We start from the raw sequence: 56,955 nt of genomic DNA, 5'->3' as shown, positions 1-56,955 counted from the left end.
GGCCGGCAAGACGATCGAGAAAGGGCTGCTGATCGTCAACACCGGACCGGGCAAGGGCAAGACAACGGCCGCGTTCGGCCTGGCGCTCAGGATGCTGGGCTACGGCAAGCGGGTCGGCGTCGTCCAGTTCATCAAGGGCAAATGGCATACCGGCGAGAAGGACGCCTTTGCAGCCTTTGGCGACCGCGTCGTCTGGCATGCGATGGGCGAGGGGTTCACCTGGGAGACGCAGGACCTCAAGCGCGATATCGCCGCCGCCGAGGCCGCCTGGGCCAAGGCGCTGGAGCTGATGGCCGATCCATCGATCAGCCTGGTCGTGCTCGACGAGCTCAACATCGCGCTGCGCTACGACTATCTCGATCTGGAGAAAGTGGTCGCGGGGCTGATGGCGCGCCGAGACGATTTGCATGTCATCGTCACCGGCCGCAACGCCAAGCCGCTGCTCGTCGAGGCGGCCGATCTCGTCACCGAGATGGGGCTGACCAAGCACCATTTCGCCGCCGGCGTGAAGGCGCAGCAAGGAATCGAATTCTAAGGTGTGTCGATATTCAGGTGGGGCCGGCCTGCAAACGGCGGCTTCCTGCGCTTCCGGTGCTCACGTACTTTAAGTACGCTCCGCTCCGGTTCTCTGAAGCCACCGTTTTCGACTCGGCCTGACCTGAATCTCAACACACCTTCCTTAGCCGCCGATCAAGATGGTCAGGTAGATCACCATCGCCGAGACGATCGCGAACAGGCCAAGCAGCAGCCAGTCCGCCATGCGATAGAGCTTCAACGCTTGGCGGATGTCGGTGCTCTCTGCCTCGCGGCGGCCGCCTTCGCCCATGAAGGCGTCCTCGACGACCTCGCCGCCATAGCTGCGCGGCCCAGCGAGCGAAAGGCCGAGCGCGCCGGCCATCGCGGCTTCCGGCCAGCCGGCATTGGGCGAGCGGTGCTTCCCGGCGTCGCGGCGCATGACATGCCAGGCGGCGCGCGGATCGGCGCCGGATACAAGAAATGCCGCCAGCACGATCAGCAGGCCGGTCAGCCGCGATGCGGGCAGGTTGACCAGGTCGTCGAAACGAGCGGCCGCACGGCCAAAGGCTTCGTATTTCGGCGTCTTGTGGCCGATCATCGAATCGGCAGTGTTGGCGGCCTTGTAGGCAGCACCTCCGCCAAGCCCGCCGACGCCGGTCCAGAAGGCGGGCGCGACGATGCCGTCGGAGAAATTCTCGGCCAGGCTTTCGATCGCCGCGCGGGCGACACCCGCCTTGTCCAACTTTTCCGGATCACGGCCGACAATGCGCGAAACGGCGATGCGGCCGAGCGTCAGGCCGCCGGTCTCCAGCGCGTCGGCGACGTCCTCGACATGCTCGGCGAGGCTTTTCTGCGACAGCAGCGTGGAGCCGAGGATGGCAGCGAACACCAGGCCGGTGGGAAAGATCAGCCAGAGCAGAACATGCAGCGCAAGGCCGACGAGGCCAGGCACCAGCAGAATGATGAGCAAGGCCTGGACGCCGCGGCGGCGACGCAATTCGTCGGAATCGGTGGCGCGGTTGAGCCGGCGATCGAGAAAGGATATCAGCCTGCCGATCCAGCTTACCGGGTGGCCGATGGCGTTGAACAGCCAGTCCGGATAGCCGAGGGCGCGTTCGACGGCGAGTGACAGGAAAGCGATCAGGACGGACATGAAGCTTCTAAGCGGCGCGATCGCGGCGGTTGATCATGGCGGCAGCCTTGGCCGGGCAAGCGCGCTTTTTCCTCATGCGCCACAACCTTTCCTGGACCTCTCGACAGGTATCAACCCGCACTCCTATCCGCTTTTCGAACTGCCCGCTACCGCCCTGACCCGATTGCCGGAGGCAGGACAACTGCGCGAATTGGCCGAAATTGCGGCTGGAGCCTATGGCGCGCCGTCGGCCTTCCATATCGTGGCTGGGCCCGGCACCCAGATTCTGCTGCCGCGCGTGGCTTCGCTGCTGCGGCCCGGCAAGGCGCTGGTACTCGCCCCGACCTATGCCGAACACGCTCGCGCCGCGGCTATCGCCGGCCATGCGGTCGCGGAAGTCAGCGATTTCGATGCGCTGGCCGAGGCGGACCTCGCGGTGCTGGTCAATCCCAACAATCCGGACGGGCGGGTGATCGAAAAAGCGCGCCTGCTCGACCTAGCGGCGCGGCTTCGCGCCAAGGGCGGGCTGCTCGTGATCGACGAAGCCTTCATGGACGTCGGCCCAATCGAGCACAGCCTGGCGGAAGATGTCGGGGAGGGCGGCATTGTCGTGCTGCGCTCGTTCGGCAAGTTCTTCGGCCTTGCCGGCGTTCGGCTCGGCTTCGCGCTCGCCGATCAACTGACCGCCGAGCGGCTGGATGCGCAGCTCGGACCCTGGGCGGTGGCTGGTCCGGCGCTGGAATACGGCATCCGAGCCTTGTCGGATACGAAATGGCAGGCCGATATGCGGCAGGGCCTGGCGCGGGATGCCGGGCGGCTCGACGCCTTGCTTGGCCGATTTGATGTTCCGGTCGCCGGCGGCACCAGCCTGTTCCGCTACTTGTCGTTTGCCGAGGCTCCAAGCCTGTTTTCGGCACTGGGCTCTAGCGGCGTGCTGGTCCGCCATTTTGCGGAGCGGCCGCAGGTCTTGCGCATCGGTCTGCCGGGCGACGAAGCGGATTGGCAGCGCCTTGAGGGCGCCCTTGCCGCCTGGGCCGCGCGGCGCGAGGATGCGCCGGAGGAGTTCGGACGATGATCCATGTCTGTTCGCTGTCGAAAGTCGACGAAACCGTCGCAAGGACTGGCGCCGAGCGCTTGCTGTCCCTGCTTGCCGCGGGCACCGAAGTGACCCGGCCGGCCTCGATCCTGGCGGAAAACCACCTGCATCTCGTCATGCACGACATCGCCGCGGCGCAGGAAGGCATGACGATGCCCGGCGAGGAGCATGTGCGGGCCTTGCTCGATTTCGCCTATCGCTGGGATCGGGTAAAGCCGCTGGTCGTGCATTGCTACGCCGGCGTCAGCCGCTCGACGGCGTCGGCTTACATCATCGCAGCGGCGCTGGCGCCCAAGCGCGACGAGATGGAACTCGCCCGGACGCTGCGCTGGCTCTCGCCGACCGCGACGCCCAATCCCCGGCTGATCGCGGTCGCCGACATGCTGCTCCAGCGCGACGGCCGGATGATAACGGCGATCGAGTCGATCGGCCGAGGCGCCGATGCGTTCGAGGGGATCCCCTTCGAACTGGGGATCGAGGCCTAAGCTAAAGCGGCCGCTACGACAGCCACTCCGCAAGCTTTGCCTTCCGCACATCCCTGATCAGGTTGATAAAACCGTCGGCTTGCATTTCCGCGGTCAGGCGGCCCTTCTCGGCCGTTGCGATCGAGGCGTCGCCGACCACGCCATTGGGGTTGAGGTCGCTGGCTATCCAGGCGAAGGCGTGGGTGCCGGTGTGGCGCAGCAGGGCGAATTCCTTTTCGGCGCGACCGACATTGGAGACGAAATTGTCGGCCTTGCTCATGTCGACGAGGTCGGGCCGGAAGTGCAGCATCAGCGAGGTCTCGACATCGCCGCCATGGATGCCGTGACGGTCCTCGAGCTCGGTATACATGCCGGCCGGGCGGCCGAAACGCTGCCAACTCGTCTTCACCGACAGCATTTTGGCGCGCACGCGCAACTCGCGCGAGATGATGCCCATGATCTCTTCATTGCCACCATGCGAATTGACGATGATCAGCTTTCTCACCCCGGCACGGGCGACCGACAGGCCGAGCTCGGTCCAGGCGTCCACCAAGGTGGTGGCGGGCAAGGTGAGCGTTCCTGGCGCATGCAGGTGCTCGTTCGACTTGCCGACCGCCTGGACCGGCAGGATGCGGATGTCGAGATCGTCGGGCAGACGCGCGATCACCGTCTCCAGCATGCCCACCATGATCGAGGTGTCGGTCGAGACCGGAAGATGCGGGCCATGCTGCTCGATCGCGGCCACCGGCAGCACGGCGATGGTCGCTTCGGCGTCGATGGAGGCATATTCGGTCGTCCGGTAGTCGCCCCACCACACACGTCTTTTCGTCACTTTTCGTCTCCTGATTGGTCTGCCTTCCGGCCAGATCTAAAAACTGTACGCGGCAGCAGCTAGCCTGCCGCCAGCACCTCGACCTCGACCTTGAACTCCGGACGGGCGAAGCCGGAAACGATCATCAGTGTCGATGCCGGCGCGGGATCGGAAAAGAGCCGGTTGCGGACATCCATATAGGCCTGCAGGTGCTCGCGGCCGGTGACGAAGGCGTTTATGCGCACGGTGTCGTTCAACGTCAGCCCGGCCTCGCTCAGAATCGCGGCGATGTTCTTGAAGCAAAGCTCCGTCTGCGCGCCGGCATCATCCGGCACGAAATCGTCGGGCCCGATGCCCAATTGGCCCGAGCACAGCACCAGGCGCTTTCCGGCGGGTATTTCGACGCCGTGGCTGTAGCGCGCGAAGGGCGGCTTGATGGTCTTGGGGGCGAGGTATTTCAGCATAGCATTCTCCTGTGCGCCCGCAGACTAAGGCTCGATTCATGAAACCTTCAAGATGCGGTGCATGCCGCCAGGGCGATTGTGGACAGGCGTTCAAAAAATGGGCACGATGCCTTTCGTACAGCATGACCCTTCCGGTCTCGGCAATGACTGCCGCGCAAGCGGGCGGCCCGGGTGGTGGCATGTGTCTTGCTTCTTGAACCAATGGTGTCGAGCCCAGCGCGTTGCGCGCCGGAGCCAAGAGAGGGTGAGTTTATGATCGGAAATAGGAAGATCCTGGCGGGCTCGATCGCCTTGCTGGCGGCGAGCACGCTGAGCGCTGCCGCGAACGAGAAGGTTACGTTCGGCACCAACTGGCTCGCCGAGCCGGAGCATGGGGGCTACTATCAGGCGATTGCCGACGGCACCTATGCCGCATGCGGTCTCGACGTCACCATCATGCAGGGCGGCCCGCAGGTCAGCGGCCGGCCGATGCTGCTTGCCGGCAAGATCGATTTCTACATGGGCGGCAACCTGCTCTCCGCCTTCGACGCCGTGCAGCAAGGGATTCCGATGCGTGTCGTCGCTGCCGATTTCCAGAAGGATCCGCAGGTCATCATGTCCCATCCGGGGGAAGGGTTGGACAAGTGGGAGGATCTCAAGAAGGCCGACCAGTACATCATGGGTGACGAAGGCGCGCAGACCTTCTTCCAATGGATGGTCACCGATCTCGGCTTCGACGCCGCCAAGCGCGTGCCCTATACGTTCAACCCGGCGCCCTTCATCGCCAACAAGAAGTCGATCCAGCAGGGCTATGTCACCTCCGAGCCATTCGCGGTGCAGAAACAGGGCGGCTTCATGCCAAACCAGTTCCTGCTTGCCGACAATGGCTGGGACACCTATGCCACGACCATCGAGGTGATGCAGGATACGATCGACAAGCGGCCAGAGGTGGTGCAGTGCTTCGTCGATGGCTCAGCCAAGGGCTGGTACAAGTACCTCTATGGCGACAACAAGGCCGCCAACGACATGATCAAGAAGGACAATCCCGACATGACGGATGAGCAGATCGCCTTCTCGATCGAGCAATTGAAGAAGTTCGGCATCGTCGATTCGGGCGATTCGGAAAAGCTCGGCATCGGCACGATGAACGAAGCCCGCATCCAGAGTTTTTACGACAAGATGGTCAAGGCCAAGGTCGCGCAGCCAGGCCTCGACATCAAGAAGGCCTACACGCTGGCCTTCATCAACAAGGGCGTCGGGCTGGAGCTGAAGAAATAAGGCGGCCTGCCTGAGATGATCCAGGAGAAAGTGGCTGATATGCCGGCGGCATCGGGCGCGGCCCCGATGCTGCTTGCGTTGCGCAATGTCGGCAAGGTCTTTTCCAACGGCGTAACGGCGCTGAGCAAGGTCGACTTGGCGATCCGGGAAGGCGATTTCCTGAGCTTGCTTGGCCCGTCGGGCTGCGGCAAGTCGACGGCGCTACGGCTGATCGCGGGTCTGTCGACGCCGACCTCGGGCCAGCTCGACTGGCGCGGCTCGATCGACCGCTCGAACACCGGCTTCGTCTTCCAGGAGCCGACGCTGCTGCCCTGGGCCAGCGTCTTCGACAATGTCTGGCTGCCGCTGAGGCTGAAGGGTGTGTCTCGCGCCAAGGCGGAACCCGCCGTGATGGAAATGTTGTCGCGGGTCCATCTCACCGGCTTCGAAAACGCCGTGCCGCGCGAGCTTTCCGGCGGCATGAAGATGCGCGTCTCGATCGCCAGGGCCTTGGTGACCAAGCCGCGCATCCTGTTGATGGACGAGCCCTTCGCGGCGCTCGACGAGATCACCCGCTTCAAGCTCAACAACGATCTTCTGGAGCTGTGGCAGGACGAACGCTTCACCGTCGTCTTCGTCACTCACAGCGTTTTCGAAAGCGTGTTCCTGTCCAGCCGTGTCGTCGTCATGGCCGCGCGGCCGGGCCGCGTCCATGGCGAACTCCCCATCAACGCGCCTTATCCGCGCGACGAGGCGTTCCGCACCTCGCCCGACTATGCCGCGCTTTGCCGGCAGGCCTCGGACGTGCTGGTCGACGCCATCAACTCAACCGCAGGATCGCATCATGACGGCCATTGACGACACCGCGCTGAAACTCGATCCGGAAGAGACGCGCCGCGCCCGCCAGGAGCGGCTGGAGCGCATCGGCAAATGGGGGCTGCCGCTGGCGATCATGGTGCTGGCGATCGTGCTGTGGGACCGCATCTGCGTCTGGAACGAGATCCCGCAATATATCCTGCCGCGGCCGGGCGTGGTGCTGCAGACGCTGCACAGCGACGCCGGCCTGCTGTTCTCGTCGCTGCTGGTGACGCTCCGGATCACCTTCCTCAGCTTGGCGCTCGCCGTCATTGGCGGCGTCGGGTTGGCGGTGCTGTTCGCGCAGTCGAAATGGGTGGAGATGTCATTCTTCCCCTTCGCGATCGTGCTGCAGGTGACGCCGATCGTCGCCATCTTCCCGCTGATCAACATCTATGTGAACAACCAGACCGTCAAACTGCTGCTCTGCGCCTGGATCGTCGCCTTCTTTCCGATCCTGTCCAACACCACGCTCGGGCTGAATTCGGTCGACCGCAATTTGCGCGACCTGTTCAAGCTCAACGGCGCGACGCGCTGGCAGCAATTGCGCTATCTGCGGCTGCCGGCGGCGATGCCTTATTTCCTCGGCGGGCTGAAGATCGCCGGCGGCTTGTCGCTGATCGGGGCCGTGGTCGCCGAATTCGTCGCCGGCGCGCAGGGGCAGTCGTCGGGGCTTGCCTCGCGTATCATCGAGGCTGGCTACCGGCTCAACGCGCCGCGTCTGTTCGCGGCGCTGATCCTGATCTCGCTCACCGGCATCCTGATCTTCCTGGTGCTGTCGCTGGTGTCGCATCTCATCCTGCGCCGCTGGCACGAGAGCGCGCTGAGGCAGGAGCACTAGGGTGGTTCGTCTCATCACCCAAGGGAGCGGCAGTTGATTCCGGACAAAGCATCATACCAGCTTGCCAATGTCCGGCTGCATGCCTCGCTGACACCCGGCCTTGCGGCCGCCTTGGACAGCGACGGCTTCGCGCTTGCCGATCTATCGGTCGCCGACGGCAAGGTTTCGAGCATTGCGGTGCATGGCAAATCGAAAGTCCAGGCCGATGCCCTCGACCTTGCCGGCCGGATCGTGCTGCCGTGTTTCGTCGATTGCCACACCCATATCGACAAGGGCCATATCTGGCCGCGAAAGCCCAATCCCGACGGCACCTTCATGGGCGCGCTCAATGCCACCGGCGCCGACCGCGCCGCGCGCTGGAACGCGGAGGACGTCGCGCGCCGCATGGATTTTTCGCTGCGCTCGGCCTATGCGCACGGCACCAAGGCCTTGCGCACGCATCTGGACTCCGTGCCGCCTCAGGAGGAGATCTCCTGGCCGGTGTTCGAGACGATGCGGGAGAGGTGGCGCGGGCGGATCGACCTGCAGGCCGCGTGCCTGCTCGGCATCGAAGGCGTGCGCGACAAGGTGTGGTTCGAGCGGCTGGCCAAGCGTGTCGCGGCGGCCAAGGGCGTGCTGGGCGTCGTCACCTATATGGTGCCCGATCTCGAGGAACTGCTCGACAAGGTGTTCGCTGAAGCCATCAAGCACGGGATCGATCTCGATTTCCATGCCGACGAGACCGACGACGTCGCGGCGATCTCGCTGAAGAAGATCGCGGAGGCGTCGCTGTGGAACGGCTTTGAGGGCAACATCCTGGTCGGCCATTGCTGCTCGCTGGCGCGCCAGCCGGACCTCGAGGTGCTCGACACGCTGGACAAGGTGGCGAAGGCGCGGCTCGCCGTGGTGTCGCTGCCGATGTGCAACCTCTATCTGCAGGACCGCCGCAACAACCACACCACCCCGCGCTGGCGCGGCGTGACGCTGCTGCACGAGATGAAGGCGCGCGGCATCAAGGTGGCGGTCGCCTCCGACAACACGCGCGATCCGTTCTACGCCTATGGCGACCTCGACATGCTGGAGGTCTACCGCATGGCGACGCGCATCCTGCATTTCGACCATCCGGTAGGCGACTGGCCGAGGGCGGTCGCGGCTACACCGGCCGAAGTGATGCGGCTTGAAGACGCCGGCACGCTAGCGGTCGGCGGCAGCGCCGACTTCATTGTCTTCAAGGGGCGGAGCTGGACCGAATTGCTGTCGCGGCCCGAATCGGATCGCATCGTCGTGCGCGACGGCAAGGCGATCGAACGCCGGCTGCCCGATTATGCCGAACTCGACGAATTGATGGTGAGATGATGGATATCGCAGCGCTGAAGCGCGATCTCGACGGGATCAAGGTCGACGACCATCCGGCCATCGTCCAGCAGAAAAGCCGCGACTTCTACTGGTACAGTCCGGTGCTGAAGGCGCAACTCGATCACATCAAGGGCGACCTGATCGTCACCCCGAAGAGCGAGGATGAGGTGATCCGCGTGCTTGCCGCATGCCACCGGCATGGCGTCCCGGTGACGCCGCGCGGCAGCGGCACCGGCAACTACGGGCAGGCGATGCCGTTGTCGGGCGGCGTGGTGCTGAACCTCGCCGAGATGAACGAGATCAAGACGATCGCGCCGGGGCGGGTGGTGACCGGGCCGGGCGCAATCCTTGCCGAGATCGACAAGGCGACGCGGGCGCATTCCGGGCAGGAGCTCAGGCTCTCGCCCTCGACCTACAACACCGCCTCGATCGGCGGCTTCATCGCCGGCGGTTCGGGCGGGGTCGGCTCGATCAATTTCGGCGGCCTGCGCGATTTCGGCAATGTGCTGCGGCTGCGCGTCGTCACCATGGAGGCCGAGCCGAAGGCGCTCGAGCTCACCGGCGAGGACCTGCACAAGGTCACGCATGCCTATGGCACCAACGGCATCATCACCGAGGTCGAGATGCCGCTGACCGCCGCCTATGAATGGATCGACGTCATTGTCGGCTTCGACAGCTTCATGGGCGCCGCCCGCTACGGCAACGCGCTGGCCTGCCAGGACGGCATCCTAACCAAGCTGATCACGCCGATCGCCGCACCCGTGCCCCAGCTCTATTTCAAGCGGCACCAGAAGTTCCTGCGCGAGGGGCAGAGCATCTGCGTCGTCATGGTGGCACGGCACGGGCTCGACGCCTTCCTCGCCTTCACAAGGCGCGCCGGCGGCGAGGTCATCTTCAGCGCGGCAACCGCAACCGACGAGGACAAGAAGGGCCTGCCGCCTGCCTATGAGCTCGCCTGGAATCACACGACGCTGAGGGCGCTGCGCGTCGACCCGTCGATCACCTATCTGCAGTCGCTCTATCCGTTCCCCAACCAACTGGCGCTGGTCGAAAAGATGGACGCGATGTTCCCGGGCGAGGTGTTCTCGCATCTGGAATTCGTGCGGCTCGACGGCAACATCACCTGCTTCGGCCTGCCGCTGGTCAGGTTCACCACCGAGGCGCGGCTGGACGAGATCATCCGCCTGCACGAGGAGAATGGCTGCCCGATCTTCAACCCGCATCGCTACACGCTGGAAGAGGGCGGCATGAAGCAGACGGACGAGATCCAACTCGCCTTCAAGCGTGAGACCGATCCGCAAGGTCTGCTCAATCCCGGCAAGATGATCGCCTGGGAAAACCCGGACTACGACTACCGCTCCGGCCGGACGTTCCTGTTCAAAGGCCTGCAAAAGGCGAGCTGATGAACATCCTCGTCCTCTTCGCTCATCCGGTGGAGACCAGCTTCAACGCCGGCTTGCACAAGACGATCGTCGAGCGTCTCTCCGCTGCTGGCCATGCGGTCGACGATTGCGACCTTTATGCCGAGGATTTCGATCCGCGGCTGACGCGCGCCGAGCGGCTCGGCTACCACGATCCGCGCGGCCCAGCCGACGCCGTCGCCGGCTATGTCGAAAGGCTGAAGAACGCCGAGGCGCTGGTGCTGTCGTTTCCGGTCTGGAACTACGGCTATCCGGCGATCCTGAAAGGCTTTTTCGACCGCGTGTTTCTGCCCGGCGTGTCGTTCAAGCTGGTCGACGGCAAGGTGCGGCCGACGCTGCACAACATCCGCAAGATGGCGGCCGTCACCACCTATGGCGGCAGCCGTTTTCGCGCCATCCTGATGGGCGACCCGCCGCGCAAGATAGTCAAGCGCATGCTGCGGGCCACGATCAGACCCGGTGCTCCCGTCTCTTATCTCGCGCATTATTTGATGAACGTCTCCACCGACGAGACGCGCAAAGCCTTCATGGCTAAAGTGGCCGCCAGCATGGACCAATTCTGATGCGCGTGCTGGTGGTCTATTGCCATCCGGTGCCCGAAAGCTACTGCGCGGCGATCCGCGACACGGCGATCGAGGTGCTGACGCAAAGGGGGTGGGACGTGCGGCTGCTCGATCTCTACGCCGAGAATTTCGATCCGGTGATGAGCTGCGAGGAGCGGCGCTCCTATAACGACCGCGCGCCTGAGGATCCGGCTCTCGAACCGCATTTCGAGCATCTGCAATGGGCCGAGGCGATCCTCTTCATCTATCCGACCTGGTGGTACGGCTTGCCGGCGATGCTGAAAGGCTGGTTCGACCGGGTCTGGGCGACCGACATCGCCTTCAAGCTGCCGGCCGGCAAGGGGCGAATCACGTCGCTGATGCGGCATGTCACCAAGGTCGGCGTCATCACCACCTGCGGCGCGCCGACCTGGTGGAGCGTGGTCGTCGGCCAGCCGGGCCGCAAGACGATCCTGCGCGGCATGCGGGCGCTGTGCGCCACGCGCTGCAAGACGTTCTTCCTGGCGCATTATCTGATGGATTCGTCCACGCCGAAGACGAGGGCGGCGTTTCTGGGGAAGGTCAGGGTGAGGCTGGAGCGGTTTTGAAGCGCCGGTTTCTCCTTCTCCCCTTGTGGGAGAAGGTGGCCGCGAAGCGGCCGGATGAGGGGTGCTCCAGCTTGGCGCTAACCTTCGGCCGCGTTGGGCCTCCACAATCGCCAGCGTCTCACTCCGCTGGAACACCCCTCATCCGTCTCCTTCTCCCACAAGGGGAGAAGGGGACGCCGGCGCTACATTCTCACCCTTTCCGCCTTCGGATCATACATCGGCTTCAGCGAGGCTTCCGCCGCGAAGCGTTCGCCGGCGATCTCGACCTCGTAGGATGAGCCCAGCACATCCGCCTCGCTCTCGCCCTGGCATGGCACGTAACCCAGGCCGATCGCGCCGCCGAGGTGGTGGCCGTAATTGCCTGATGTGATCGGGCCGACAATCCGGCCGTCGCGCAGGATCGCTTCGTTGTGGAAGAGCAGCGGCTGAGGGTCCTTCAGGCGGAACTGCACCAGCCGGCGTGATAGGCCGGCCTCCTTCTTCCTGAGCACCGCGTCGCGGCCGATGAAGCCGGCTTTGCTCGTCTTTACGGCAAAGCCCAGGCCGGCCTCCAGCACGTTGTCCTCGTCGGTGATGTCGTGGCCGAAATGGCGGAAGGCCTTTTCGATGCGGCAGGAATCGAGCGTATGCAGGCCGCAAAGCTTCAAGCCGACATCGGCGCCGGCTTCGGCGATCGCCTCGAAGACATGGGCCGCCTGCTCGGTCGAGACGTAGAGTTCCCAGCCGAGCTCGCCGACATAGGTGACGCGGTGGGCGCGGGCCAGCCCCATGCCGATCTCGATCTCCTGGAACGTGCCGAATGGATTGGCCGCGTTGGAAAAATCGTTCGGGCTGACCTTCTGGATCAGTTTTCGCGCCCCCGGACCCATGACGCAGATCACGGCCTCGGCGGCGGTGACGTCGGTTATGACGACGAACTCGTCGGCGACATGCTTGCGCAGCCAGGCGAGATCGCGCTGCAGCGTCGCGCCGGGCACGACGAGGAAATAGGCCGTTTCCGAAAGCCGCGTCACGGTGAGGTCGCTCTCGATGCCGCCGCGCTGGTTGAGCATCTGCGTGTAGACGATCTTACCCGGCGCAACGTCCATGTCATTGGCGCAGAGCCGTTGCAGGAAGGCACAGGCATCGCGGCCCTCGACGCGGATTTTGCCGAAGGAGGTCATGTCGAACAGGCCGACGCCGTTGCGCACCGCGAGATGCTCGTCGCGCTGGTTGTCGAACCAGTTCTGCCGCTTCCAGGAATAGCGGTATTCGCGCTCCTGGCCGTCGCGCGCAAACCAGTTGGCGCGTTCCCAGCCCGCCACCTCGCCGAAGACGGCGCCGCGCGCCTTGAGCTGCTCGTGCAAGGGCGAGCGGCGCACGCCGCGCGAGGTCGCCATCTGGCGATAGGGGAAATGGTCGGCATAGAGCAGGCCGAGCGTTTCGGAGACGCGCTCCTTGAGGTAGCGGCGGTTCTTCTGGAAAGGCTGGGCGCGGCGGATATCGACTTCCCACAGGTCGAACGGCGCCTCGCCGTCGTTGATCCACTGGGCCAGCGCCATGCCGGCGCCGCCGGAGGAAACGATGCCGATCGAATTGTAGCCGGTCGCCATCCAGTAGCCGGAAAGCTCGGGCGCCTCGCCGAGATAGTAGCGATCGTCGGGGGTAAAACTCTCGGGGCCGTTGAAGAAGGTATGGATGCCGGCGGTGCCGAGCATCGGCATGCGGTTGACGCCCATTTCGAGGATGGGCTCGAAATGGTCCATGTCCTCGGGCAACTGGTCGAAGCAGAAATCCTCGCGGATGCCGTCCATGCCCCAGGGCTTCGCCACCGGCTCGAAGGCACCCAGCATCATCTTGCCGGCGTCCTCCTTGTAGTAGGCGCATTCGTCGGGAACACGCAGCACCGGCAGGCGGGAAAGGCCCGGGATTGGCTCGGTGACGAGGTAGAAATGCTCGCAGGCGTGCAGCGGGATGGTGACGCCGTTCTGCCGGCCCAACTCGCGCGCCCACATGCCGGCGCAGTTGACGACAATGTCGGTCTCGATCGTGCCTTGCTCCTCGCCCTGTGTCCAGGAGACGCCGGAGACGCGGCCGTTTTTGGTATGGACCTTGGTGACCTTGACGTTCTCGACGATCGTCGCACCGCGCTGGCGCGCGCCCTTGGCCAGCGCCATGGCGATATTGGCGGGATCGCACTGGCCGTCGAGCGGCAGATGCACGGCGCCCACCACATCCGAGACGTTGAGATGCGGGTACATCTCCTTGACCTCGCGCGGCGAAATCTCGCGCACGTCGACGTCGAAGGCGCGGGCCAGCGATGCCTGTCGATAGATCTCGTGCTTGCGCTCCTCGGTCAGCGCGACGGTGATCGAGCCGACCTGGCGCATGCCGGTGCCGACATCCGTCTCGGCCTCGAGCTTGACGTAGAGGTCGGCCGAATATTTGGCCAGCCGCGTCATGTTCTGCGAGCCGCGCAGCTGGCCGATCAGGCCGGCAGCGTGCCAGGTGGTGCCTGAGGTGAGCTGTTTGCGCTCCAAGAGCACGATGTCGGTCCAGCCGAGCTTGGCCAGGTGATAGGCGACCGAGCAGCCGGAGACGCCGCCGCCGATGATGACGGCGCGGGCTTTGCTGGGGACAGTCCTGGTCATGCGGCCTCGCGGCGATAGTTGGAAGCGAAGCGGCGCAGGCGAAGCGCTGCTTCCTTGAGGATGGGTTCAGGCTGGCAGAGGCTGATGCGGATATGCCCCGCGGCGGCGTCGCCGAAGCTGGAGCCCGGCATGACGCCGACCTTTTCCTTGTCGAGCAGCGCCCAGGCGAATTTCTCGTCGTCGGGCTCGACGGCGGAGATGTCGAGCATGACATACATGCCGCCTTCGGAGCCGCGCACGGTGACTTCGTTGGCGCCGCGCATGGCATCGAGGAAGAGGGTGCGCCGCGCGGCGTAGCGCTTGGCGATGTCCTTCACGCCATAGTGGTTCTCCAGCGCCTCGGCGCAGGCGATCGAGATGAAGGCCGGCAGGCCGTAGGTCGTGACCAGATTGAGATCGATCATCAGCGCGATCATCGCTTTCGGACCGGTCAGCCAGCCCATGCGCCAGCCGGTCATGCCATGGCTTTTCGACATCGAGTTGATCACCAGCGTTCGCTCGGCCATGCCGGGAAGCGAGCGCGGCGAGATGTGCTCTCCGCCGCCAAGTGTCCAGTACACTTCGTCCGACAGCAGCCAGAGATCGTGCTGCTTGCAGATTTCGGCCAGCTCTTCTAGCCGTTCGCGCGAGTAGACGGCGCCGGTCGGATTATTCGGCGTGTTGATCAGGATGGCGCGGGTGTTGGGCTTGAGCGCGGCGCGGATCATGTCCGCGCGTGGCTGAAAACCGTCCTCGGCCGGCGTCTCGACCACGGTGAAGCTGGCTCCCGCGGCGCTGAAGGTGTTGGGGTAGGTGGCGTAATAGGGCGCGACGACGATGGCGTGGTCGCCCGGGTCGAGCACGCCCTGCACGGCGGCATAGAGCGCGCCCTGGCCGCCAGCCGTGGCGATCACCTCGTCGGGATCCGTCGGGATGCCGCCGCAGGCGGTAGATGCCGCCGCCATCGCCTTGCGCAGGCGCGGCAGGCCAGGGAGCGGCGTATAATGATGGTTGCTCTCGCGCACGGCGGTCACGCAGGCCTCGATCGTTTCCGACGGCGTGTCGAAGTCGTGGTCGCCGACCGAAAGCACGATGATGTCCTCGCCGGCCTGCTTGCGGGTCCAGGCAGCGAAGTGGACTTCCCAGCCATCCTTGCCCGAAGGCACGATGGCGGTGATGCGCTTGGATGGTCTTGGCATCAGGCTCTCAACCTCTCATTCTTCGGATCCCACAGCGGCTCGTCCTTCTGGACGACGGCCTTGAAGCGATCGCCAAAAATCTCGACCTCGACCGCTGTACCCGGCTCGGTGAGGTCGGCGCGCAGCATGCCGAGCGCGATCGACTTGCCGACGCGATGGCCCCAGCCGCCGGACGTCGTCTCGCCGACGATCCTGCCGTCGTGCCAGAGCGTGGACATATAGGGCGCGTCGCAGTCGCCGGGGTTTTCGACCACCAGCGTGACGAAGCGCTTCTTCACGCCCTGCTGCTTCTCATTGAGCAAAGCAGCCTTGCCGCGGAAATCGGGCTTGTCCCATTTGACGAAGCGCTCCAGCCCGCCCTGCAGGATCGAATAGTCGGTGGAAAGATCGCCCTTCCATGCGCGGTAGCCTTTTTCGAGACGCAGCGAATCCAGCGCATACATGCCGAAAGGCGTCAGGCCGTGCTTCTGGCCGGCTGCCCAGACGGCGTCGAAGACCGCCAGCGTGTCGGCGACCTTGGTGTGGATTTCCCAGCCGAGTTCGCCGGCGAAGGAGACGCGCACCAGTTTCGCCCAGCGCCCGGCGATGGTCGTTTCCTGATGCGTCAGCCAGGGCAGGCTCAAATCGGCCTCGCAGACCTCGGCCAGGATTTTGCGCGAGTTCGGACCGGCGAGAATCTGGGTCGAATATTCTTCCGTCCGGTCGGTCAGCGTGAAGGCAGCATCGGCCGGCATGCGCGACTTCAGCCATTCGAAATCGTGCCATTGCGCCACCGCCGCGGTGATCAGCGTCATCTGGTCCTCGCCATGGCGAACCACCGACATTTCGGTGACGATGCGGCCCTTGTCGTCCGAGAAATAGACGAGACCGATGCGGCCGGGCTTCGGCACGAGGCCGGTGACCTGGAGCGACAGCCAGTCGGCCGCGCCCGGGCCTTCGAGGTTGAAGCGCGAGAAGCCGGGCAGGTCGAGAATGCCGGCGGCGTCGCGCACGGCGAGGCATTCCTCGCGCACCGCGCGTTGCCAGGGCCCGTCACGGCGGAAGGTCAGCGTCGCTTCCTCGGAGGTATCGTCGCCGGGCTTCGCGTACCAGGTCGCGCGCTCCCAGCCATTATAGGCATCGAACTGGCCGCCCAGCGCCTTGATGCGCTCATGGAGCGGCGAAAGTTTGCGGTTGCGACCCTCCGGCCAGGCATGGCGCGGGAACTGGATGGCGTATTCGTTACCGTAGATTTCCATGCCCTTGGCGACGCAATAATCGGGCGCCGAGGCGAAGGACGTGAAGCGGCGCGGGTCGCAAGACCACATGTCCCACTCGGTCTGGCCCTCCGTCACCCATTCGGCCAGCACCTTGCCGGCACCGCCACCTTGCGCGATGCCGAAGGTGAAGACGCAGGCTTCGAAGGCATTCGGCACGCCGGGCATCGGCCCGATCAGCGGGTTGCCGTCCGGCGCATAGGGGATCGGTCCGTTGATCACCTTGGAAAGGCCGGCGGTGCCGAGGATCGGCACGCGAGCGACGGCGTCGGCGAGATAATGCTCGAGACGATCGAGGTCGTCGGGGAAAAGCTGGAAGGAAAAATCCTCCGGCATCGGATCGTTGTGGGTCGCCCAATGCGCGCGGCAATTGCGCTCATAGGGGCCGAGATTCATGCCGGTCTTTTCCTGGCGCAGGTAATAGGACGTGTCGACGTCGCGCAGCAGCGGCAGCTTGTGGCCCTGTTCCTTCGTCCAGGCGGCAAGCTCGGGGATTTCCTCGAACAAGATGTATTGATGGCTCATCACCATCATCGGCACGTCGCGGCCGAACATTTTCCCGACCTCGGCGGCGCGGTAGCCGGCGGCGTTGACGACGATCTCGCAGCGGATTTCGCCCTGCGGTGTTTCGACCACCCATTCGCCGTTCTCACGGCGCACGCCGGTGACCGGGCAGAAGCGGACGATCTTGGCGCCCATGTCGCGCGCGCCCTTGGCAAGCGCCTGGGTCAGCTGCGCCGGGTCGATGTCGCCGTCGCTCGGATCGTAAAGCGCGCCTTTTAGATCGTGCGTCTCGATGAAAGGGTAACGGCGTTTGATCTCGTCAAGGCCGACGACGTCGATGTCCATGCCCTGGTAGCGACCCATGCCCTTGGCGCGCTGGAATTCCTGGATGCGCTCCTTCGTATGGGCGAGCCGGAGCGAGCCGGTGACGTGGTAGTTCATTGGATAGTCGACCGCTTCGGCGAGCCCCCGGTAAAGCTCGGTCGAGTAGCGCTGCATGTTCATCAGCGACCATGACGATGAAAAGGTCGGCACGTTGCCGGCGGCATGCCAGGTCGAGCCGGAGGTCAGCTCGTTCTTTTCCAGAAGCACGCAGTCGGTCCAGCCCGCCTTGCACAGATGATAGAGCGATGAACAGCCGACAACGCCGCCTCCGATGATCACCACGCGCGCCGTGGTCGGCAAACCCGCCATGTTTTGTCCTCCAAAGTAAATCAATAGACAGGCGGTGAAACCACCCAGATGACAACCGCCGGCTCGGTGCCCGGATTGCGCCAGCGATAAGGCTTTCCCTCGAAGCGAAACGAGTCCCCTTCGCCAAGCCGATGCCAGACGCCTGCTATCTCGATGTCGAATAGGCCCGATGCGATGTATCCGGCTTCCTCAGTCGGCCGAAGTGCTGCCGTCTTCATCTCGGCGCCGGGCGCGAACACCGAGCGCACCACCTCGAAGCTACCGCCGAGATCGGGCGACAGAAGCTCTTCCACCAACCCGGATTCACTTGTGCCAAGCACGCGGCGGCGGCCGGCCCGGACGATCACGCCGCGCTCCTCTTCGACCGGCACGTCATGGCTGAAGAACAGGCTGATCGGTACATCGAAGAGATCGGCGAATGCCCGCAGGTCGCCGACCGAAGGCACCGAGAGGCCACGCTCCACCTGGCTGACCCAGCCGACCGACCGGCCAAGCTTCAGGGCGATTTCAGCCAGCGTCAAACCGCGCGCCTTGCGCAGCGCGCGGATGTCGCCGGCCAGCAGCCGGTCGCCATTATCCTGCTCCGATCTGGCCGTGGTCGAGCTCAAGCGCTTCTCGTGAAAAAATCCGGCTAAATTTCATGAAGCGGTAAAATCATGAAAAAATCAAGGGGATTTTCATAGGCCACAAGATTTGCTTGCGCGTTTTCGGCCGTTGATGCAAAGGCTCGCGCACGAGCGGCGAGTGGGGCGCCCGGTCGGGGACCAGTTTAGCTTAGAGTCTGCGGATGGTCGTCAGGAAAACCGTGTTGGCGGTTTCCGGCCATGCGCAAAGGGACGGCCCATGCTTGAGAAGAACATCCGGATCGCATCGGAAGCGGCGATCGTCGACGAGGCGATCACCTCGCGCCGTTCCGTGCGCGCTTTCCTGCCCGACATGGTTGATGACGAGACGATCCGCGCGATCCTGGCGGTCGCCGCGCGCGCGCCGTCCGGCACCAACATGCAGCCCTGGCGCGTCTATGTGACCAAGGGCGAGGTCAAACAGCGCATCAGCGACGCCATCCTCAACTCCGGCATTCGCGCTGAAAAGGCGGAGTGGGACGAATATCGTTATTATCCCGACCAGTTCTTCGAGCCCTATCTGACCCGCCGACGCGCCAACGGCTTTGGGCTTTACGGCGCGCTGGGCATCGGCCGGCGCGAGGTCGACAAGATGCGGGCGCAGCACGACCGCAACTTCATCTTCTTCGACGCTCCCGTCGGCATGATCTTCACGATCGACCGGAGGTTGAACCAGGGCTCCTGGATCGATTACGGCATGTTCCTGCAGAACATCATGGTCGCTGCGCGGGGCAGGGGATTGCATACCTGTCCCCAGGCGGCCTTCGCGCCCTATCACCGCCAGATCAGGCCGGTGCTCAACATTCCCGACGAGGAAATCGTCGTCTGCGGAATGGCGCTCGGCTATGAGGACACGTCGAAGCCGGAGAACGAGTTCCGCACCGACCGAGCGCCGCTCGAGGACTGGGTGACGTTCGCGGAGTAGCGCCGGCTTAGTCGGTGTTCATATGCGCACCGTGTCCGCTGACATGCGCGCCGTCCTGCGGCGTCAGCCTGAGATAGGCCGACAGCGCGCAAAGCGTGATCAGGCCTTCGATGACGAACAGGATGCGATAGTCATTGACGCTGGCCTTGCCGCCGCCGGCAAGCAGCGAGAGCAGCGCCGCCGCGAGGCCGACGCTGATCGCCACCGCAAGCTGCCACAGGATGTAATAGAGCGCGCTGAAGCGGGCGAGCTGCTCCGGCGCGATGTCCGAATAGGAAAGATTGCCGGTCGAGGCCCATTGCACGGAGCGGAAGACGCCGAAGGTGAAGATGTAGGCCAAAACGATCCAGGCCGGCAGGCTTTCCTGCATCAGGGCGAAACCGGCAACCAGCAGGGCGACGATCGGCGTGTTGGTGACCAGCACGCGCCTGAAGCCGAAACGGTTCAGAAGGCGCGGCATGAAGAAGCGCATCAGCAATGACCCGATCGCGGCGACGAAAGTCAGCGATCCTGCTTGCACCGCGCTCATGCCGAAGCCGAGCTGGAACATCAGCGGCAGAAGGAAAACCACGGAACTCAGGCCGATCGTGTCGAGACCACCGCCGGTGAGGAAGGAGATGCGGAAAGTGCGGATGCGCAGCAGGTTGAGGTCGAGCAGCGGATTGCGGGCGCGCAGGCAATAGAAGGCGGCAACCGTCAGGATGACGATCGCCAGGCCGAGCTCGATGCCGATGAGACTGCCCGCGGCATCCTTGGCGGCGAGCGAATCCATGCCGAAGACGAGCAGCCCCATGCCGCTGCCGACGAGCAGGAAGCCCGGATAATCGAATGGCGTGCGCACCGGCTTGGTCGTCGTCGGGAACAGCGAGGCAGCCAGAAGCGCCGCGGTCAGAGCGATCGGGATGTTGATGTAGAAGATCCAGCGCCAGGACACGTAGGTGGTCAGCGCGCCGCCGACGAGCGGTCCGACCAGCGGCCCTGACTGGCCGGCGAGCGAGATATACATGTTGATCTTCAGCGTGCGGTCGCGCGGGAAACTCGACAGGATCACGACCTGGCCAAGCGTGCCCATCAGCGCGCCGCCGCACCCCTGCAAGGCGCGCGAGCCGACCAGCATCCAGATATTTTCCGAAAGGCCGCACAAGGCCGAGGCGCTGGCGAAGACGAGCAGGGCGAAGCAATAGACATTGCGCAGGCCGAAGCGGTCGGCCAGCCAGCCGCCGAGCGGCATGGTGACGATGAGGCTCGCGACATAGACGGTGATCAAAAGGCCAAGCTGGCTTGGCGGGCGGTCCAGGCTCTCGCCGATGCCGGGCAGCGCGGTGACCACGACGTTCTGGTCCAGGCTCGTCATGAACACGCCACAAGCGACGGTTGCCGGCAACAGCATCGACGGACCCTCCGCCGGAGCAAAGCGGGTCGTGGCCGTCGCCGAAGTCTCAACAGTCATGGAAGGGTATGGTCGAACTGGTTGCCTGAGCGGGCGTCTGCCTTGGCAAACGCCCGTGATTCCTTAGCTATCGCGCCTGCTGGCCCAGTGCTCAAGCAGCAGTTGTAGCCGTTGATAGTGCCAGTTAGCGGCTGGACCAAAGGTGTGTTGATATTCAGGTGAGGCCGGCCTGCAATGCCAATTTCCTGCGCTTCCGGTGCTCACGTACTTTAGTACGCTCCGCTCCGGTTCTCGAAATCCGGCTCGGCCTGACCTGAATCTCAACACACCTTAAGCGCTCTACTGCACCTCGTAGCCGACTTCTTCGCTGGCGTGGCACAAGGCCTTCCAGAACGACCGCGCAAAGGAGCGGAAGACGTAGATGTCGAACTGGTCGGCGCCGCTGCGCTGGATTTGGGCGAAGATGTCGTGATGATTGGTCGAGCGGCCGGCGCCGAGCGGGAAGGCGGGCAAGGCGAAGTCGATGGCGAAGAACTTCGCCATCACCCATTCGGCCTTCGGGCCGGCGATGCGGATCGCGGTGCGGCCATGCGAGAGATCGGTCAGCGTGCCGATGGCCGGCGTGATGGCGCCGGCGAAGGCTTGCGCAAGCCCCTCTGCCTCGTCGACCACGGTGAATTTCCCCGGCGCGAAGCCGAAAGCGGCGCGGCCGCCACTGCTCACGCCGCCGCCGGCGCCGTCGGGCAGAGCGAGCCCGGTGACCTTGCGGATGACCTCGATCAGCCGCGTCTCCTCGCCCGGCCAGCCGGCGAGCTGCAGGATCGAACCCGGCCGCGTCTCGGACAGGATGACATCGACGCCATGTTCGAAATTGCCGTGCGAACCGGGATGATAATCCGGCTCGAGCGGCGACTGGCGTTCGGGCAAATGCAGCTCAGCCATGCATGCGGCTCCCGTCGGGATCGTAGAAATGGTTGGAGACGATTTCGACCGGCCCGAACCGGTTGCGCAGCGGGTCGGACACGAAGGCGCGCGTCCCGTGGCGCGCCTTGCCGCCCTTGACCAAAGCCAGCGCGATATATTTGCCGAGCGCCGGCGAATAGCAGCAGGCGGTGATGTGACCGAGCGAGTCGTGCGGATTGGCCTCGTCCAGTTCCTCGACGATATGACCGCCGCCGTTGAGCGGCCGGTTGTCGAGGGCGATCAGCCCGACCAGCTCCAGCCGGTCCGGAGCGATAAGGCCTTCGCGGTCCATCATGGCCGAGCCGATAAAGGGCTTCTTCTTCGACAGCATCCAGTCGAGATGGAGATCGCGCGCCGTGGTACGGCCATCGATCTCGGCGCCGGTGACATGGCCTTTTTCGATGCGCATCGTGCCCAGCGCCTCCAGCCCGTAGGTGACAAGGCCGAAAGGCTTGCCGGCCTCGATCAGGGCTTCCCAGACGCGGGTGCCGTAGCCGGCGCCGGAATAGACCTCGAAGGCCATCTCGCCGGAAAAGGACAGCCGGCAGATCATCACCGGGACACCGGCGATTCGGCCATGGACGATGCCCATGAAGGGCAAAGTGGCGTTATCGACGGCGGTGCCGGTGACGCAGGAAGCGAGGATGGCGCGTGCGTTCGGGCCGCCGATCGCGGCGCCCGCCCATTCGTCGGTGACGGAGGTGACGATGACCTTCAGCTCCGGCCAGATGACGTCGAGGAAATACTCCAGATGCTGCATCACCTTTCCGGCATTGGCCGTGGTGGTGGTCATCAGGAATTCCTGCTCGCCGAGCCGCCAGGTGGTGCCGTCGTCGAAGGCAAGCCCGTCCTCGCGCAGCATCAGGCCGTAGCGGGCCTTGCCGACGGCCAGCGTCGAAAACATGTTGGTGTAGACGCGATCGAGGAACTCGGCCGCATCAGGCCCCTGCACCGCGATCTTGCCCAGCGTCGAGACGTCGACAATGCCGGCGCTCTCGCGGGTTGCCCTGGCCTCACGGACATAGGCCTGCTCGACCGTCTCGCCCGGAAGGCCGTAGATCATCGGCCGGTACCAGAGGCCGGCCGAATACATTCTCGCGCCATTGGCGACGTGCCAGTCATGCATCGGCGTCAGCCGCTCGGGTTTGAGATCGCCGAAGCGTTCGGCGGCAAGCGAGCCGATCGACACGGCCGTATAGGGCGGGCGGAAGCGCGTCGTGCCGACTTCGGGGATGGGCTTGCCCAGGGCCTCGGCCATGATGGCGAGGCCCGGCACATTGGAGTTCTTGCCCTGGTCGGTCGCCATGCCGAGCGTGGTGTAGCGCTTCAGATGCTCGACCGAGACGAAGCCTTCGCGATGCGCCAGCCGCACGTCCTCGGCGGTGACATCGTGCTGGAAATCGACGAAACTCTTGCCCTTGGCCTTGATCTCGAAAACCGGGGCCGGATCGGGCTCGCCCGGAGCAGCCTCAACCACGGGCAGGGGTGCGGATGATGCTGCACCTCCGGCCGCCTGAAGGCCGGCCGCGCGGCCTTCGGCAATGGCTTCGGCAGTCGAAAAACTGCCGGTGAAAGCGCCGGCGCCGATCCATCGTTGCGTCGGCTTCGGCGGCAGGAAGGCTTGTCTTGCCGGATCCCACTCGGCCTTCGCGCCGGCCTGGCTGGCGAGATGGATGGTCGGCGACCAGCCGCCCGACATCAGAAGGCTGTCGGCATGGATGCTGCGTTCGTCGCCGCTCAGTGCGCCGCTCATAAAGTCGAAGCGCTGCACCTTGAGGCCGGTGAGCGCCTTGCCGCCTTCGGTCGCGACCACAGCGTGACTGGCAAGCAGCTCGGCCTCCGCATCGCTCGCCAGCCGGCGCATCTCGTTTGAGACATCGCCGCGGACGTCGATAATGGCAACCACTGCTGCGCCGGCCTTCTTCAAGGCGACGGCGGAGCGGTAGGCGCTGTCGTTATTGGTGAAGAGCGCGATGCGCTGTCCCGGCAGCACGCCATATTCGTTGGCGTAACGTTCGGCCGCATGCGCCAGCATGACGCCCGGACGATCATTGCCGGGAAACACCAGCGGCCGCTCGAACGAGCCGGTGGCGAGCACCACCGTACGCGCGCGGATCGCCCAGTAGCGCTGGCGCGGCTCGCCCTTGGCCGCCACTTCCTTATGGTCGCTCACGCGCTCAAGGGCGGCAAGCGTGTTGCCGTCGTAATAGCCCCACACCGTCGTGCGTGGCAAAAGCCGCACATTATCGTTGCCTCCGAGCTGCGCAGCCATGCGCTGGGCCCAGTCGGCGGCGGGCATGCCGTCAATGGTCTCGCCCGACCAGTTGGCGGAGCCGCCAAGGTTGGCTTCGAGATCGGCGAGGATAACGCGGGCGCCCTGGTCGGCAGCGGCCTTCGCGGCCATCAGGCCGGCCGGACCGGAGCCGACGACCAGCACGTCGCAAAACGCGTTCATGCGCTCGTAGCGCCCCGGGTCGGGAGCGGTGCCGGCCTTGCCGAGACCGGCGGCGCGGCGGATGAAATGTTCGCAGAACATCCAGAAGCGCGTGCCTTTCAGCGGACCGATCACCGGCCCCATGAAGGTCTTGTAGTAGAAACCGGCCGACAGGATCTTGCCGCCGAGCTGGTTGATGGCGCCGATGTCCCAGGCGAGGGAAGGCGTGCGGTTCTGGCTGACGGCGACGAGCCCATCATAGATCTCGACCATGGTGGCCGGGATGTTCGGCTCACGCACCTCGCCGCGCAGCACCGTCACCAGCGCGTTGGGCTCCTCGACGCCGGCGGCGAGCAGGCCGCGCGGGCGATGGTATTTGAAGGAGCGGCCGAACAGCGTCACGCCATTGGCGAGCAGCGCCGAGGCCAGCGTGTCGCCGGCATGGCCGGTATAGGGCGCGCCGTCGAAGGTGAAGCGGATGGTGCGCAGCCGGTCGATCCGGCCGCCGGTCTCGGCGCGGCGGGGGCTCACGAGCGGCCCTCCGCCCTGTTGTCAGTGGATTTGTGGCCACCACGCGCGAATTCGGTGCTCAGGATCTCATGCGTGATGGTGTTGCGCACGACCCTCAGATGCGCGCGGCAACCGCCGGAATGCTGCCAGATCTCATTGTGATCACCGGCCGGATTCAGCCGGTCGTAGACATAGGCATTCCAGGCGTCGAGGTTCTGCGACGCGGGCTGCGGCCGCTCGCGGTTGCCGTCGCCCTGGTAAGTGAATTCGATGACGTCGCGCGGGCCGCAATAGGGACAGGTGATCAGCATTTTCTTGTATCTTCTTGTTCAACCATGATCTTTTCCAAAAGCCGATTTCCACTTTTTGGGATCATGGTTCCCTAATGCAGCCGCGGATTCGCGCCCTGGCCTTTGTCGTCGATGATGAGGCCACGATAGAAACGGTCGAGCGTGAAGGGCGCGTTGAGCTCATGCGGCTCGTCCTTGGCGATGGTGTAGGCAAAGCACCAGCCCGAGGCGGGCGTCGCCTTGAAGCCGCCGTAGCACCAGCCGCAATTGAGATACATTCCCGGCAGCGGACCGGTGGTGATGATCGGCGAGCCGTCCATCGTCATGTCGCACAGCCCGCCCCAGGAGCGCAGCATACGCACACGAGCCAGGCCGGGGAACAGCGCCAGCATCTCGCTCATCACCTCGTCGACGATCGGCAGGCTGCCGCGCTGGGCGTAGCTGTTGTAGCCGTCAAGGTCGCCGCCATAGACGAGGCCGCCCTTGTCGGACTGAGAGATGTAGAAATGGCCCATGCCGAAGGTGAGAACGGTGTCGACGATGGGTTTTAGCGATTCCGAGACGAAGGCCTGCAGCACATGGCTTTCGATCGGCATGTGCGAAATGCCGGCAAGCTGCATGACGCGGCCGGTGCTGCCGGCAACCGCAAGGGCGACCTTCTTGGCGCGGATCTCGCCGCGCGTCGTCGAAACGCCGGTGATGCGCCCGCCGTCGCGCAGGAAGCCGGTGACCTCGCAATTCTCGACGATATCGACGCCGCGTCGGTCGGCGCCGCGCGCATAGCCCCAGGCGACCGCGTCGTGCCGGGCCGTGCCGGCGCGCGGCTGCATCAGCCCGCCAAGGACGGGGAAACGCGCCGAACCCGAAACATCCAGCGCCGGGACAAGCCGCTTGATCCGGTCGACGCTCCACAGCTCGGCGTCGACGCCGAGATGGCGCATGGCATTGCCGCGCCGCGCATAATCGTCGAGTTGCGCGGGCGTATGCGCGAGGTTCAGGCAGCCGCGCTGCGAGAACATGACGTTGTAGTTGAGGTCGTGAGAGAGGTTCTCCCACAGCTTCATCGAATGTTCGTAGAAGCGGGTGTTCTGCGGCAAGAGATAGTTGGAACGCACCGCCGTGGTGTTGCGGCCGACATTGCCGGAGCCCAGCCAGCCCTTCTCCAGCACCGCGACATTGGTGATGCCGTGTTCCTTGGCAAGGTAATAGGCGGTCGAAAGACCGTGGCCGCCGCCACCGATGATAATCACGTCATAGGAAGCCTTGGGGTCCGGCTTGCGCCAGGCGGGCTTCCAATCCTTATTGCCGGCCAGCGCGTTCTTGAGCAGCGAAAAGGCTGAATATTCCGCCATTCTTCCTATCGTCCTTTTGATGCGAGGCGGCAGACTATAGAGCAGGCGGGAAGCGCAAAGCCAAGATTACGCCATCGCTTTTCGCCAGGCCGACTCCCGCCGATCCGGTCGGGACGGCTTGCCGCCCGATATGCCGGTCTTTATCAAAGGCGGAAATTTCGAGGTTTTTTTCGGCCGCGAGTCGCCAACACAGTCATGCTCTTCCGACAGCTCCGCCTGATCCTGATCGTCATCGTCGCTGTCTTCGGGCAGCCGGCGCTCGAGGCGTCGGCCCAGGCGATCGGCCATGGTTCCTCGCAGCTCATCGCCGATCAGACCAAGGTCATCCAGGATCTGACGACCAAGACCGACGGCCTGGAAAAGAAACTGAGCGACCCCAATCAGGATGATGCGGGGCTGGTCGATATCCGGTTGCAGCTGGAAGATATTTCGCGCGCGGCGCTGAACAGCGCGCTGGCGTTCCGGCAGCGCCTCAACGACATCAACAACCGCATCCAGGTGCTCGGCGCGCCGCCGGCGGAGGGACAGCCTCCCGAGCCGGAGGTCGTCAGCAACGAGCGGAGCGCGCTTGCCACTGAGAAGGCCGAGATCAACGCGGTGGTCGCCAGCGCGCAGAATCTTTCGATCCGCGTCAACGGGCTGGTCGACAAGATCGCCGCCATGCGCAGCGAGCTATTCCGCAGCGTCATCACCAAGCATTACGACCTGACGGAGGCGCTGAGCCCGCAGGCATTTTCCGACGCACATGACCAGTTCACGGGCCTCTACAAGGCGGTGTCGTCCTGGGCGAGCTTCGCCGTCAGGTTCAAGTTCCAGGCGATCCTCGCGGCGACGCTCATGGCCCTGGCGCTGGCGGCAGTCCTGTTGATCGGCGGCAGGCGCCTGTTCGGCCGTATATTCGAGGCCGACCCGACCATCGAGGATCCTTCCTATCTCAGCAGGCTGTCGGTGGCTTTCTGGTCGACGCTGCTGCCAACGCTGGCGCTCGGCGTCTTCTTCGCCTCGGCCGTGTTCTTCTTCAACTATTACAATGTGCTGCGTGGCGATATCGGCACCTTCCTCGATGCCTTGCTGACGGTGATCGGCATGGTGTTCTGCGTCAACCGGCTGACCAATGCGGCGCTCGAGCCGCGCCTGCCCAATTGGCGCCTGATCCCGGTCGAGACCGGCCCGGCGCGCTGGCTTGTCGGACTGACGACCGCCATGGCGCTGGTGCTCGGGTTCAATTACTTCCTGTCGGTCGTCAACGAGAAGATGGGCTCGCCGCTGTCGCTGACGATCGCCAGGGGCTTTGTCGCCACGATCATCGTCGGCGTCATCCTGATTCTGATGGGCCTGCTGCGGCCGTTCAGGGCGGCTGACGGCTCATGGCGCCCCTGGCCGGCATGGCTTCGCTTCCTTGCCATCGCCCTCGGCCTGTTCACCATTGCTGCGGCACTGCTCGGCTATATCGGTCTCGCCCTTTTCGTCTCCTTCCAGGTCGTGGTGACCGGCACGGTGCTGGTGACCGCCTATATCGGCTTCCTGTCGGCACGCGCGATCGGCGAGGAGGGCGGCTTCGCCGATACGTCGGTCGGGCGATGGCTTTCGGAAAACTCAAGCTACGAGGATACCGCCCTCGACCAGCTCGGGCTGGTGGTCAGCATCGCCATCAACCTGATGATCGTGGTGGTCTTCCTGCCGCTGATCCTGTTGATGTGGGGCTTCCAGCCCGGCGATATCGAGGCCTGGGCCTACAAGCTGGCGACCGGGGTCACGATCGGTTCGGTGACCATCTCCTTGCTAGGCATCCTCAGCGGCATCGTCGTCTTCGTCATCGGCTATTTCCTGACGCGCTGGTTCCAGGGCTGGCTGGACGGTTCGGTGATGGCGCGCGGCAAGGTCGATGCCGGCGTGCGCAACTCGATCCGCCTGGGTGTCGGCTATGCCGGCGTGGCTGTCGCGGCACTGGTCGGCATCTCGGCCGCGGGCATCGACCTTTCCAATCTGGCGCTGGTCGCCGGCGCGCTTTCGCTGGGTATCGGCTTCGGCCTGCAGAACGTCGTGTCGAATTTCGTCTCAGGCCTCATCCTGCTTGCCGAGCGGCCGTTCAAGGTCGGCGACTGGATTGTCGCGGGCGACGTCAGCGGCACGGTGCGCAAGATCAGCGTGCGGGCCACGGAGATAGAGACCTTCCAGCGCCAGGCAGTGATCCTGCCCAATTCGAACCTCATCAACAATGCGGTCGGCAACTGGACGCATCGCAACAAGCTCGGGCGCATCGACATCAAGGTCGGCGTCGCCTATGGCAGCGACGTCAAGCGCGTCCATGCCATCCTGACGGACATTGCGCGCGCCCATCCGATGGTGCTGAAGAATCCCGAGCCCTTCGTCCTCTTTGCCAATTTCGGCTCGGCCGCGCTCGAATTCGAGATCCGGGTGTTCGTGGCCGACATCATGAACGGCAGCGTCGTGCAGAACGACATCCGCTTCGCCATCTTCGACATCTTCGAGCAGGAGCAGATCGAGATCCCATCGACGCCGCGCGCCGTGGTCGAGAGCAAGAAGCACGAACCTTGGCCGATCGACGACGACAAGATCGAGGCCGAATTCGCCGAGCGCCAGCGGCTCGAGGCGGAAGCCGCGGCCGAGCGGGAGCGGCTGGCCAAGATGAAGCGGAGGGGCCGCAAGCCCGACCCTGGCTAAGGTGCATCGATATCGGGTGAGGCCGGTCTGCAAATGGCATCTTCCGGTGCTTACGCACTTTCAGGTACGCTCCGCTCCGGTTCTCGGAGCCCACCCAGTTTGGTCGCTACGCGCCCGTCTTCGACTCCGACTCTGCCTGACCGAATATCGATACACCTTCGGTGGCGCTACCTGCGACGAACCCAAACCGATTGTGGCATGAATGCGGCATTCAGTTGCGGTTCAGGTAACATCTCATATAAGCTTCGATGCAAAGGGCGAGAATGCCTTGCAAATTTGAACAGAGGCGGTGTGCAAAACACCGGAAATGCAATGTGGAAGTCTGTCGTTGCCGCCATCGCTTTCTTGGCCCTGGGCGGTTCGGCTTTCGCCGCCAGCGCGATCAATAGGGACGCTCAGACGCGGACCCTGGTCGTGACCGAAGGCGGCGCCAAGAGCGAACTGACGCTTGCCGCCGGCGAGACGGTGGAATTCTGCTCGAACGGCTGCTTCGTCACCCTGCCCAATGGTGACCTCGAAGCCCTGACCGGCTCGGAAACGGTCGAAATTTCGGGCGGGGCGGCCCGCATCAAGTAACTCTTGCCGCTGATTGGCCCCGCAAGATTGGCAAAGGCCGGACCGCTGTCCGGCCTTTTATCGTTTCCGGTAGTCGACGCTTAACGATGGTGCCCGAAAAACCGGTATGACCATGCCCTGCAACCGGACGTTTTAACGTTCGTTGCGTCATCCCCGGCTATATCTCCCCCGAGGACGCCGGCACAGGGCGTGGGTTGAATTGGCGCGGCTCCGAAGCGGAATTTCGGAATCTGGCGCTCGATCGGGGCAGGACAATGGACGCGAGGTCGGACAGGAACGCAATTCCGCTTGCGGTCGATCTCGACGGAACGCTGATTGCAACGGACCTTCTGTGGGAAGGTTTGTTCATCCTGCTCAAGAAGAACCCGCTCTATGTCTTTCTCCTGCCCTTCTGGCTGGCCGGCGGACCGGCCCGGCTGAAGCGGGAGATCGCCAGGCGAGTCGACATTGACCCGGCCTCGCTGCCTTACCGCCAGGACCTGCTTGAGCGGTTGCGCGCCGAGCATCGGGAGGGCCGCAAGATCGTGCTGGCGACGGGAACGCCGCGCAAGTTCGCCGAGGCGATCGCGGCACATCTCGGCATTTTCGATCATGTGCTGGCGACCGACGGGCCGCACAACATGACGTCGGCCAAGAAATGCGCGGCCCTTGTCGCCGCTTATGGCGATGCTGGCTTCGACTATGCCGGCAACAGTCGCCACGACCTCAAAGTGTTCGACGCCGCGCGCAGCGCGCTGGTCGTGGCGCCCGACCGCGTGGCCCGGCGCTGGCAGGCGGCCCATCAAGCCGAGGCCATGCCGGCGCCGAAGCCGACGTTTCGGACCTACATCAAGATGCTGCGCATGCATCAGTGGCTGAAGAACGCGCTGATCGCCGTGCCGATGGTGCTGTCGCACGAATATTTCAATCCCAATATGATCTGGGAATGCCTGCTGGCGTTCGTCTCCTTCAGCGCGGTGGCGTCCGCCATCTACATCCTCAACGATTTCTTCGACCTCGCGCTCGACCGCAAGCATCCGACCAAGCGCAACCGGCCTTTCGCCAGCGGCGCATTGTCGATCCCGTTCGGGCTCGGGGCCATCGCCGCGCTGCTTGCGATCGGCCTTGCCGCCAGCCTCTTCCTGCCGATCGAATTCCTTGGCGTGCTTTTAGGCTACTTGGTCGTCACCACCGCCTATTCGCTGTCGTTCAAGCGCATGCTCCTGGTCGATGTGCTGACGCTTGCGGGCCTCTACACGATCCGCGTGCTGGCGGGCGCCGCCGCCACCGGCGTCGACGTTTCCTTCTGGCTGCTTGCCTTCTCGATCTTCTTCTTCCTGTCGCTGGCGCTGGTGAAGCGCTTCGTCGAATTGCGCACCACGGCCATCCCGCCGGGCGAGCGCATCGCCGGCCGCGGCTATCAGACCGAGGACCAGGAGATCGTCGCCCAGGCCGGCATGGCGTCGGCCTTCTCCTCGGCGCTGGTGCTCGCGCTCTATATGGACAGCCCGGCGGTGCGTGAGCTTTACCCGCATCCGTGGCTGATATGGCCGCTGGCGCCGATCGTGCTCTACCTCACGATGCGTGTCTGGATCCTCGCCCGGCGCGACGAGATGCATGACGATCCGGTCGTCTTCATCATCCGCGACTGGCGCAGCCAGATCGTCGTCGCGATCGGCGCGGTCTTCCTCGTCGCCGGGGGCTGGTGATGGGGCAGGAGCGCTTCGGCAGCTTCGGACTGGCGACCCCACCGGCGCGCAAGGCGATCCCGGCGGAAGAGGCGATCGCGATTCTGAAGAACGGCAAGGCCAGTCCGGGATCGTTGCTCGGCTACGGCAATGGCCGCTCCTATGGTGACAGTTGCCAGAACGATGCCGGCATGGTGGTCGACATGCGGCCGTTCAACCGTATCCGTTCCTTCAACGCCGAGACCGGCGTGCTCGAAGCCGATGCCGGCACGCTCCTTTGCGACATCATCGCCTATGCCGCGCCCTACGGCTTCTTTCCGGCCGTGGTTCCAGGCACGCAGTTCGTGACGCTGGGCGGCGCGATCGCCAACGACGTTCACGGCAAGAACCATCATCGGCGCGGCACCTTCGGCTGCCATGTCGAGGCTTTGACGCTGCTTCGGTCCGACGGCCGGACCTATCGCTGCTCGGCGACCGACAATGTCCGCCTGTTCGGGGCGACGATCGGCGGCATGGGGCTGACCGGGCTGATCCTTTCAGCGTCCATCAGGCTGATGCGGGTGCCGTCGCTCGACATCATGGAAAGGGCGACGCGGTTTCGCGATCTCGGTGAATTCTTCGATCTTGCCGAGGCGGCCGACCAGGCCAACGAATATGCCGTCGCCTGGATCGACCAGCTTGCAGGCGGCCATGGGCGCGGGCGAGGGCTTTTGTTCACCGGCAATCACGCCGAGCACGGCTCGCACGCCGCGGCGAATGCCGGCAGCCGGCTTTCCGTGCCGGTGCAGCCGCCGTTCAATGTGCTGAACCGGCCCTTCCTCACCGCCTTCAACGCAGCCTACCGCTGGAAAAAGGGCAAGTCCGCGATTCCGCGCCAAGCTGGCTACCAGGCCTTCTTCTTTCCGCTCGACGGCGTCCGCGACTGGAACCGGCTCTACGGGCCGCGCGGGCTTTTCCAGCACCAAAGCGTGGTGCCGGAGGAGAAGGCCCGCCGCATCGTGCCGGCACTGCTCGATGCGGCGCGGCGGGCAAGGCAGGGATCGTTCCTGACAGTGCTCAAGCGCTTCGGCGATGTCCGCTCGCCGGCGCTGCTGTCCTTCCCGCGGCCCGGCTACACGCTGACGCTCGATTTCCCCAACCGGGGCGAAAGGACGTTGCGGCTGCTCGCCGAGCTCGATCGCATCACGGTCGAGGCGGGCGGCGCGGTGAACCCCTACAAGGACGCCCGGATGGGGCCTGAGACATTCGCCGCGTCGTTCCCGCAATGGCGGCGGCTGGAGGCGCTTCGCGACCCGGCTTTCATATCGGGCTTCTGGACGCGTACCGCCAAGAGACTCGAGATTGGACAAGGGAGAGCCGAAGCCGCTGAATAGATAAAAGTCGAATAAATCATGGTAAATAAAGAGTTACGCCCTGGGTTACTCAAAACACTATCGCGGCTTCACGAAATATTTGCAGGTTTGTAATAGGACCGCACAAGGGGCGGGGTGGCAACAATGAAATACATAATCTTCATTCTCTTCACGGTCATGACCAATGCCGCCGCGCAGCTGATGCTGAAGCAAGGCATGATGTCGATGGGGCCGATCTCCTTCGAAGGCGTCAATCCGCTCGTCAAGCTCTTGCAGATCGTGTTCAGCCCCTGGGTGTTCCTGGGGCTGTGCACCTTCGTCATCTCGATGGCATCGCATCTCTACGTCCTGTCCAAGGTCGAGCTCAGCTTCGCCTATCCATTCCTCAGCCTCGCCTATGTCGCCGTGGCGATCTTTGCCTATTTCGTCTTCCGCGAGGACCTCAATGGCTGGCGCATCGCCGGTATCGCCTGCATCTGCGTCGGCACGATCCTGATCGCGCAGAGTGGCAGAGAAATGGGCGGGCGGGGACACGAGGAGCGGACCGCATCCATCAATCCCGACAAGATCGGCACAAGCGAGGTCGTTCGATGAGACATGTGATTTTCGGAGGCGACGGATTCGTGGGCCGTCACCTTGCCCCCAAGCTCGTCGCCGATGGCGAGACTGTCGTCATCGCCGATATCGTCAAGAGTGACCTGCCGCACTACCGTTCGATGCGCTTCATCACATGCGATGTCACCGATCCGGCTTCGGTCGCGGCGGTCGGGCTCAGGGCCGACGACGTGGTCTACAATCTGTCGGCCAAGATGCTCTCGCCGATCCAGGTGCGCGCCAAGCGGCACGACTTCTTCTTCCCGGTGAATTTCCACGGCACCGAGCACATCATCCAGGCGATGGACAAGGCCGGCGCCTCGAAGCTGGTCCACTATACGACCGACATGATCTACGGCCACACTGTGGTGCTGCCGATGACCGAGGACCATCCGGTCTCGCCGCTCGGCGAGTATGGCCTGTCGAAGCTGAAGACCGAGGAGCTCGCCGCCGAATGGCGCAAGCGCGGCATGTCGATCTCGCTGTTCAGGCCGCGTTTGATCATTGGGCCCGGACGGCTCGGCATCCTGGAAAAGCTGTTCAAGCTGATCGACTGGAATCTTCCGGTGCCGATGATCGGCTCGGGCAGGAACCCCTATCAGTTCATCTCGGTGTTCGACTGCGCCGAAGCCGCCCGCGCTGCCTGGAAAGCCGGCGTGCCGAACGAAGCCTATAATCTCGGCTCGCTCAATCCGCCGCCGGTGAAGAAGCTGCTCGGCGATCTCATTCGCCATGCCGGCTCGAAGTCGATCCTGCTGCCGACGCCCGGCTGGGCGGTCAAGCGCACGCTCGACCTGCTCGACCTGTTGAACATGCCGATCATGGATCCGGAGCAGTATCTGATCGCCGACGAGGAATGCGTGCTCGACGTGTCCAAGGCAGAGCGCCAGCTCGGCTGGGTGCCGCAATACCGCGACGAGGACATGCTGATCGCCGCCTACAGCGAATACCGCGCCAAGAAGGGCGGCCACGCCGTCGCCGCGAAACATGTGCCCGCCGAATAGGCGCGAAGGGGAGATTTTTCAGATGACCGTCATGGCCAAGCCGGAACAGACAGCCGCGCGCACGCTGGTCGATGCCCCGGCGCTTTCGCCCGCTTCCATCGCCAAGCCCGACCTGATCGGCGTCGAAGAGGCCAAGGCGATGGACGTCGCCCGCATCACCGACCTGTTCAAGGCGCATCTCAATCCCGGGCAGTTGCATTTCATGAAGCTGCTCGGCTTCCACAAGGTCAAGATCGAGCGCGCCGAGGGCATGTTCTATATCGACCAGAACGGCCGCAAGATCCTCGACTTCTTCGGCGGCTTCGGTTCGCTGGCCTTTGGCCACAACCATCCGCGCATCCTGGAAGCCCGCAAGAAGTTCCAGGAGGAGAAGCGCCAGGAGATCGCGATCGCCTTCATGTCGCAATATGCGGCGGCCCTCGCGCACAACATCGCCAAATGCTCGCCCGGCGACCTCGACATGGTGTTTCTGGGCTCGTCCGGCTCGGAAGCCATGGAAGCGGCGGTGAAGCTTGCCGAGCGCGCCGCAGGCCCGAAGCGGCCGAAGATTGTCTATGCGGAGAATTCCTTCCACGGCAAGACAAAGGGCGTGCTGGCGATCACCGACGGGCAGCTCTACCGCGCCGACTTCAAGGTGGCGGATAATGTCGTGCGCGTTCCCTTCGCCGACATCGACGCCGTCGAGCGCCTGTTCAAGAGCGATCCTGAGATCGGTGTCATCGTGCTGGAAACCATCCAGGGTGGTGGGGGTATCATCCAGGCAGAGGCGCAGTACTGGCAGAAGCTGCGCGCGCTGTGCGATCAACATGGCGTGTTGTGGGTCGCCGACGAGGTGCAGTGCGGCTATGGCCGCTCCGGCCGCTTCTACGCCTTCGAGCACTACGGCGTCGTGCCCGACGTGACGGCGCTGGCCAAGTCGCTCGGCGCCGGCAAGGCGGCGGTCGGCGCCATGATCGCCAGGCGCGACGTCTATATGAAAGCCTATGGCACGCCGAAGACGGCGATGATCCATGCCATGGCCACTTTCGGCGGCATGGGCGAGGCCTGCGTCACCGCGATCGAGGGCATCAACGTGCTCTATGACGAGGGGCTGATCGACAACGCTGCCTCGACCGGCGAATACCTGCTGCAGCGGCTGCAGGCGCTGAAGGAAAAATATCCAAAGATCATCAAGGATGTGCGCGGCAAGGGTTTCATGATCGGGCTTGAGTTCCATGATTTCTCGCAGACCCTGCCGATGGTGCTGCGCCCGGTCGTGAGCGTGCTCGACGACAAGCTGAAGGGTTCGCTCTCGGGCTTCGTCGGCTCGCTCTTGCTGCGCGACTATGACGTGCTCGTCGCCTTCACCGAGTACAACCGCAACGTCATCCGGCTCGAGCCGCCGCTGATCTGCCGACCCGAGCATGTCGACCGCTTCGTCGATGCCTTCGACAGCCTGCTGTCGCGCGGCATCGTTGCGATCGTGAAGGATTTCGTGAAAAGCCAGGTCGGCAAGTAGGGGTCGCCGAGCATGCTGACCAGGCCGTCCGCTCCGACCAATCCGCTGGAACGGCTGACCGGCGCCGGCCTGGCGTGGGGCGAGGGGATTAATGCGCGGTGGGCCGCAACGATCGGGGCGATTGCGTTTTCGCTCTATATCCTGCTTACCGCCGCGACCGCCTGGTTCATGCCCGACGCCAACTGGGACATGCTGCCCTATCTTGCGATCGCCGAGGAAGGCGCCTATCCCGATCCGCAGGCTCTGCACGACTATGCCTACAGCACGGTCAAGACCGGAGTGTCGGCCGCTGACTACAAAACCCTGACCGACGATGGCGGCGGCTTCCGCAGCCACATGGCGGAGAATGCCGCCGATTTCCATTCGCTGCTCGGCATGTATCGGATCAAGTTCCTCTACGCCGAAATCCTGTCCAGCCTCAGCCATGTCGTCTCGCCTGTCGAGGCGATGCGGCTGGTGCAGGTATTCTCGGTGCTGCTGCTCGGCGCCATCACGCTCACCTGGCTGCGCGCGGAAGGCGCGCTGGCGCTGGCGCCGGTCCTCGGCGCGATCCTGATCATGGCCGATTTCGGCGATGCGGCGCGCGCCTCGACGCCGGACCTTCTCTGCTCGGCGCTGTTCCTCGGCGGAACCTTCACCTATGTGCGCAAGCGCGAGGCGGCGACGGCGGTCGTGCTGTTCCTGGCCTTCATGGTCAGACCCGACAACATCGTTTTCCTCGCCATTTTCGCGGTGCTGCTCGTCGCTTTCCGCGAGAGGGCTTGGGGCGCTCTAACCGGCTTCGCGGCATCCTTCATTGCCTATTTCGCCATTTCGCATTGGGCCCAGCATCCCGGCTGGTGGCCGCATCTTTGGTTCTCCAGCATCGAGCAGCACTACAATATGGACGGGTTCGAGCCGCCGTTCTCGGTGGCGGCGTATCTCAAGGCCTTCGTCGCCTCACTGGTGCGCGCGATCAGCGTCAACAGCTGGGTCGGCGTGTCGGTGCTGGCACTGGCCGGCTGGTTCGGCTTGCACCATGCCGGCTTCCGGCTCGACCGGCGCGGCGGCATCCTGCTGGCGGCGCTGGTGCTCGGGGTGCTGGCGAAATTCGCCGTCTTCCCGATCCACGACACCCGCATCTACTTCCCCAATCTCCTGCCGCCCTTCCTGCTGCTGGCCGCGCCGCTGACGGCGCTGTGGACGGCGGCAAGCCAGGGCGGGCGCCGCGCGGCGCTGCAGGTCATTTCCGGAGACAAGTCATGAGCTCGCTATCCACATTCGCGCGCGTTCTTCTGTCGCTCGGTCTGCCGACCGGCCTGCTCGACCGCGGGCCGGCGCTGCACGGCACGAAGTTCCTGGCCAAGGCGGCGCTCAGAGCACGTTTTGGCGGCCGGCCGTTCCAGATGGTCAATGTCGGCGCCTGCGACGGCGCGCTGTTCGACGACGTGACGCCCTGGCTGCACCGCATTGCGGGCGCGCGCGCCGTGCTGGTCGAGCCGATCCCCTACAATCAGAAGCGGCTGCGCGCCAATTACCCGGATACGACGCGCTTCGTCATCGAGCCGGTGGCGGTGACCAGGACCAAGGGCACGATCACGGTCCACACCTTCGATGCCGCGGCGCTCGAAGCCGGCACACTGCCGATCGAGTTCATCGGCTGCTCATCGGTCACCGAAACCAATCTGATGTCGGGGAAGAACGCCTGGGGCGAGGCCGATGCCAACTTCAACAAGTTCGCGCCGCATCTGAAGGACATCGAAGTGCCGTCGGAGACCTTGCAGGCGCTGCTCGACCGCAACGGCATTGCCCATATCGACGCCTTCCTGGTCGACTGCGAGGGCGCCGACTGGATGGTGTTCGAGCAGCTCGACCTCAAGCGCTACCGCCCCGGCATGATCAAGATCGAGGTCGGCGCGCTGCCGGCCGCCGAGATCGGCCAGGTCGTGGTGAAGCTCAAGACCGCCGGCTACCAGGTAGGCTTCCAGGCCGAGGACATCTGGGCTTTCACCTAGAGCGTTTCATAGCTTGATTGAATCGTAGGGGATTCCCGCTCGGCCTGATTTGTGATTCAAGATGCTGGCTGGATAGGAGGCCAGCATCTGATGGTTCGACCTCTTTCCGATGATTTACGCGAGCGGGTTGTTGCGGCGGTTTTGAGTGGCGAGAGCCGCCGGTCGGCCGCCAAGCGGTTCGGTATCGCAAATTCGACAGCCGTGAAATTGTTGCAGCGTCATCAGGCAACCGGCTCGGTGGCGCCGGGCAAGATGGGTGGCCACCGTAAGCGGGTTCTGGAACCGCATCGAGCCTTCATCGTGGAGCGGATCAACCAGACCTCTGATCTGTCGCTACATCGGCTGAAGGACGAGTTGGCCGCGCGCGGGGTCAAGGTCTCGCACAATGCGGTGTGGCAGTTCCTGCGCCGCGAAGGGCTAAGCTTCAAAAAAAACGCTGTTCGCCCTTGAGCAGGCACGTGCCGATATTGCCCGTCGGCGCCAGCGATGGCGATCCTGGCAGGCCGGCCTCGATCCCCAATGCCTGGTCTTCATCGATGAGACCTGGATCAAGACCAACATGGCTCCCCTGCGCGGCTGGGGGCCGAAGGGCAAGCGGCTGCGCGGCCTGGCTCCACATGGTCATTGGCGCACGCTGACTTTCCTCGGCGCGCTGCGCTGTGATCGGCTCGCGGCACCTTGCGTCTTCGACGGACCGATCAACGGCCAATGCTTCCGCGCCTATGTCGAGCAGCAGCTCATCACCGTGCTGAAGCCCGGCGACATCGTCATCATGGACAACCTGGGCAGCCATAAGTCGGCGGCCATCAGGCAGATGATCAAAGCCGCTGGCGCCAGGCTCTGGTACCTGCCGCCCTACTCACCGGACCTCAATCCGATCGAGCAGGCCTTCGCCAAGATCAAGCACTGGATGCGCCAGGCGCAGAAACGCACCGTCGAGGACACTTGGCGACACATCGGCCACCTCGTCGAAGCCATCGAGGCAGCCGAATGCAAGAACTACTTCGAAAACGCCGGATACGCTTCCGTCAAAACATGAAAGACTCTAGCGTCCATCGCCAACCGGTCGCCACGGCGGCAACCGAACCCGATCTGCCATCCGGGGCCGAACGTGCTTGACAAGACGGCGCCGGCCCGTTCAACCTAAGCCATTCACCAGGGGAGTCCCGGCAAGGGGCTGAGATACTGCTGGCTTTCGCGGCGCAGTGACCCGTTGAACCTGATCCAGTTCATACTGGCGTAGGGACGGTGCAAGCGCTTTGCGGGAGTTCATGCCCGAAGACCTGTTCAAGCAGGTGACCGAAGCGTCTTTTCATCCTTCCGGCACAGAACTGGGTCTCCAATGCAACGAGCAAAGGAGCCTCAAATGAATGCCTTGACCCCAACCGTGTCGACCGGGCCGCTGCCCGCTTCGCGCAAGATCCACAAATCCGGCATCCTCCATCCGCAGATCAGGGTGCCCATGCGCGAGATTTCGGTGCACCCGACCGCCGGCGAGCCCCCGGTGACAGTCTACGATCCGTCGGGCCCCTATACCGACCCCGCGATCGAAACGGATATCGAGAAGGGTCTGGCCCGCCTTCGTCAGGACTGGATCGCCGCACGCGGCGATATCGAAGCCTATGACGGCCGCCACATCAGGCCCGAGGACAACGGATTTGCGACAGGCGAACGGCTGACGCCTGAATTTCCTGTGCGCAACCGTCCGGCGCGGGCGAAAGCCGGCAAGGCGGTGACGCAGCTTGCCTATGCGCGCGCCGGGATCATCACGCCCGAGATGGAATTCGTGGCCATCCGCGAGAATCTTGGCCGCGAGATGCTGCGGAGCAGGTTGCAACAGGATGGGGAAGCGTTCGGCGCGTCGATACCGGACTTCGTCACGCCGGAATTCGTGCGCGACGAGGTGGCGCGCGGCCGCGCGATCATTCCCGCCAACATCAACCATCCAGAGAGCGAGCCGATGATCATCGGCCGCAATTTCCTGGTGAAGATCAATGCCAATATCGGCAATTCCGCCGTCACCTCCTCGATGGCCGAAGAGGTCGAAAAGATGGTCTGGGCGATTCGCTGGGGCGCGGACACGGTCATGGACCTGTCGACCGGCCGCAATATCCACAACATCCGCGAATGGATCGTGCGCAATGCGCCGGTGCCGATCGGCACGGTGCCGCTCTATCAGGCGCTGGAGAAAGTGGGCGGCGTTGCCGAGGACCTGAGTTGGGAGGTCTATCGCGACACGCTGATCGAACAGGCCGAGCAGGGCGTCGACTATTTCACCATCCACGCCGGCGTGCGGCTGCACTACATCCCGCTCACCGTCGACCGGGTCACCGGCATCGTGTCACGCGGCGGCTCGATCATGGCCAAGTGGTGCCTGCATCACCACAAGGAGAGTTTCCTCTACGAGCATTTCGAGGAAATCTGCGACATCGCCCGGGCTTATGACGTCTCCTTCTCACTCGGCGACGGTCTTCGCCCCGGCTCGATCGCCGATGCCAACGACAAAGCACAGTTCGCCGAGCTGGAGACGCTTGGCGAACTGACCAAGATCGCCTGGGCAAAGGACTGCCAGGTGATGATCGAAGGCCCGGGCCATGTCCCCATGCACAAGATCAAGCAGAACATGGACAAGCAGCTTGCCGTCTGCGGCGAGGCGCCTTTCTACACGCTTGGGCCGCTGACCACGGACATCGCGCCCGGCTACGACCACATCACCTCCGGCATCGGCGCCGCCATGATCGGCTGGTTCGGCACAGCCATGCTCTGCTATGTGACGCCGAAGGAACATCTCGGCCTGCCGGATCGCAATGACGTCAAGACCGGGGTGATCACTTACAGAATAGCGGCGCATGCAGCCGATCTCGCCAAAGGGCACCCGGCGGCGAAGATCCGCGACGACGCGCTGTCGCGGGCGCGGTTCGAGTTCCGATGGGAAGACCAGTTCAACCTGTCGCTCGATCCCGAGACGGCGCGCTTGTTCCACGACGAGACGTTGCCCAAGGAGGCGCATAAAGTCGCGCATTTCTGCTCGATGTGCGGACCGAAATTCTGCTCCATGCGCATCTCCCACGACATTCGCGCGGAAGCGCAAAAGGAGGGGATGGCGGCGATGGCTGAGAAATACCGCGCAGGCGGCGATCTCTATATGCCGGTCGAAGCGCCGGAGGAACGGGCTTCGGCGCGGGACGATCGGGAGTCGCGCTGAGCCATGCGCCGTGTCCTTGTCAAAGGCGCCGGTGTGGCAGGCCTCACCGTCGCCCATGAATTGGCCGCGCGGGCTGCGTCGGTCACGGTTGTTGAAATCAGGGGCCAGATAGGCGGCAAGGCCTCCTGGCTTGCCGGCGGTATGCTGGCCCCCTGGTGCGAACGCGAAAGCGCGGAAGAGGCGGTTGTCACGCTCGGCAGAACCTCCGCTGAGTGGTGGGATACCACAGTGCCCGGGCTCGTGACGAAGGCCGGCACCCTCGTCGTCGCCCATGCGCGCGATGCCTCCGAGCTTGCCCGTTTTGCGGCTCGCACGCGCAATTGCGAGTCCGTCGGCGAAGAGGCGCTTGCGGCCCTTGAGCCCGATCTTGCCGGTCGCTTCCGCCAGGGGTTGTTCTTTGCCGGGGAAGCCCATCTCGATCCGCGCCGGGTTCTGGAAGCGTTGGCCGGCAAACTGCGCGCGATGGGCGTCGTCTTCCTCCTCGATAGGGGCGAGATCGCTCCTTCCGGCTTTGATCAGGTGATCGATTGCACGGGCATGGCGCGGGCTGACCACGATTTGCGCAGCGTGCGTGGCGAAATGCTGATCCTCCGCACGCGTGAGGTCTCGCTCGCGCGGCCGGTGCGTCTGCTCCATCCGCGTCATCCGATCTATGTCGTGCCGCGCACCGATCATCAGTTCATGGTCGGCGCGACCATGATCGAAAGCGACCATGACGGGCCGATTACCGTCCGTTCGCTGATGGAACTTCTCAATGCGGCCTACGCACTTCATCCGGCGTTCGGTGAGGCCGAGATCGTCGAGACGGGCGCGGGCGTTCGTCCTGCCTATCCCGACAATCTGCCGCGGGTGACGCATCGGAAGGACGGCGCGATCACGATCAACGGCCTTTACCGGCACGGTTTCCTGCTCTCACCGGCCATGGCCAGGCAGGCTGCCGACCTCTTCTTCAATTCATCCGCCGACCTGGAGTCTGAAAATGAAGCTGATCGTCAACGGCAAAGCGCTTGAAGCCAAGGCGGCGACGCTCGACGCCCTTTTGAAGGAGCTGGACTATGAGGGCGGCTGGCTCGCCACCGCGCTGAACGGCGATGTCGTGCCCGCGGCCAAACGGCCGGAATTCCAGTTGAGCGAGGGCGATCGGATCGAAATCCTGTCGCCCATGCAGGGAGGCTAGCCGATGTTCGATCTTTTCGGGACAAAACTGACCTCGCGTCTGCTGCTGGGCACCGCACAATATCCTTCCCCGACGGTGCTCGCCGAAGCGGTTAAGGCGTCGGGCACCTCGGTGGTGACGGCCTCGCTGCGCCGTGAAATGATTGGCGGCAGGGGCGGCGAGCAATTCTGGTCGCTGATCCGCTCGCTCGGTGTGAGGGTGCTGCCCAACACTGCCGGCTGCCACTCCGTCAAGGAAGCGGTGACGACCGCGAAGATGGCCCGCGAGATCTTTGGCACGTCGTGGATCAAGCTCGAAGTGATCGGCAACCACGACACGCTGCAGCCCGACGTGTTCGGCCTGGTCGAGGCCGCACGCATCCTTTGCGAGGACGGTTTCGACGTATTCCCCTATACCACCGATGACCTTGTCGTCGCCGAACGACTGCTGGGGGCCGGTTGCAAGGTGCTGATGCCGTGGTGCGCGCCGATCGGTTCGGCGCTCGGGCCGGTCAACATAATGGCGCTGCGTTCAATGCGCGGGCACTTCCCCGACGTTCCGTTGATCGTCGATGCGGGTCTCGGACGCCCGTCGCACGCGGCAACCGTCATGGAACTCGGCTTCGACGCCGTGCTCCTCAACACGGCGGTCGCCAAGGCTGCCGATCCGGTGGGCATGGCGCGCGCTTTCAGCAAGGCGGTCGATGCTGGCCGCGAAGCCTTCTGTTCGGGGCTGCTCGAGCCGCGCGACGTCGCCGTGCCATCGACGCCCACAATCGGCAGGGCGGTTTTCTCATGAAGCTCGATCCCTTCTACTTGATCGTCGACAGCGCCGCCTGGATCGAGCGGCTGGTGCCGCTTGGCGTCAGGCTGGTCCAACTGCGCATCAAGGACATGGACGAGGACGGGCTGCGCGTGGAGATGCGCAAGGCGAAAGCCTTGTGTGCACGACACGATTGCCAGCTCATCGTCAACGATCATTGGCGCCTGGCGATCGAGGAGGGCTGCGACTTCGTCCATCTCGGCCAGGAGGATCTGCAAACGGCCAGCCTGCCTCAGATACGGGAGGCCGGCGTCAGGCTCGGGCTGAGCACGCACGACCATGCCGAACTGGAAACGGCCATGGCAGCCAGGCCCGACTACGTCGCGCTTGGTCCGGTCTATCCGACCATCCTGAAGACGATGAAATGGGCGCCGCAGGGACTCGAAAGGGTTCGCGTCTGGAAGGACGCCGTCGCACCCATTCCGCTGGTCGCCATCGGCGGCCTCAATCCGGAACGGCTCGATGGAGTTTTCGGAGCCGGCGCCGACAGTGCCGCGGTGGTGACGGACATAACGCTGAACCCGGATCCCGAGGCGCGTACGAGAGAATGGATCGAAAAGACTGACCCATGGCGCTGAACCAGGACCCGCATGTGCTCGTCGTCGGCGGATCGGATTCCAGTGGGGGAGCAGGAATTGCGCGCGACATCGAGACGATCTCTGCCGTCGGCTTGCGCGCTTGCGTTGCCGTCACCGCGGTAACGGTGCAGACACACCAATCAGTCACGGCTGTCCACCATATGCAGCCCGGCCTGGTCGCCGATCAGATGCGCGCGGCGCTGCGGGCGAACAGCGTATCCGCGATAAAGATCGGCATGCTTTCGACGGGACGCGTCATCGCGGCGGTTGCCGCCGTGCTCAGCGAAAATTCACGGATACCGGCAATCCTCGATCCGGTGCTGGCTTCCTCGTCGGGCAGGCAACTGCTGGAACCGGGGGCGATCGGGGTCTTGAAGCGCGATCTCATGCCGCTTTGCCGTCTCGTCACGCCGAACCTTGTCGAGCTGGCCATCCTGACCGGTTCGGATTTGGCCGTGGACGACGATGATGCGCTGCGGCAGGGGAGGCGATTGCTTGCGGCCGGGCCGCAGGCACTGCTCATCAAGGGTGGCCATGCGACGGGACCCAGATCAACGGATATCCTGTTGCGCCCTGGACAAGAACCTATCCACGTCGATATGCCAAGGCTTGCCGGCTCCATGCGCGGGACCGGCTGCATGCTGGCCAGCGCGATAGCCGCGCATTTGGCCGGTGCGAAACCGCTCGAGGACAGCGTGCGTGAAGGCAAGCGGCTTGTCTTCGAGAGGCTCCTGCGGTCCATCGGGCGCGAACCCGGTTCCGGGCGCCTAAGATAAGCAATTCCTCGCCCATGACAGGCTTGGCCGGCGTCAGGGTCGCTCGGCCTTTTCCCAATGTCGCAAACAGGCTTCAATCTCCCTACCGCTCCGCCCTATAGTCCCGCCCGCTTTATCCCTTTGGAGTCGCGGGCAATGGCAGAGTTTCCGAAAAAGGCGAAGGTCGTCATCGTCGGTCTGGGCGGTATCGTCGGCGCGTCCGTCGCCCACCACCTGATCGAGCGCGGCTGGGACAATATCGTCGGCATCGACAAGTCGGGCATCCCGACCGATATCGGCTCGACGGCGCACGCCTCGGACTTCTGCTACACGACCAGCCACGATTTCCTGTCCTGCTGGACGACGCTCTACTCCATTGATTTCTACGAGAAGATGGGTCACTACGCGCGCGTCGGCGGCCTGGAGGTCGCCCGCGTCGGCGACGATGCCCGCATGGACGAGATCAAGCGCAAGGTGGCCTCCGCCAAGGCGTTCGGCACCCGCGCCCGACTGATCGAGCCGGCCGAGATCAAGGAGAAATTCCCGCTGATCGAGGAACATCTGGTGCAGGGCGGCCTGTGGGATCCCGACGCCGGCCTCGTCATTCCGCGCTCGCAGACGGTGGCTGGCAAGCTGGTCGACCAGGGTATCGCTGCCGGCAAGCTTCAGGCTTTCGCCAACACGTCGGCCAAGGAACTGATCGTCGAGAACGGCCGCATCAAAGGCGTGGTGACCGAGCGCGGCACGATCGAGGCCGATTATGTCGTGGTCTGCACCGGCATCTGGGGCCGGCTCACCGCGGCGCTGGTCGGCGAGGATCTGCCGGTCATGCCGATCGACCATCCGCTCACCTTCTTCGGCCCCTACAACGAGTTCGCCGGCACTGGCAAGGAGATCGGCTGGCCGCTGCTGCGCGACCAGGGCAACTCGGCCTATATGCGCGACACCGGCGATCCGAAGACCGCCGAGGGCGGGCAGATCGAATGGGGCTATTACGAGGAGACCAATCCGCGTCTCTGCCACCCGCGCGATCTGCTCGAAAAGCACGAGGCGCGGCTTTCGCCGTCGCAGCGCGATCTCGACATGGAGCAGATCATGGCGCCGCTGGAGCGCGCCATGGAACTGACGCCGATCCTCGGCGAGCTCGGCTACAATGAGGGCCATTCCTTCAACGGGTTGCTGCAGGTGACCACCGATGGCGGCCCGTCGATGGGCGAAAGCCAGAAGGTGAGGGGCCTGTGGTACGCCGTCGCCATCTGGGTCAAGGACGGGCCGGGCATGGGCAAGCTGATCGCCGACTGGATGACTGACGGCCGCACGTCGATCGACCATCACCAGATCGACTATTCGCGCTTCTATCCGCACCAGATGCAGGAACAGTTCATCTGGGACCGCTGCACCGAGACGGCGATGAAGGTCTACAATCCGGCGGTGCATCCGCGCGAGCCGTTCTCGAAGGGCCGCAACGTCCGCCGCTCGCCGTTCTATGAGCGCGAGAAGGAACTCGGCGGCTATTTCATGGAACTGGGCGGCTGGGAGCGCGCCCACGGCTATGCCGCCAACGAGCATCTCCTGGAAAAATACGGCAACCGCGTGCCGGTGCGCGAGAACGAATGGGACAACCGCCATTTCTGGCGTGTATCCAACGCCGAGCATCTGGCGATGAGCGAGGATTGCGGCATAGTCAACCTGTCGCATTTCTCGATGTATGACGTCGAGGGACCGGACCACGTCGCCCTACTCGAATGGCTGTGCGCGGCCAAGATCGGCGGCGACAACAACATCGGCAAGGGCATCTACACCCACTTTCTCGACGAGGAAGGCATGGTGCGCGCCGACTTCACCGTGATCCGCATGGCCGACCGCTGCAGAGTGATAGACGGCGCCGATGCCGGCCCGCGCGATTTCCGCTACATGCAGCGCACCGCGCAGGACAAAGGCTTCGACGCCACCGTGACCGACGTGACCGAAAAATACGTCACCATCGGCATTTGGGGGCCGAACGCGCGCACGACCCTGCAGAAGGTGGTCGAGGATCCGAACGGGCTGACGCCGGAGAATTTCCCTTTCGCCGCGATCAAGCCGATCAAGATCGGCGGCAAGGACGTCACCGCCTTCCGCATCTCCTATGTCGGCGAGCAGGGCTGGGAACTGCATATGCGCTACGAGGACGGCCTCGCCGTCTGGGACGCGCTGCGCTCGACCGGCGTCATGCCTTTCGGCGTCGAGACCTATGCCAACACGCGCCGCATGGAAAAGAGCCTGCGGCTGCAGAACGCCGATCTGCTTACCGAGTACAATCTGCTCGAGGCCGACCTTGCCCGTCCGAAGGTCAAGGAGAACGACTTCTGCGGCAAGGCCAAGCATCTGGAATACCGCGCCCGCGAGCACCAGCCGGCGATGCTGTGCACGCTGGTGATGACCGACAACATCGATTCCAAGGGCGTTGCGCGTTACCCGGTCGGCACCATGCCGGTAATGGACCCGGCCACGGGCGAGACGCTGGTCGACGAACTCGGCCGCCGCTCCTTCACCACCTCGGTCGCCTATGGCCCGACGATCGGCAAGAACATCGCGCTTGCGTATCTGCCCTGGGCCTATGCCCAAGAAGGCCGCAAGCTGCAGGTCGAGTATTTTGGCGAGACCTATCCGGTCGAGGTGGCCGGCGTCGGCTACAAGCCGCTCTACGACCCGGAGAACCTCAAGCCGAGGAGCTGAGGACCGGAGGCAGAAAGATGCAGGGCCCGGCTTCGGTCGGGCTTTTGCTTTTGTGCGGGCCGAGATTCTCGCGTAGCGTTTGCGCAGGGCGGGGTGGGCATCGTGCAACGGTTCGGCTGGGACAGGAAAAACGACGCATTCGTCTTCACGATGAAGGGAGACATTCCCGTTCATGTCAGCTGGACCTTTGCTATTCCAGCCATCCTGCCGTTTCTTCATGAGTGGTCGAGGCACCCCAGGCTAGCGCTGACGCATACCGTCACATTCGCAGCGCTTTTGTTCCTGTCGGTGTTCCTGCACGAGCTTGCCCATGTCTGGGCGGCACGCAGACAAGGCATAGGCACCCAACGGATAGATCTGTACCTCTTCGGCGGAATCGCCTGGTTCAAGCCGGGCGCGGCTTCGCCTTATGGCTGGGCGTGGATCGCCTTCGCCGGACCGTTGGTGAACATCATGCTGGCGGCGGGCTTTTCTGCCTATTACCTTCTTGCCCGGCCCTTGTTGCCTGTCGATCCGGACGGTCTTTTCAGTTCGCCGCCGCCGAGACCGGACACGCTTCTTGAGTGGACGCTTTGGCTTGGCGCATTGGTGAACGCGATTCTGGCCATTCTCAACCTCCTTCCGGCATTTCCGCTCGATGGTGGGGCGATCGCCAGGCATCTGCTTGCGCCGCGCTTCGGCACGGATGCCGCTGTGCGGATCGTCGGCTTCTGCGGCGTCGTGCTTTCGCTTCTGCGCTTCGCGGTCATCGTGCCTGCGGCAACAGCCGGAATTCTGCTGTGGATTCCACCGTCCTTCAGGCCGAACTGGCGGGCGTTTCGCGCTGCCGGCAAGAAGAAGCCCGTTCCGCAGCATCCGGCTTGATGTGCCGGGGGCCAGCGGCTTATGTGGCCCATCAGAGTCCGCGAAAGCCATTCGTCCATGCGCATCCTGTCCGACGCCTTCATTCCCGAGCTGCCCAACCGCTACAACGGCAAGGTGCGCGAAAATTACGATCTGCCGGACGGGCGCCGCATCATCATCGCCACCGATCGTCTGAGCGCGTTCGACACGATCCTGGCCTCGATCCCGTTTAAAGGGCAGGTCCTCACCCAGACGGCGCGCTACTGGTTCGAGGAAACCGCCGACATTTGTCCCAACCACGTGCTGGAATATCCCGACCCCAATGTCGTCGTCGGCAGGCGGCTCGACATGCTGCCGGTCGAGATGGTCGTGCGCGGTTATCTGGCGGGAACCACCAGCACCTCGATCCTGACCAAATACCGGAAAGGCGAACGCAGCCTCTACGGCCACAGCTTTCCCGACGGGCTGCGCGACAATGAAAAGCTGCCCCAAGCGATCATCACGCCGACCAGCAAGGCCGCCCATGGCGGCCATGACGAGCCCCTGTCGGAAGCCGAGATCCTCGAGCAGGGCCTGCTGACGCAGGCGCAGTGGGACACCGTATCGCGCTACGCGCTGCAGCTGTTTGCCCGCGGCCAGCAGCGCGCCGCCGAACGCGGCCTGATCCTGGCCGACACCAAATATGAATTCGGCACGGCGGCGGACGGCACCATTATGCTGGCGGACGAAATCCATACGCCCGACAGCAGCCGTTATTGGATCGCCGCGAGCTACGACGAGGCATTTGCAAGCGGCGGGCGGCCGCGGAGTTTCGACAAGGATTTTATCCGCTCATGGGTGTCGGCGCGGTGCGATCCCTACAAGGACCCGATCCCGCAAATTCCGGACGAGATCATCAACCAGGCTTCGGCGGTCTATATCCAGGCCTATGAGGCGATCACGGGCGCGAAATTCGTGCCCGACCTGTCCGGGGCCACGGTGCTGGAGCGCATCCGTTCGAATCTCGCGCGATATTTTTAGAAGACTACGCCGGCCGAAAATCCAATGCCGGGAAATTCCCGGCTTTTGCGCGGAACGATTTTCGCCTAACCTTCCCCCATGTCCGCTTATGCCCGCGCAAGGCATATCGTCTCGGCCGGTGCCGCCCTGGCGCTGGCGCTTTGGCTTACGCCGGCAGCTTCTCCCGCCGAGCCCGTCGATGTCGAACTGGTGCTGGCGGTCGACGTTTCGCTCTCCATGTCGCCGGCCGAGCTGGAGATCCAGCGCCACGGCTACGCTGCGGCGCTCACGCATGACAATGTGCTCAAGGCCATCGCCGACGGCGCCTATGGCAAGATCGCCGTCACCTATGTGGAATGGGCGGGCACGACCTGGCAGCGCGTCATCGTGCCATGGACGGTGATCGCCAATCGCGCCGATGCCGAGAGAGTGGTGGCTCAGCTCAATGCCCGCCCGCCGGACAGCGCCCGGCGGACCTCGATCTCCGGCGCGCTGAGCTTCGGCAGCGATCTGTTCGCCGAGAGCGGGTTCCAGGGGACGAAGCGCGTCATCGACGTTTCCGGTGACGGGCCCAACAACCAGGGCGCGCCGGTCGACCTCACCCGCGACGAGGTGGTCAAGCAAGGCATCACCATCAACGGACTGCCGTTGATGACGCGCGGCGGTTTCAGCGGCGCCTTCGATGTCGAAAATCTCGACCGCTATTACAGTGACTGCGTCATCGGTGGGCCTGGCGCCTTCATGATCCCGGTCAATGACTGGACGCAGTTTCCCGAAGCGATCCGCCGCAAGCTGGTGCTGGAGCTCGCCGGTCCGGCTTCACCGCAATGGGCGGCCGGAGAGGCCACGCATCCGCCGGTCGTGCTCGCCGACGACAGGCCGGCAGCGGACTGCCTGGTGGGCGAGAAGATGTGGCGCAACCGCGGCTGGGGCATGCCGTAACGGATCGAGAAGCCCTTCCAGGTCGGCCGTCGCGACGCCGGAGGATTGGACCATCGTCGCCTGCGGCTTCTGCTTCATTGACAAGCCTTTTGGCGTCTGTGAGACAATTCGCGCTCACCACAAAAAGGGGAACCACAATGAACAGAACCTCCATTTTCGCGGCGGCGCTGACGGCGGCCGCGGCGCTTGGCACGCCGGCGATGGCAGCCACCTCGCTCACCATCGGCATCAGCGGCTGGACCGGCTTCGCGCCGCTGACCTTGGCCAAGCAGGCGGGGCTTTTCGAAAAGCACGGGCTCGACGTCACGCTCAAGAAAGTGCCGCAGGCAAGCCGTCCGCTGGCCATCGCCAGCGGCGACCTGCAATGCGCGGCGACCACGGTCGAAACCTGGATGGTGTGGAACGCCAGCGGCGTCACCACCAAACAGATCTTCCAGCTCGACAAATCCTACGGCGCCGACGGCATCGTCGTGCGCAACGACATCAAGACCGTCGCCGATCTCAAGGGCAAGAACGTCGCCTCGTCCGCGCCCGGCACCTCGCCCTACTTCCTGCTCGCCTGGGTGCTCAACAAGAACGGCATGTCGACCAAGGACGTCACCGTCGTCAACCTGGAGCCGGATGCGGCGGCGCAGGCCTTCCTGGCCGGCCAGAACGACGCCGCCGTTACTTACGAACCCTTCATCTCGGCCGTCCGCGACAAGGCCGACCAGGGCCACATCCTGGCGACCACGCTCGACTATCCGATGGTGATGGATACGGTCGGCTGCACGCCGAGCTTCCTCAAGGCCAATCCCGATGCGGCCAAGGCGCTCGCCGACAGCTATTTCGACGCGCTCGACATGATCAAGAAGGACCCGCAGAAATCCTACGAGATCATGGGCGCCGACGTGAAGCAGTCTGCCAAGGAGTTCGAGGACTCGGCCAAGTACCTGAAATGGGCCGACAAGGCGGAGAACAAGCAGTTCTTCACCAAGGATTTCCAGGACTTTTCCAAGACCGCCGCCGAGCTCCTGCTGCAGATGGGGCTGATCAAGGAAGCGCCGGATGTGACGACGCTTGCCGACACCAGCGCGGTCGCCAACTGATCGCGCATCGCCCGATCGGCGGTGTCACGCCGCCGATCCCTTCCCCCTGAGCGCGCCGCGATCCTTCAGATGCGCTCCTCGCGCTTTAGCTCGTTGAATTACGCATGCCTTTACCCGAAACGGGTTTCCACTTTTGGGAGACATGCTTTAAGGACAGGGCCTGATGCTGCGTCCCTTGTACCCCGTTCAGCCGGGCACGCGAACTGTGCTCGGCATCACCTTCTTCGTGCTTTTCGTGGCGTTCTGGGCATGGATCACGCTCGGAGGTCATGTGAACCGGATCTTTCTGGCTGATCCGCTGTCGATGCTTAGAGACGGCTGGCGGCTGCTGGTCGAAGACCGGTTTTGGCTCGACATCCTGATCACCATCTGGCGTGTCTTCGGCGGCTTCGTGCTGGCGTCGATCGTCGCGGTGCCGATCGGCATCGCCATGGGCGCCTGGAAGCCGGTCGAAGCCTTCCTCGAGCCGTTCGTCTCCTTTGCGCGCTACCTGCCGGCGTCGGCCTTCATTCCGCTGCTCATCCTGTGGGCCGGCATCGGGGAACTGGAAAAGCTGCTGGTGATCTTCGTCGGCTCGGTGTTCCAGATCATCCTGATCGTCGCGGTCAAGGTCGGCGCAACGCGCCGCGACCTGGTCGAGGCCGCCTATACGCTGGGCGCGACCGACAACGGCATCGTCAAGCGCGTCATCATGCCGGCCAACGCGCCGGAGATCGCCGAAACGCTGCGGCTGGTGCTGGGCTGGGCCTGGACCTATGTGATCGTCGCCGAACTGATCGGCTCGTCGTCGGGCATCGGCTACATGATCATCAACAGCCAGTCGCGGCTGGCGACGGGGCAGATCATCTTCGGCATCATCGTCATCGGGCTGATCGGGCTTCTGTCCGATTTCGCCTTCAAGGCGCTCAACCGCTGGCTCTATCCGTGGAGCCTGGCATGAGCAAGCTTCTGATCGAGGGCGTCTCGCGGACCTTTGCCGGGGTCGGGGGCGGGGAGCCGGTGCGGGCGCTGCAGCCCGTCGACCTCGCGGTCGCGGCCAATGACTTCATCACCATCCTCGGGCCATCCGGTTGCGGGAAGTCGACTTTGCTCAGGATCGTCGCCGGCCTGGAAGCGCCGAGCACCGGCCGCGTGCTGCTCGACGGCAGGGCGGTCACAAGGCCGGGACCGGACCGCGGCATGGTGTTTCAGTCCTACACGCTGTTTCCCTGGCTGACGGTCGCCGAGAACATCGGTTTCGGCCTGCGTGAGCAAAACCGGCCCGAGCGCGAGCGCAACGAGATCGTCGCCTCCTATATCGATCTCGTCGGTCTGAGGGGCTTCGAGAACCATTGGCCGAAGCAGCTGTCGGGCGGCATGCAGCAGCGCACGGCGATCGCGCGGGCGCTGGCCAACGACCCGGAAATCCTGCTGCTCGACGAGCCGTTCGGCGCGCTCGACAACCAGACGCGCGGGCTGATGCAGGAATTGCTGCTCGGGATCTGGGAGCGGCGCAAGAAGACAGTGCTGTTCGTCACCCATGACATCGAGGAGGCGATCTTCATGGCGTCGCGGGTGATCGTGATGAGCGCGCGGCCTGGCCGCATCAAGTCCGACGTGCCGGTCGACCTACCGCATCCGCGCCATTACACGCTGAAGACCAGCCCGGAATTCTCCGTGCTCAAGGCACAGCTCACCGAAGACATCCGCGTTGAGGCCATGCGGACGGCGCAGACGCAGTCAGCTGGGGCATAATCGGAACTTGGGATCAGGCCGCCAGCAACTGCTTGCGGTCGACGCGTTCCTGCTGCGGCGAGCGCGCATAGAGCTCGCGATAGCATTTTGAGAAATGCGAGGCCGAGACGAAGCCGCAGGCGACCGCCACTTCCACCACCGGCATCGACGACTGGATGAGCAGGTGCCGGGCGCGGTCGAGCCGGATTTCCAGATAGTAGCGGGCGGGCGAGCGGCCCATTTCGGTGCGGAACAGGCGCTCGATCTGCCGGCGGGAAAGATCGACATGGTCGGCGATCTCGATCAGCGACAGCGGCTCGGCGAGGTTGGCTTCCATCAGCTCGATGATGGTGAGCACCTTCGAGTTCTGAACGCCGAGGCGGGCACGCAGCGGCAGGCGCTGGCGGTCGGTCGGGCTGCGCACCCGGTCGGTCAGCACCTGCTCGCACACGCGGTTGACGAGGCTCTCGTCGAAATCGTCGCCGATCAGCTTCAGCATCATGTCGAGCGCGGCGGTGCCGCCGGCGCAGGTATAGATGTTCTGGTCGACCTCGAAGAGGTCGGCAAAGACATTGGCCTTGGGGAACGCCTCGGAAAAGCCCGGCAGGTTCTCCCAGTGGATGGCGCAGCGCTTGTTGGAGAGCAGGCCGGCGGCGGCCAGGATGTGGGCGCCGGTGCACAGGCCGCCGACGGCGACGCCGCGGTTGTATTCCTCGCGCAGCCAGGCAAAGGCGGACTTGTTCTGGTAGCGCTCGACATTGATGCCGCTGCAGACGATCGCCATGTTCGGGCGGTCCGGCCCGGCCATCTTCCTGCGCTCCTCTTCGAGCGAGGTGTTGACGGCGCATTCGACGCCGTTCGAGGCGCGGACCGGCTTGCCGTCGATGCTTGCCAGGCGCCAGCTATAGGCTTCGTAGCCGAGCATCCGGTTTGCCGAGCGCAGCGGATCGAGCGCCGTCGCGAAGGCGATCATGGTGAAGTCGGGAACGAGGAAAAATACAAACGATCTCTTGATCGGGTGCTTTACGGCATTCACGGGGAAACCTCACGCAGCCATGACGCGAACAGGATGTCGCGAACAGCATAGCGACAACAGGAAAAACCATTCCTGTCAATCGGGTAGGCGGCTAAGTGAAGATTAAATTTGCGACACGGGTCGCAAATGGGCAATTCGTGCAACTGCAAGCTGTCCCCGCGCCGAGATCAGGTCCAACGCCCATACAAAAAGGCCGCCTGGCAAGCCGGGCGGCGTTAATTCAGTAGCCGAATTGTCTCAGGCGACAAAGCCGAGACGAGCGGCGGCCACGGCGCCGGTCTGACCAGGCATGGTCTTGGCTAGACGCTGACGCTCCAAAGCGGTCGTCAGGTTCATTTCGCGGCGGGTGAACAGGCGGGCAAAGAGCTTCATCATCCATCTCCATTTGGTTGCTCAGACGGGTCGCCTTCGCTTTAAGGAGTGGGGCAGCTCGTTTTTGCTGCGGCCCATATAGGCTCACTTCAGCAAAAACTAAATCGCAAAAACGAAGCGCTTGATATGAAAAGCGACATGGTTTGCGACATTTTTGGGCAATGTGACCGAAATTTCCTATTATTTACAGTGCTTTAACTGGCCTGTTAACCCGCTATGCGAGTGGTTCATGTGCGTCATGCAGCGGCCGCATGGCTGGAAAACTCATTTGAATGCAAACAAAAACCATAACAAAAAGGCCCGCCGAGCTGATGCGGCAGGCCTTCAGAACTCCATACACACTTAATTACTTCGCTCCAGCCCAGTTCCCGACGCCGAGGCGCAAGCCGGTCTTGGCGTCGGCGGCTTCGGGCCAGCCGATATCCTTCTGCAGTTCGATCGGTAGCGCATGGATGGCGCGTTCGGTCTGATAGCGGGCGCGGGCCGCGCTGAATTCGGTCGCAAGCCGACCGATGGACGACAGGATAGACATTTCTCTCTCCTCTATGCGGGCTGGGAGGCGCCCGTCATTGCCTTAAGTCAGGTCTGTTTCAGCTTCATTTCGCGTCGATTGCAGGACTGTGTCATGATCGTCTAATGGCTGCTTTTGGCAGCATCCCGCATCGATCAAGTTGACTATGCGCCCGGAGTGATGTTCAATCAAACGAAATGGAATGATGAATTGCATCAGAAAAATTGAAAGCAGGCTCCCATGAATGCCCCGCTCAACCACCCGCTGCCGCTGCTTGATCTCGATGTGCTGCGCACTTTCGTCGCGATCGCCGAGACCGGCAGCTTCACCACGGCCGCCAATGCGGTGTTCCGCACGCCGTCCGCCGTCTCCATGCAGATCAAGAAGCTTGAGGACATCCTTGGCCGTTCGGTCTTCGCGCGCGATGCGCGCTCGGTGACGCTGACCACGGATGGCGAGATGCTGCTCGGCTATGCGCGCCGGCTGTTGTCGATCAACCGCGAGGTGGTGTCGAAGTTCATCATCCCCGACATTGTCGGCGTGGTGCGGCTCGGCTCCCCCGACGATTATGGCGAGCGGGTGCTGCCGCATGTGCTGAAGCGCTTCGCGCAGTCGCATCCCTCGATCGCTGTTGACGTCACCATCGACCAGAGCATCAACCTGCGCCGGCGCATGGACGACCGCGCGCTCGACATCACGCTGCTCACCAATTCCTACAAGACCAGCGCGATCGGCGCCGAGGTACTGTTGACCGAACCGATCGTGTGGGCCGGCGCCAAGGGCGGCTGCGCGCATCTGCGCGAGCCCTTGCCGGTGTCGCTGTGGGAGGAAGGCTGCGCGTGGCGGGCAGGGGCCCTGGAAGCGCTTGGACGTGAAGGCCGCAATTACCGCATCGCCTATATGAGCGCCCACACGGCCGGCCAGCGCGCCGCGATCATGGCCGACCTCGCGGTGGCGCCGCTGCCAAAATCCTTCCTCGGCGACGAGATGGTCTCGCTGGGGGCCAAGGATGGCATGCCCGAGATCGGTACCTACAATCTCGCCATGGTGGTGGCGCCCGACGCCAGCGCGCCGGTGAAGGCCGTGGCCGACCATATCCGGGCGACGTTCGAACTGTTCCGCGAGACCGGCAAGTTCTGAGCTACTCGGCGGCCGGTGCCGTGCGGGCTGCGAGGGCAGCCCTTCTCCTGCGCCGCGCCCGAGCATGGCGCGGTGCCGGCAGGCTGAGAAAGTCGACGATGCTGTCACGCGCGCGGCGTGCCTCGGGCATCTCGATCAGCGGCCAGACGTGGAACATGCCCTCTTCATAGACCACGTCGACCTCGACGCCGGCGGCGCGCGCGCGCTCGGCGAAGATCAGATTGTCTGGTGTCAGCATGTCGCGTGAACCGGTCAGCAGCAGCGTCTTCGGCAGCACGGATAAGTCGCCGTAGAGCGGGCTGATGTGCCAGTCTTTGCGGTCGAAACCGGCGCTGTAGAGCCGCACCGCTTCCAGCCCACCCGGAATACCCAGCCACGGATCCTGCCGCTCGGCTTCGAAGACTTCAGGATTTGCAAGCGAAACGTCGAGGCCGGGTGAGATCAGCACGTGACGGGACGGCGAGGGCAGGCCTTCCTCGGCCGCCATCATGGTCAGCACGACCGCCATGTTGCCGCCGGCGGAATCGCCCATGAAGACGATGTCCTCGGCGTCGGTCTCTTCGAGCATGCGCCGGTAGACCTCGCCGACCATGCCGAACATGTCGTGGAAATTATGCTCGGGCGCGATTGGGTAGATCGGCACGGTGATGCCGAAACCGAGACGCTCGGCCATCTCGGCGATCAACCCCCAGTGGTAGGAGGTGATCTGAAAGACATAGGCACCGCCATGCATGTAAAGGATGCGTCGGCGCTCGCCCGCCTTAGGCGCGATCTCATAGACGGGAAAGCCGTCGATCTCGGTCTCGGTGATGTCCAGCCGCGCCTTCAGCAAGGCCGGCGGATGATAGCCCTCGGTCTTGCGGGCGTAGGCGATCCAACGGTGCAGGTTCTCGGGACTGGAAAACGCCTTCTTGCGGCTGTGCCTGAGAACGAACGAAACGAGATGGCTTTTCAAACTTGGCATGCGGATACACGGACTTCGGCAGAGCCGACTAAGAGAATTCCCCCGCTATTCGAAGATTGTACCGCAGTTAAAAATGTCAAGGTTCCGCCGCTGGCCCATCGGCGTGATGCAATGGTGCCAGTTCGTTGTTTGCGAAATTCCGGACGGAAAACCGCTGCGCACTTTTCCTGGAATTGCCCTAAGGCCGCTTCGGCAGCAGCGCGGCGCGCAGCTTGTTGTCGCCGGCCGCCGGAACCGCGTCGCGGCCCCGGCGTTTGCCGAGCAGCTTGCATTTGTCGGCGAAAGTCATCAGCGCGGCGTGCCCAGAAGCAGCGCGTGAAGGGCTGCCTGCGGGTCGCTCGGCGGCGAGGCCGGCCAGCCGATATCCTTCTGGACATGCGCCGGCAGATCGTTGAGCGCGCGGATCGCCTTGTTCCTGGCATGAGCCTGCCTGATGGTGACACCGAAGCGGCTGAGATTTCCGAACATCGACATTTTTCATCTCCCTTGAAGAGCAATGGCGGCCGAGGATGATCGCTGCCGCCGTGCGATGGCCGCTAAATGCGTCACGCATGTATCGGGTCGATTTCGCGAGAACAGCGTTTCGGTTTCCGGATCGCGTGGATCCGGAAACATTTGCATACAAATGAATTGAGCAGGCCGGCGTGCCGGTTCCGGTCCGAATAGCTGCCATC

Annotated in this window: 52 protein-coding genes and 1 riboswitch (1 of these 53 cut by a window edge); of the genes, 35 read left to right on the top strand and 17 right to left on the bottom strand. The window is 63.9% G+C overall.

Features of this window, described 5'->3' with window-relative positions; genetic code table 11:
- Positions 1-535 carry the 3' portion of a cob(I)yrinic acid a,c-diamide adenosyltransferase gene (cobO, locus tag MJ8_RS20550; protein ID WP_201410585.1) on the top strand. The gene continues 95 nt to the left of window position 1, outside the view, so 535 of the gene's 630 nt are visible here — the last part of the coding sequence; the start codon falls outside the window, past its left edge; it ends in the stop codon at positions 533-535.
- 144 nt (positions 536-679) lie between these two features.
- On the opposite strand, the gene cbiB is transcribed toward cobO, so the two are convergent.
- Positions 680-1,669 (bottom strand): adenosylcobinamide-phosphate synthase CbiB, encoded by a 990-nt coding sequence (gene cbiB, locus MJ8_RS20545; protein ID WP_201410584.1) that lies wholly within the window; start codon positions 1,667-1,669, stop codon positions 680-682.
- Between cbiB and cobD the strand changes: the two genes are divergently transcribed.
- Together cobD and MJ8_RS20535 are read left to right on the top strand one after the other, a co-directional pair.
- Positions 1,668-2,723 carry a threonine-phosphate decarboxylase CobD gene (gene cobD / locus MJ8_RS20540; RefSeq protein ID WP_201410583.1) on the top strand — a complete coding sequence of 352 codons (1,056 nt, stop codon included), beginning with the start codon at positions 1,668-1,670 and terminating at the stop codon, positions 2,721-2,723. The two genes, cbiB and cobD, sit on opposite strands and share 2 nt — an antisense overlap.
- Positions 2,720-3,229: a tyrosine phosphatase family protein gene (locus tag MJ8_RS20535; protein WP_201410582.1), complete on the top strand. Its 510-nt coding sequence runs from the start codon at positions 2,720-2,722 to the stop codon at positions 3,227-3,229. The genes cobD and MJ8_RS20535 overlap by 4 nt, the downstream gene beginning before the upstream one ends.
- 13 nt (positions 3,230-3,242) lie before the next feature.
- Here the strand turns inward: MJ8_RS20535 and MJ8_RS20530 are convergent, their stop codons facing one another.
- A complete protein-coding gene (locus MJ8_RS20530; RefSeq protein ID WP_225247980.1) occupies positions 3,243-4,040 on the bottom strand; it encodes a creatininase family protein in 798 nt (265 codons plus the stop codon).
- A 59-nt stretch (positions 4,041-4,099) separates the two neighbouring features.
- Complete coding sequence (locus MJ8_RS20525) at positions 4,100-4,483, bottom strand: RidA family protein (protein WP_201410581.1); 384 nt, start codon at positions 4,481-4,483, stop codon at positions 4,100-4,102.
- A gap of 252 nt (positions 4,484-4,735) precedes the next feature.
- Between MJ8_RS20525 and MJ8_RS20520 the strand changes: the two genes are divergently transcribed.
- Genes MJ8_RS20520 through MJ8_RS20490 form a run of 7 tightly spaced genes read left to right on the top strand, consistent with a single transcriptional unit; the run spans position 4,736 to position 11,321 of the window.
- Positions 4,736-5,740: an ABC transporter substrate-binding protein gene (locus MJ8_RS20520; RefSeq protein WP_201410580.1), complete on the top strand. Its 1,005-nt coding sequence runs from the start codon at positions 4,736-4,738 to the stop codon at positions 5,738-5,740.
- 15 nt (positions 5,741-5,755) lie between these two features.
- Positions 5,756-6,577: an ABC transporter ATP-binding protein gene (locus tag MJ8_RS20515; protein WP_201410579.1), complete on the top strand. Its 822-nt coding sequence runs from the start codon at positions 5,756-5,758 to the stop codon at positions 6,575-6,577.
- The gene (locus tag MJ8_RS20510; RefSeq protein WP_201410578.1) at positions 6,564-7,415 is read left to right on the top strand and encodes an ABC transporter permease; all 852 of its coding nucleotides are present in this window, start codon (positions 6,564-6,566) and stop codon (positions 7,413-7,415) included. Before MJ8_RS20515 ends, MJ8_RS20510 begins: the two co-directional genes overlap by 14 nt.
- Positions 7,416-7,448: 33 nt before the next feature.
- Complete coding sequence (locus tag MJ8_RS20505) at positions 7,449-8,750, top strand: cytosine deaminase (RefSeq protein ID WP_201410577.1); 1,302 nt, start codon at positions 7,449-7,451, stop codon at positions 8,748-8,750.
- Complete coding sequence (locus MJ8_RS20500) at positions 8,750-10,153, top strand: FAD-binding oxidoreductase (RefSeq protein WP_201415511.1); 1,404 nt, start codon at positions 8,750-8,752, stop codon at positions 10,151-10,153. Before MJ8_RS20505 ends, MJ8_RS20500 begins: the two co-directional genes overlap by 1 nt.
- Complete coding sequence (locus MJ8_RS20495) at positions 10,153-10,734, top strand: NAD(P)H-dependent oxidoreductase (protein WP_201410576.1); 582 nt, start codon at positions 10,153-10,155, stop codon at positions 10,732-10,734. The genes MJ8_RS20500 and MJ8_RS20495 overlap by 1 nt, the downstream gene beginning before the upstream one ends.
- Complete coding sequence (locus tag MJ8_RS20490; RefSeq protein ID WP_201410575.1) at positions 10,734-11,321, top strand: NAD(P)H-dependent oxidoreductase; 588 nt, start codon at positions 10,734-10,736, stop codon at positions 11,319-11,321. Before MJ8_RS20495 ends, MJ8_RS20490 begins: the two co-directional genes overlap by 1 nt.
- A gap of 182 nt (positions 11,322-11,503) precedes the next feature.
- Here MJ8_RS20490 and MJ8_RS20485 read toward each other — a convergent pair whose 3' ends face one another.
- Genes MJ8_RS20485 through MJ8_RS20470 form a run of 4 tightly spaced genes read right to left on the bottom strand, consistent with a single transcriptional unit; the run spans position 11,504 to position 18,190 of the window.
- Positions 11,504-13,951, bottom strand: coding sequence for a GcvT family protein (locus tag MJ8_RS20485; RefSeq protein ID WP_201410574.1), 2,448 nt, complete (start codon positions 13,949-13,951; stop codon positions 11,504-11,506).
- Complete coding sequence (locus tag MJ8_RS20480) at positions 13,948-15,129, bottom strand: pyridoxal phosphate-dependent aminotransferase (RefSeq protein WP_201410573.1); 1,182 nt, start codon at positions 15,127-15,129, stop codon at positions 13,948-13,950. The genes MJ8_RS20485 and MJ8_RS20480 overlap by 4 nt, the downstream gene beginning before the upstream one ends.
- Positions 15,129-17,582, bottom strand: a complete 2,454-nt coding sequence (locus MJ8_RS20475; RefSeq protein WP_201410572.1) for a GcvT family protein — start codon at positions 17,580-17,582, stop codon at positions 15,129-15,131. Before MJ8_RS20475 ends, MJ8_RS20480 begins: the two co-directional genes overlap by 1 nt.
- Before the next feature lie 20 nt (positions 17,583-17,602).
- On the bottom strand, positions 17,603-18,190 hold the full coding sequence (locus MJ8_RS20470; protein ID WP_225247979.1) for a helix-turn-helix domain-containing protein: 588 nt from the start codon (positions 18,188-18,190) through the stop codon (positions 17,603-17,605).
- Between the two features lie 235 nt (positions 18,191-18,425).
- On the opposite strand from MJ8_RS20470, the gene MJ8_RS20465 reads away from it, so the two are divergent.
- Positions 18,426-19,130, top strand: a complete 705-nt coding sequence (locus MJ8_RS20465) for a nitroreductase (protein ID WP_201410571.1) — start codon at positions 18,426-18,428, stop codon at positions 19,128-19,130.
- Positions 19,131-19,137: 7 nt separating this feature from the next.
- Here MJ8_RS20465 and MJ8_RS20460 read toward each other — a convergent pair whose 3' ends face one another.
- From MJ8_RS20460 to MJ8_RS20440, 5 genes are all read right to left on the bottom strand, one after another.
- Positions 19,138-20,520 carry an MFS transporter gene (locus MJ8_RS20460; RefSeq protein ID WP_225247978.1) on the bottom strand — a complete coding sequence of 461 codons (1,383 nt, stop codon included), beginning with the start codon at positions 20,518-20,520 and terminating at the stop codon, positions 19,138-19,140.
- 339 nt (positions 20,521-20,859) lie between these two features.
- Positions 20,860-21,447, bottom strand: coding sequence for a sarcosine oxidase subunit gamma family protein (gene soxG / locus MJ8_RS20455; protein ID WP_201415509.1), 588 nt, complete (start codon positions 21,445-21,447; stop codon positions 20,860-20,862).
- Positions 21,448-21,454: 7 nt separating this feature from the next.
- Positions 21,455-24,448, bottom strand: a complete 2,994-nt coding sequence (locus tag MJ8_RS20450; RefSeq protein WP_201410569.1) for a sarcosine oxidase subunit alpha — start codon at positions 24,446-24,448, stop codon at positions 21,455-21,457.
- On the bottom strand, positions 24,445-24,738 hold the full coding sequence (locus MJ8_RS20445) for a sarcosine oxidase subunit delta (protein WP_201410568.1): 294 nt from the start codon (positions 24,736-24,738) through the stop codon (positions 24,445-24,447). Before MJ8_RS20445 ends, MJ8_RS20450 begins: the two co-directional genes overlap by 4 nt.
- 71 nt (positions 24,739-24,809) lie before the next feature.
- On the bottom strand, positions 24,810-26,069 hold the full coding sequence (locus tag MJ8_RS20440; protein WP_201410567.1) for a sarcosine oxidase subunit beta family protein: 1,260 nt from the start codon (positions 26,067-26,069) through the stop codon (positions 24,810-24,812).
- A 195-nt stretch (positions 26,070-26,264) separates the two neighbouring features.
- Between MJ8_RS20440 and MJ8_RS20435 the strand changes: the two genes are divergently transcribed.
- From MJ8_RS20435 to MJ8_RS20325, 23 genes are all read left to right on the top strand, one after another.
- Entirely contained in the window at positions 26,265-28,754 is a 2,490-nt protein-coding gene (locus MJ8_RS20435) for a mechanosensitive ion channel family protein (RefSeq protein ID WP_201410566.1), read from the top strand.
- A gap of 312 nt (positions 28,755-29,066) precedes the next feature.
- Positions 29,067-29,330, top strand: coding sequence for a hypothetical protein (locus MJ8_RS20430; protein ID WP_140865503.1), 264 nt, complete (start codon positions 29,067-29,069; stop codon positions 29,328-29,330).
- 254 nt (positions 29,331-29,584) lie between these two features.
- Positions 29,585-31,018: a UbiA family prenyltransferase gene (locus MJ8_RS20425; RefSeq protein WP_201410565.1), complete on the top strand. Its 1,434-nt coding sequence runs from the start codon at positions 29,585-29,587 to the stop codon at positions 31,016-31,018.
- Positions 31,018-32,370: an FAD-binding oxidoreductase gene (locus MJ8_RS20420; protein ID WP_201410564.1), complete on the top strand. Its 1,353-nt coding sequence runs from the start codon at positions 31,018-31,020 to the stop codon at positions 32,368-32,370. Before MJ8_RS20425 ends, MJ8_RS20420 begins: the two co-directional genes overlap by 1 nt.
- A 123-nt stretch (positions 32,371-32,493) precedes the next feature.
- Complete coding sequence (locus tag MJ8_RS20415; protein ID WP_201410563.1) at positions 32,494-32,943, top strand: EamA family transporter; 450 nt, start codon at positions 32,494-32,496, stop codon at positions 32,941-32,943.
- Positions 32,940-33,947, top strand: a complete 1,008-nt coding sequence (locus MJ8_RS20410; RefSeq protein WP_201410562.1) for an NAD-dependent epimerase/dehydratase family protein — start codon at positions 32,940-32,942, stop codon at positions 33,945-33,947. The genes MJ8_RS20415 and MJ8_RS20410 overlap by 4 nt, the downstream gene beginning before the upstream one ends.
- A gap of 22 nt (positions 33,948-33,969) precedes the next feature.
- Positions 33,970-35,445, top strand: a complete 1,476-nt coding sequence (locus MJ8_RS20405; RefSeq protein ID WP_412177069.1) for an aspartate aminotransferase family protein — start codon at positions 33,970-33,972, stop codon at positions 35,443-35,445.
- A gap of 12 nt (positions 35,446-35,457) precedes the next feature.
- Positions 35,458-36,690: a hypothetical protein gene (locus tag MJ8_RS20400; RefSeq protein ID WP_201410561.1), complete on the top strand. Its 1,233-nt coding sequence runs from the start codon at positions 35,458-35,460 to the stop codon at positions 36,688-36,690.
- Complete coding sequence (locus MJ8_RS20395) at positions 36,687-37,439, top strand: FkbM family methyltransferase (RefSeq protein WP_201410560.1); 753 nt, start codon at positions 36,687-36,689, stop codon at positions 37,437-37,439. Before MJ8_RS20400 ends, MJ8_RS20395 begins: the two co-directional genes overlap by 4 nt.
- Positions 37,440-37,529: 90 nt before the next feature.
- Positions 37,530-38,478 (top strand): IS630 family transposase gene (locus MJ8_RS20390; protein WP_201410559.1). Its coding sequence is split into 2 segments (ribosomal slippage): positions 37,530-37,865 and positions 37,867-38,478, totalling 948 coding nucleotides; the frame shifts between segments, so codons are not numbered across the junction.
- Positions 38,479-38,586: 108 nt separating this feature from the next.
- Positions 38,587-38,703, top strand: a riboswitch (TPP riboswitch).
- Between the two features lie 102 nt (positions 38,704-38,805).
- The gene (gene thiC, locus MJ8_RS20385) at positions 38,806-40,644 is read left to right on the top strand and encodes a phosphomethylpyrimidine synthase ThiC (protein ID WP_201410558.1); all 1,839 of its coding nucleotides are present in this window, start codon (positions 38,806-38,808) and stop codon (positions 40,642-40,644) included.
- Positions 40,645-40,647: 3 nt separating this feature from the next.
- Positions 40,648-41,655: a glycine oxidase ThiO gene (gene thiO / locus MJ8_RS20380; protein ID WP_201410557.1), complete on the top strand. Its 1,008-nt coding sequence runs from the start codon at positions 40,648-40,650 to the stop codon at positions 41,653-41,655.
- Entirely contained in the window at positions 41,624-41,821 is a 198-nt protein-coding gene (gene thiS / locus MJ8_RS20375; RefSeq protein WP_201410556.1) for a sulfur carrier protein ThiS, read from the top strand. Before thiO ends, thiS begins: the two co-directional genes overlap by 32 nt.
- Before the next feature lie 3 nt (positions 41,822-41,824).
- On the top strand, positions 41,825-42,598 hold the full coding sequence (locus MJ8_RS20370; RefSeq protein ID WP_201410555.1) for a thiazole synthase: 774 nt from the start codon (positions 41,825-41,827) through the stop codon (positions 42,596-42,598).
- Positions 42,595-43,200: a thiamine phosphate synthase gene (locus MJ8_RS20365; RefSeq protein ID WP_201410554.1), complete on the top strand. Its 606-nt coding sequence runs from the start codon at positions 42,595-42,597 to the stop codon at positions 43,198-43,200. The genes MJ8_RS20370 and MJ8_RS20365 overlap by 4 nt, the downstream gene beginning before the upstream one ends.
- Complete coding sequence (locus tag MJ8_RS20360; RefSeq protein ID WP_201410553.1) at positions 43,191-43,976, top strand: hydroxymethylpyrimidine/phosphomethylpyrimidine kinase; 786 nt, start codon at positions 43,191-43,193, stop codon at positions 43,974-43,976. The genes MJ8_RS20365 and MJ8_RS20360 overlap by 10 nt, the downstream gene beginning before the upstream one ends.
- Before the next feature lie 135 nt (positions 43,977-44,111).
- Positions 44,112-46,673 carry a GcvT family protein gene (locus tag MJ8_RS20355; protein ID WP_201410552.1) on the top strand — a complete coding sequence of 854 codons (2,562 nt, stop codon included), beginning with the start codon at positions 44,112-44,114 and terminating at the stop codon, positions 46,671-46,673.
- Positions 46,674-46,766: 93 nt separating this feature from the next.
- Entirely contained in the window at positions 46,767-47,537 is a 771-nt protein-coding gene (locus MJ8_RS20350) for a site-2 protease family protein (RefSeq protein WP_210345611.1), read from the top strand.
- Positions 47,538-47,594: 57 nt separating this feature from the next.
- A complete protein-coding gene (locus MJ8_RS20345) occupies positions 47,595-48,536 on the top strand; it encodes a phosphoribosylaminoimidazolesuccinocarboxamide synthase (RefSeq protein ID WP_201415507.1) in 942 nt (313 codons plus the stop codon).
- Positions 48,537-48,614: 78 nt separating this feature from the next.
- On the top strand, positions 48,615-49,457 hold the full coding sequence (locus MJ8_RS20340) for a DUF1194 domain-containing protein (protein ID WP_201410550.1): 843 nt from the start codon (positions 48,615-48,617) through the stop codon (positions 49,455-49,457).
- A gap of 137 nt (positions 49,458-49,594) precedes the next feature.
- Positions 49,595-50,545, top strand: coding sequence for an ABC transporter substrate-binding protein (locus tag MJ8_RS20335; RefSeq protein ID WP_201410549.1), 951 nt, complete (start codon positions 49,595-49,597; stop codon positions 50,543-50,545).
- A gap of 163 nt (positions 50,546-50,708) precedes the next feature.
- The gene (locus MJ8_RS20330; protein ID WP_201410548.1) at positions 50,709-51,485 is read left to right on the top strand and encodes an ABC transporter permease; all 777 of its coding nucleotides are present in this window, start codon (positions 50,709-50,711) and stop codon (positions 51,483-51,485) included.
- Positions 51,482-52,279 (top strand): ABC transporter ATP-binding protein, encoded by a 798-nt coding sequence (locus MJ8_RS20325; RefSeq protein ID WP_201410547.1) that lies wholly within the window; start codon positions 51,482-51,484, stop codon positions 52,277-52,279. Before MJ8_RS20330 ends, MJ8_RS20325 begins: the two co-directional genes overlap by 4 nt.
- Positions 52,280-52,292: 13 nt before the next feature.
- Here MJ8_RS20325 and MJ8_RS20320 read toward each other — a convergent pair whose 3' ends face one another.
- The 3 genes from MJ8_RS20320 to MJ8_RS20315 all read right to left on the bottom strand — a co-directional run bounded on the left by MJ8_RS20320 (position 52,293) and on the right by MJ8_RS20315 (position 54,198).
- Positions 52,293-53,231, bottom strand: coding sequence for a GlxA family transcriptional regulator (locus tag MJ8_RS20320; RefSeq protein ID WP_412177120.1), 939 nt, complete (start codon positions 53,229-53,231; stop codon positions 52,293-52,295).
- A gap of 300 nt (positions 53,232-53,531) precedes the next feature.
- Positions 53,532-53,666: a hypothetical protein gene (locus MJ8_RS32565; RefSeq protein WP_263649178.1), complete on the bottom strand. Its 135-nt coding sequence runs from the start codon at positions 53,664-53,666 to the stop codon at positions 53,532-53,534.
- A 346-nt stretch (positions 53,667-54,012) separates the two neighbouring features.
- Positions 54,013-54,198 (bottom strand): hypothetical protein, encoded by a 186-nt coding sequence (locus tag MJ8_RS20315; RefSeq protein ID WP_201410545.1) that lies wholly within the window; start codon positions 54,196-54,198, stop codon positions 54,013-54,015.
- Between the two features lie 219 nt (positions 54,199-54,417).
- Between MJ8_RS20315 and MJ8_RS20310 the strand changes: the two genes are divergently transcribed.
- Entirely contained in the window at positions 54,418-55,317 is a 900-nt protein-coding gene (locus tag MJ8_RS20310; protein WP_040981895.1) for a LysR substrate-binding domain-containing protein, read from the top strand.
- Position 55,318: 1 nt separating this feature from the next.
- Here MJ8_RS20310 and MJ8_RS20305 read toward each other — a convergent pair whose 3' ends face one another.
- The gene (locus MJ8_RS20305; RefSeq protein ID WP_201410544.1) at positions 55,319-56,281 is read right to left on the bottom strand and encodes an alpha/beta hydrolase; all 963 of its coding nucleotides are present in this window, start codon (positions 56,279-56,281) and stop codon (positions 55,319-55,321) included.
- 288 nt (positions 56,282-56,569) lie between these two features.
- A complete protein-coding gene (locus tag MJ8_RS20300; RefSeq protein WP_181174730.1) occupies positions 56,570-56,755 on the bottom strand; it encodes a hypothetical protein in 186 nt (61 codons plus the stop codon).
- Positions 56,756-56,955: the final 200 nt, after the last annotated feature.

It is taken from the genome of Mesorhizobium sp. J8 (assembly GCF_016591715.1).
Classification (GTDB): domain Bacteria; phylum Pseudomonadota; class Alphaproteobacteria; order Rhizobiales; family Rhizobiaceae; genus Mesorhizobium.
The sequence above is the reverse complement of the archived record's forward strand: the minus strand, read 5'-3'. Positions and strand labels throughout refer to the sequence as shown.

Excerpts from the sequence above, each read along its gene's own strand:
- cobD (WP_201410583.1), top strand. The coding sequence starts at position 1,668 with ATGAAGCTTCTAAGCGGCGCGATCGCGGCGGTTGATCATGGCGGCAGC.
- cbiB (WP_201410584.1), bottom strand. The coding sequence starts at position 1,669 with ATGTCCGTCCTGATCGCTTTCCTGTCACTCGCCGTCGAACGCGCCCTC.
- MJ8_RS20535 (WP_201410582.1), top strand. The coding sequence starts at position 2,720 with ATGATCCATGTCTGTTCGCTGTCGAAAGTCGACGAAACCGTCGCAAGG.
- MJ8_RS20525 (WP_201410581.1), bottom strand. The coding sequence starts at position 4,483 with ATGCTGAAATACCTCGCCCCCAAGACCATCAAGCCGCCCTTCGCGCGC.
- MJ8_RS20520 (WP_201410580.1), top strand. The coding sequence starts at position 4,736 with ATGATCGGAAATAGGAAGATCCTGGCGGGCTCGATCGCCTTGCTGGCG.
- MJ8_RS20515 (WP_201410579.1), top strand. The coding sequence starts at position 5,756 with ATGATCCAGGAGAAAGTGGCTGATATGCCGGCGGCATCGGGCGCGGCC.
- MJ8_RS20510 (WP_201410578.1), top strand. The coding sequence starts at position 6,564 with ATGACGGCCATTGACGACACCGCGCTGAAACTCGATCCGGAAGAGACG.
- MJ8_RS20500 (WP_201415511.1), top strand. The coding sequence starts at position 8,750 with ATGGATATCGCAGCGCTGAAGCGCGATCTCGACGGGATCAAGGTCGAC.
- MJ8_RS20495 (WP_201410576.1), top strand. The coding sequence starts at position 10,153 with ATGAACATCCTCGTCCTCTTCGCTCATCCGGTGGAGACCAGCTTCAAC.
- MJ8_RS20490 (WP_201410575.1), top strand. The coding sequence starts at position 10,734 with ATGCGCGTGCTGGTGGTCTATTGCCATCCGGTGCCCGAAAGCTACTGC.
- MJ8_RS20485 (WP_201410574.1), bottom strand. The coding sequence starts at position 13,951 with ATGACCAGGACTGTCCCCAGCAAAGCCCGCGCCGTCATCATCGGCGGC.
- MJ8_RS20480 (WP_201410573.1), bottom strand. The coding sequence starts at position 15,129 with ATGCCAAGACCATCCAAGCGCATCACCGCCATCGTGCCTTCGGGCAAG.
- MJ8_RS20475 (WP_201410572.1), bottom strand. The coding sequence starts at position 17,582 with ATGGCGGGTTTGCCGACCACGGCGCGCGTGGTGATCATCGGAGGCGGC.
- MJ8_RS20465 (WP_201410571.1), top strand. The coding sequence starts at position 18,426 with ATGCTTGAGAAGAACATCCGGATCGCATCGGAAGCGGCGATCGTCGAC.
- MJ8_RS20460 (WP_225247978.1), bottom strand. The coding sequence starts at position 20,520 with ATGCTGTTGCCGGCAACCGTCGCTTGTGGCGTGTTCATGACGAGCCTG.
- MJ8_RS20445 (WP_201410568.1), bottom strand. The coding sequence starts at position 24,738 with ATGCTGATCACCTGTCCCTATTGCGGCCCGCGCGACGTCATCGAATTC.
- MJ8_RS20440 (WP_201410567.1), bottom strand. The coding sequence starts at position 26,069 with ATGGCGGAATATTCAGCCTTTTCGCTGCTCAAGAACGCGCTGGCCGGC.
- MJ8_RS20435 (WP_201410566.1), top strand. The coding sequence starts at position 26,265 with ATGCTCTTCCGACAGCTCCGCCTGATCCTGATCGTCATCGTCGCTGTC.
- MJ8_RS20430 (WP_140865503.1), top strand. The coding sequence starts at position 29,067 with ATGTGGAAGTCTGTCGTTGCCGCCATCGCTTTCTTGGCCCTGGGCGGT.
- MJ8_RS20425 (WP_201410565.1), top strand. The coding sequence starts at position 29,585 with ATGGACGCGAGGTCGGACAGGAACGCAATTCCGCTTGCGGTCGATCTC.
- MJ8_RS20420 (WP_201410564.1), top strand. The coding sequence starts at position 31,018 with ATGGGGCAGGAGCGCTTCGGCAGCTTCGGACTGGCGACCCCACCGGCG.
- MJ8_RS20415 (WP_201410563.1), top strand. The coding sequence starts at position 32,494 with ATGAAATACATAATCTTCATTCTCTTCACGGTCATGACCAATGCCGCC.
- MJ8_RS20410 (WP_201410562.1), top strand. The coding sequence starts at position 32,940 with ATGAGACATGTGATTTTCGGAGGCGACGGATTCGTGGGCCGTCACCTT.
- MJ8_RS20405 (WP_412177069.1), top strand. The coding sequence starts at position 33,970 with ATGACCGTCATGGCCAAGCCGGAACAGACAGCCGCGCGCACGCTGGTC.
- MJ8_RS20400 (WP_201410561.1), top strand. The coding sequence starts at position 35,458 with ATGCTGACCAGGCCGTCCGCTCCGACCAATCCGCTGGAACGGCTGACC.
- MJ8_RS20395 (WP_201410560.1), top strand. The coding sequence starts at position 36,687 with ATGAGCTCGCTATCCACATTCGCGCGCGTTCTTCTGTCGCTCGGTCTG.
- thiC (WP_201410558.1), top strand. The coding sequence starts at position 38,806 with ATGAATGCCTTGACCCCAACCGTGTCGACCGGGCCGCTGCCCGCTTCG.
- thiO (WP_201410557.1), top strand. The coding sequence starts at position 40,648 with ATGCGCCGTGTCCTTGTCAAAGGCGCCGGTGTGGCAGGCCTCACCGTC.
- thiS (WP_201410556.1), top strand. The coding sequence starts at position 41,624 with ATGAAGCTGATCGTCAACGGCAAAGCGCTTGAAGCCAAGGCGGCGACG.
- MJ8_RS20370 (WP_201410555.1), top strand. The coding sequence starts at position 41,825 with ATGTTCGATCTTTTCGGGACAAAACTGACCTCGCGTCTGCTGCTGGGC.
- MJ8_RS20365 (WP_201410554.1), top strand. The coding sequence starts at position 42,595 with ATGAAGCTCGATCCCTTCTACTTGATCGTCGACAGCGCCGCCTGGATC.
- MJ8_RS20360 (WP_201410553.1), top strand. The coding sequence starts at position 43,191 with ATGGCGCTGAACCAGGACCCGCATGTGCTCGTCGTCGGCGGATCGGAT.
- MJ8_RS20355 (WP_201410552.1), top strand. The coding sequence starts at position 44,112 with ATGGCAGAGTTTCCGAAAAAGGCGAAGGTCGTCATCGTCGGTCTGGGC.
- MJ8_RS20345 (WP_201415507.1), top strand. The coding sequence starts at position 47,595 with ATGCGCATCCTGTCCGACGCCTTCATTCCCGAGCTGCCCAACCGCTAC.
- MJ8_RS20340 (WP_201410550.1), top strand. The coding sequence starts at position 48,615 with ATGTCCGCTTATGCCCGCGCAAGGCATATCGTCTCGGCCGGTGCCGCC.
- MJ8_RS20335 (WP_201410549.1), top strand. The coding sequence starts at position 49,595 with ATGAACAGAACCTCCATTTTCGCGGCGGCGCTGACGGCGGCCGCGGCG.
- MJ8_RS20330 (WP_201410548.1), top strand. The coding sequence starts at position 50,709 with ATGCTGCGTCCCTTGTACCCCGTTCAGCCGGGCACGCGAACTGTGCTC.
- MJ8_RS20325 (WP_201410547.1), top strand. The coding sequence starts at position 51,482 with ATGAGCAAGCTTCTGATCGAGGGCGTCTCGCGGACCTTTGCCGGGGTC.
- MJ8_RS20320 (WP_412177120.1), bottom strand. The coding sequence starts at position 53,231 with ATGATCGCCTTCGCGACGGCGCTCGATCCGCTGCGCTCGGCAAACCGG.
- MJ8_RS32565 (WP_263649178.1), bottom strand. The coding sequence starts at position 53,666 with ATGAAGCTCTTTGCCCGCCTGTTCACCCGCCGCGAAATGAACCTGACG.
- MJ8_RS20315 (WP_201410545.1), bottom strand. The coding sequence starts at position 54,198 with ATGTCTATCCTGTCGTCCATCGGTCGGCTTGCGACCGAATTCAGCGCG.
- MJ8_RS20310 (WP_040981895.1), top strand. The coding sequence starts at position 54,418 with ATGAATGCCCCGCTCAACCACCCGCTGCCGCTGCTTGATCTCGATGTG.
- MJ8_RS20305 (WP_201410544.1), bottom strand. The coding sequence starts at position 56,281 with ATGCCAAGTTTGAAAAGCCATCTCGTTTCGTTCGTTCTCAGGCACAGC.
- MJ8_RS20300 (WP_181174730.1), bottom strand. The coding sequence starts at position 56,755 with ATGTCGATGTTCGGAAATCTCAGCCGCTTCGGTGTCACCATCAGGCAG.